This window comes from Nocardia sp. PLKS1-43, assembly GCF_059510335.1.
Map to the genome: position 1 here is coordinate 1653243 of NZ_JCAJZQ010000001.1, position 57671 is coordinate 1710913.

Here is a 57671-nt window from a genome sequence, read left to right on the forward strand (position 1 = left end):
ACGCCGCACCGGCGGGGCGAGGAGGGGCGCTTGGAAATTCATCCTGTCGTGTACCCACGCCGCCAGGGCATGCGGTATCGAGACGGCGGTGGTCGTGTCGTCCGCGACCAGCTCCACCCGCCCGTCCGCACCGATCGTCGCGCGCAGGTTCCGGGCCCGGTAGGCATTCACCCAATCCTGCGGTGTCACCAACGAGTCGATATCGTCCCAACGGCGGTTGCGGGAGCCCTCGATCACCGCGCGCGCTGCCGCGCCGACCGAACACTCGTGCCAACTGTGCTCGGACCAGTGTGCTCGGGCGGCGTACGGGCTCAACGACATCGGGGAGTCCGCGCAGGTGTCCGCCTCGTCCGCGAGTCCCGTCACACCCTCCCCCTCATCGGCCCGCTGCCCGCAAACCTTCGCACCGACAAGCGGATTCGGTCAATGCGCACCACACAGGGTGTAGCAGAAGACGAATGGCTCGGTGCCGTCGTTGAACCAGGCGTGCAGCGCCCCGTTCTGCACGACACAGTCCCCGGGGGACAACGGCACGTCGATCCCGTCGCCCACGCGCATGCGGCCCCGGCCGCGCAGCACCACCACGAAGTCGACCGTGGCGGTGGCGTGCCCTCCCGGACGGGCGGTGTCGAAGGTATCCATCATGCCGGGCAGCTTGGCATCGGCTTCGGCTGCGGCGGAAGCGAATTCGGCTTCGGACCAGTCGGCCGGGGGCTCGTAGGTCAATCCCGGCGGCACACTGATGAACCCGAACCGCAACCCGCCCGGCCCCGGAAAATACCGGCCGTACGGCTGCTGCGGGATCTCGGTCAACGGCAGCCGGGCCGGCTCGTCCAGCTCCCACATCCGGTGCAGCTCGGCACCGGGAAGCAGAGCCAGGGTGATCGGTTCGATATCCCGGTCCTGCAGCACGCGCGCCTGCCCGGCCTCGTCGTGTCCCACCACAATTCTGCGCATCCGCACACTCCTCCGCTCTTCGGCGCCCGGTTCGAGCGCACCGCCGCTGCCCGCGATTTCGCCTGGGCAACAGCGGTACGACGACGCTATCGATGCGTGCGGCGGTCCCGGTAGCTCGCGAGCGCACGGCGATGGTCCCGGAGCGCACAACTCATCGACGCCCGATCACCCGCCGCCGCGCGGCGGCAGGGCTAATCTGATGCCTGTCCGGCATCGGCCGGATCCAGCGACGACGATGCATTCCTGGAGTCCGGGTTGGTGAACCGCACACCTGAAACCGAATCGGCCACAACGGATGTCATGCATCCCAGTGAGCGCGTCGAGTACTGGGCACACCTGATCGACTCGTATCACGGCCGCCTGGGTTATCGCTTTCCCAGCCGCGGTGACTTCCGGGGCCGTGCGCTGCGGCGCCGGACAGAGCTGTATCAGCTGGTGGGGTGGGAATCCGATGCTGTGACCTATTGCCGCGATCGCCGGCACATTCGGACCGATCCCGACGAGGACTACCGGCTCGTCCTGGCCACCACCGGCCAAGTCGTGCTCCGCCAGGACGGCGAGGTCGGTTCGCTCCCGCCGGGAACGGGTGCTCTGGTCACCATAGACCGCCCGATGGAAGTCTCGATGAGCGACCGCAGTACCGGACTGATCATGACGATCCCCCGGCAAGAAGTTCAGCACCGTCTCGGCCGGGCGGCGGCACCGGCCCAGCCGCTGGACCTCACGGCCGGACTCGGCCGCGTGGCCGCCCACATCGCGGCCGGTTTGCATGCCGAACAGGGCACGCTGACCGCACGCCAATTCGACGCGGTCTCCGAACGACTCGTCGATCTGCTGTGCATGCTGATCCTCGGCGAGACCCCGACCGCGGCAACGCACACCGACGAGTTGGTGCAGGCTGTTCGCGAGTACGTTCGCCGGCACGCCCACGATCCGGCCCTGACCGGCGCCGCGGTCGCCGAGGCGCTCGGCTGGTCGCTGCGGCAGATTCAGTCGGTCCTCCAGCGTGCCGGAACCACCCCGCGCGAGCTGATCAGGACCGAGCGGCTGCAACTGGCCCGCACACGCCTGCGCGCCCCCGCGTACCGGCAGGTGAGCATCGCCCGGATCGGACTGGACTTGGGCTTCGGCTCGGCCAGCAGTTTCACCAAGGCCTTCCGCCAGCAGTTCGGCGTGACACCGGGCAGCGTACGAGCGGACGCCGGGGATCCGTGAGTCCGCCGCCCGGCCCGCGGCGCGAGCGGGGCACCCGAGGACTCGCTCCGGACGGCACAGCGTTCCGGTGAGGAACTGCTATTGCGTCGGCGACCGGTGAAGAGCAGGGTGAACAGTACCGGTAGCGCCACCGGGGCGCTGCCTTCGAGGTGAGAAGGGGGTTCGGACGTGTACGCACGCTCTACCACGATTCAGGCGCGACCCTCCGATATCGATACCGGGATCGCGCACGTTCGCGACGAGGTGATGCCGGCTCTCACCGGCATCCCGGGCTGCATCGGGCTGTCACTGTTGGTGAGCCGGAGTTCGGGCCGGTGCATCGCCACGAGTGCGTGGGACACCGCGGAGGCGCTGCACGCGAGTGCGGACAGCGTGCGCCCGATCCGGGACCGTGCGGCCGAGCTCTTCGGCGGCAGCACCAAGGTCGAGGAATGGGAGATCGCGGTCCTGCATCGTGAGCACAATTCGCCCGAGGGCGCCTGCGTGCGCGCGACCTGGCTCAAGACCGCTCCCGACCGACTCGACTCCGCCGTCGAGGCATACCGGAATCAGTTCCTGTCGGAAATGGAAACGCTCGAAGGCTTCTGCAGTGCGAGCCTGTTGATCAACCGGTCCTCCGGTCGTGCGGTATCGTGCGCCACCTATGACAGCGCCGACGCGATGGTCCGCAACCGCGACCAGGCCGCGTCCCTGCGGACCGACGCCAGCCGTCGATCCGGCGCGGAACTGATCGACGGCACGGAGTTCGAACTGGCGCTCGCACACCTTCGGGTTCCCGAAATGGCTTGACCGCGAGCATCTTCGGTGACCGCACGCGTCTTCGAGTGGCCGTTCTAGGTGGACGCCTCGGTCCGAGTGGACGGCAGGAACGGAGTGAGCAGGTTCGCCTCGGCGGACGGGCCCGGTTGCCATTCGGCGATCCATGGGCCCGTCCCCGCACTCGGATCGAGCACACCGCTTTCGAGCCACTGGTACCGGCCTTCCAGGATTCCCCGGGCCAGATCCGTGTCGGCGTCATCGGTGTTGTCCCACAGGGCGTCGAACAGTTGACGCACCCGGACGCCGGCCTGACGGCAGAACACGTCCGCCAGTTCCTGCGCGGCGTCGGCGTCCGGGCTGTTCTCGACTCGCAGCGCCCGGGCCCGCACGCAGGCAGCCGACATGGCGAACAGTTCCGCGCCGATATCGACGATGCGGCCCAGGAAGCCTTGGCGGTACTCGAGTTTCGCCTGCCAGCGCCCCATCGCGTACATCAGCGATCGAGCCTGTTTGCGCGCGGAGCGTTCGACGAAACGCAAATGTCCCGCCAACGGCCCGAATTCGGTGAAGCCGGCCGGTGTCGTCCCCGGCCCGAGGGCCAGCTGCGGGAACCACTTGGCGTAGAAACCACCCGCCCCGACCGCGGCCTTTGCCTTGTCCTTGAACTGCGCGTTGCGGTCGACCAGCGCACCGGCCGCGGCCATATGGGCATCGGCCATCTCCCGCGCGATCAGCAGCCGCATGATCTCGCTCGACCCCTCGAAGATGCGATTGATGCGCAGGTCGCGGACCAGCTGCTCGGCTCCCACCGCACGTTCGCCCCGGGCTCGTAGCGAGGCCGCGGTCTCGTAGCCGCGCCCGCCGCGGATCTGCACCAGTTCGTCGGCGATTCGGCAGCTCGTCTCCGATGCCCACAGTTTGGCCAGCGCGGCTTCGATGCGGATGTCGTTGCGGCCCTCGTCGCACATCGTGCCGGACAGATCCAGGACCGCCTCGAGAGCGAAAGCGGTTGCGGCGATGTAGGACAGTTTCGAACCGACCGCGGCATGCCGGCCGACCGGACGCCCCCACTGCACACGGTTGAGCGACCACTCGCGGCCGATCTTCAGCGACCATTTGGCCGCCGCCGTGCACAGTGCGGGAATCGCCAGCCGACCGGCATTGAGAGTCGTGAGCGCGATCTTCAGCCCGTCGCCTTCGCGGCCGATCAGATTGCGCCGTGGTACCCGCACGTTGTACATGCGGGTCAGGCCGTTCTCGATGCCGCGCAGGCCCATGAAGGAGTTGCGGCGCTCGACGGTGATGCCGGGCGAATCGGCCTCGACCACGAATGCCGAGATACCGCCCCGATGCCCATCGCTCTTGGGCACCCGAGCCATGACCACCAGCAATTCGGCCACGACGCCGTTGGTGGTCCACAGCTTCACGCCGTTGAGTTCGTACGCCTCGCCGTCGGCCGTGGGAGTGGCGGTGCTGGCCATTCGCGCGGGATCCGAACCCACGTCGGGTTCGGTGAGCAGGAACGCACTGACCGCCCCGCGTGCGCAGCGCGGCAGGAACTCCCGCTTCTGTTCCGCGGTGCCGGCGAGTTTCAGCGGCTCGGGCACGCCGATCGACTGATGTGCCGACAGCAGCACTCCGAGGCTGGGGTGCGCGGAGCCGACCAGCATCAGCGCGCGGTTGTAGCCGACCTGCGACAGGCCCTGCCCGCCGTACTCCTCCGGGATCTTGAGCCCGAAGCAACCCAGTTCGGCCAGCCCGCGCACGTACTGCTCGGGGATCTTGGCCTCGGCCTCGATCCGGCTGCCGTCGATGCTCTCGCAGTACTCCCGCAGGCGCCGCAGATATGCCTCGGTCTTGGCCTCGTTCTCGGCCGGCGGCCGCGGGAAAGGATGAATCAGATCCAGCCGGAACCGGCCCAGAAACATTTCCTTCGCGAATGACGGCTTGCCCCAAGTACTTTCGCGCGATTCCTCGACGAGCGCGCGAGCTTGTTCCTCGGTGGCGTCGACTTTGGCGGTGGTCGCCATGATGCCCTCCTCGAAAGTGATGGGGATCACATTCGAGTGTAGAAGCCTTGGTTACCCGCCGGTAGGGGTTCGCGAGCCCAACTTCCCCGGGCGTGGCTCAGCTCGTGAACCGTTCGGCACGCAAATCTGCGGTCCCGAAACCTCGGTCGCGGGTTGCGTTCCTCTCTCAGCGGTCGGACGATCCGCCAGATATCAACTCAGGTTGTAGGTCGTGTCCGAGATGGTGAAGCCGTGGCCGTCACTGGTGCGGCAGGTGACGCCGGTGGCTTGGTGGACGACGCACTGGGTGCCGGCGACCCGCAGGGCGACCTCGTAGGGCAGGACCTTCGAATCCGGACCCGCGACCGGCGAACAGGCGTTGCCGAACGACGCTCGCGAGCCGGTGGCGACCGAGATCGTGTTGGGTTTCAGCGCCCTGCCGGCACAATCGGAGACCATCGGGGTGCCGGGCGGGAATTGCCCGTTGCAACTCGCGCGCCCCGCGTCGACGCCGCAGAGGAATCTGCCGCTCGGGGATTTGAACGTCGTGCCGTAGTCGGTGTGGTACTCGGCCGGGTCGGCGGTGGCCGGCGGACCGGCCTTGGCTTCGACAGCGGCGACGGCCGGCGCCGGACCGGCGGCCGGAGTGGCCGATTGCGCTCCGTACCCGCATCCGCCGATGAATCCGATGGTTGCCGTGGCCATCGCGATCCCCATCGCCCGTCCCAGGGGCGAGGGGCTCACGATCCTCGGTGACATGTTCCGGAACAACGTCATGAACTCCCCTCCGAGCCGAGGTGTCGGTATGGACCGACGCGACGGTGCGGCGGTCCGTCCTTGCTGCCCTAGCTATGCCCTGCCAGGCTCCGGCAAACCCACTTTGCGCACGATGGAACCGAGCAGCGCCGAATCAGGGCCTTTCGGACGTGCACGGCAGGCGTTCGGTCTCGCGTTGGTCCGGGAATCATCCGGCAGGTCGCACCCGGGCGTGCTTCAACTCGCGCAGGGCGGTCCGCAGCCCGCGGCGCTTGCCCGTTTCGGGATCGACGCCGAAATGCTCCTGGATGCCCTCGCGCACGGCGAACCGCAGTTCCGATGATGTTTCCGGCGCATCGTCGGAGCTGGCCCGGAGTAACGCGTTGGGCAGCGCGAGCTTGGCGATCGTCCGGAACGATTGCAGGTACTGACCGCCGAGCGAACCGGTCGTGTACGGCAGGTCGTATTTGTCGCACAGTTCCCGCACCCGCACGCCGATCTGCTCGTAGCGGTTGCTCGGCAGGTCGGGGAACAAATGGTGCTCGATCTGGTGGCTGAGGTTGCCGCTCATGAAGCGCATCAGCGGCCCGGCCCGGAAATTGGCGGACCCCAGCATCTGTCGCAGATACCAGCGCGGCTGGTCCTCGGCCTCGAACTCCTCGATGGTGAACTTCTCGGCGCCGTCGGGGAAGTGGCCGCAGAAGATGACCATATAGGCCCAGTAATTGCGGACGAAGTTGGCCGTGGCATCGGCGGTCAGCGTGGTCTTCCAATTCCGTCCGGCCAGCGCCGGGTAGATCAGATAATCCTTGGCTGCCTGCTTGCCGACCTTGGTGCCGATGATGCGCAGGTCTTTGAACGCCTGCCGCCACGTCTTCTCGCCGTTGCGCAACTTCTCCACCTCGAGGTGGTGCAGGGCCACGCCCCATTCGAAGAAGGTACCGAGCAGCAGGTTGTATACCGGGTTGCCGATATTCCACCACTCCCACGGCTGGTCGCGGGTGACGCGCAGGATGCCGTAACCGACGTCGTCGTCCATTCCGACGATGTTGGTGTACTTGTGGTGGACGAAATTGTGCGAATGTTTCCACTGCACGCTGGGACAGGTGGTATCCCACTCCCACGAGGACGAGTGGATCTCCGGATCGTTCATCCAATCCCATTGTCCGTGCATCACATTGTGGCCCAGTTCCATATTCTCGATGATCTTGGCCAGCGAGAGCATCGCCGTGCCCGCGAGCCACGCGGCCCTGCGGTTGCTGAACATCAGGGCGACTCGGCCGCCGGCGGCCAGCGCGCGGTGCAGTGCGATGGTGCGCCGCACGTACCGGGCGTCGCGCTCGCCGCGTGACTCCTCGATGTCGCGGCGAATCGCGTCGAGTTCGGCGCCGAGCGCTTCGATGTCGGCCGGGGTCAGATGCGCGTAGATGTCGATGTCGGTGATGGCCATCCGGCCCTCCTAGATATCGAGAGTGCACTCACCAGACACGCTGCTGATGCACGTTTGAATTCGTTCTCCTTCGCGGCGTTCCTCACCGGTACGCAGGTCTCGGACATACCCACCCGCGAGCGGAAGCACACAGGTCTGGCAGATGCCCATCCGGCAGCCGAAGGGCATATCGATGCCCAGGTTCTCGCCCGCCTCGAGCAGTGTTGTCGCGCCGTCGATCCGGGCCTGCTTGTCCGACAGGGCGAATCGCACCGTCCCGCCTTCGCCGCCGTGATCGGTGCGGGCGATGGCGAAGCGTTCGATGTGCAGACGCTCGCGCAGGCCGCCGCGCTCGTAATGCGACTCCATCGCGTCCAGCATGCGCGGCGGTCCGCACGCCCAGCAGTCGCGTTCGCGCCAGTCGGGCACCCACTCGTCGAGACGGCCGACCGAGAACTTGCCCATTTCTCGGGTGAGCTGCAGGTGCAGCGTGTAACTGGGGTTCCGGTCGGCCAGGGTTTCCATCTCGTCGAGGAAGATGACGTCCTCGCGGGTCGGCGCGGAATGGACGTGGCAGATATCGGGTCGCTGCCCACGGGCTTCGAGGGACCGCAACATCGCGATCACCGGAGTGATGCCGCTGCCCGCGGTGACGAACAGGATCTTGCCCGGTACCGGCTCGGGCAGATGGAAATCGCCCCGCGGCGCGGCCAACCGGATGATGGTGGACGGCTCGACCCCGTCGACCAGGTGGGTCGACAAGAAGCCGTCCGGATTGGCCTTGACAGTGATCGCGATCGTCTTCTTCTCCGCCGAACTGATCGAGGTGAGCGAATAGGAGCGCCACCGCCAGCGGCCGTCCATCTGCAGTCCGATGCCGACGTACTGGCCGGGCTTGTACGCTGCGGGAAATCCCCACCCCGTGCGGATCGTCACCGTGGCCGTGTCCTCGGTCTCCTTGACCACGCCGAGCACCTTTCCGCGCAGTTCACGGGCGGTCCAGAGCGGATTGATCAGGCGTAGGTAATCATCGGGGAGCAGCGGTGTGGTGGCGCGGGCGAGCAATCCGCGCACGATGTTGACCTCGGGCTTATTGGCGTCGACCCCGGCGGCCGGACGTTTACTCCACTTCAGAAGACCCACAGGAGAACCTCCTTTCCGTGTACAACCGTACACTGAAATGATGCCTTGCCGCACACCTCACCACGATTGTGCACATCCACGGGCTCATCCTCGACGGGTGATGCCGGCGTTCTCGCACCCACGGACACTGGCCAGGTCCCGGATCAGCTCGGCACCGCGCCGGACAAACACCGACGAACCGTCGGCGACAGCAGCGACCGATCAACGACGGTCGCGTCTTCGGTGCTGTTCAACGCGAGAACGGCGATGGATGAGGATCCATTTCGAAGGAGTTGATGAGATTGCTCGCAGGTATCGCCCGCGCGGCAGCAGTCGGCGCGGCAGCCGTTTCGCTCCTCACCCCGGCAGCTGGATTCGCAGCGGCCAACGAACCCGAGGCGCCCACTGGGCGACCGCCCCCAGCGTCGATCGCGAACCGGCCCACGGTGTCGGATGTGGACGCCCCGTACATCTGGGTGAACATCTGTGTACACATACCGACCCCCGGGTCGGCAACGCTGGACTGGTGCTGGCCGTAGCGTCGACAGTTCGGTCCGGGACCAGATGTCCGGACCACACACTGGCGACATGGGAACAGCGAAGAACACCGCAGAGACCGGAGACGTGGTTGGCGTCGAAGCAGTGACCCACGCCTGGGAGACAGCCTTGGCGAACCAGGACCGGGAGTCTGTCACGGCCACGACGAACCGCTACCGTTTCTCACCGAGGTCGTTGCCCGCACACCCGACGAGCGGCACTACCACCGCGCCGGATTCTTCACCGACGGACGACGGGCGACATGGGAATACCCCCGGGTCACGCCGGATGGTCAGCAGATGGACTTCGTCGAGGTGATGGAGATCGAGGACGGACTCATTCGAGCCCACCGGGTCTACCGGGGGTGGCGAGGAGTGGAGATCCTCTCCCGCGACCAGTACCACCGATAGCCGAAAACCGGGTGCGCCCGCGGAAACCCCTTCAGCGCCGGAACGGAGCGGCATGTCCGACGATCGACCCGGCGAGCAACCGACACCCGCCGCCATGGACACCGCCGCAAGGGTTGGATGCGTTGCAGCACAACGGTTTCGGGTCGATACGCAGGTTGCCGATCCGGGCCGGCCGCCGCCCGCTCGGTGGCGGCCCGGCCGGCAAGCAGCGCGTGGGTGTCGGCCGATCCGGTGGCGGGTACGGCGGTGTAGGCGGTGCGGAGACCACGAGGGAACGCCCATGAGAAACACGCGAAGCGAAGGAGTACGGAAATCATGATCCTGACAGAGACGTACGCGCTGTCGAACGGTGTGCACATTCCGAAGCTGGGACTGGGTACCTGGTTCATCGATGACGACAAGGCCGCGGACGCGGTGACCGACGCCGCCGCGATCGGCTACCGCAACATCGACACCGCTCAGGCCTACGGCAACGAGCGAGGCGTCGGCGAAGGGGTCCGCGGCAGCGGTATCCCGCGCGACGAACTGTTCTTGACCACCAAACTGGCGGCCGAGATCAAGGACCATGACAACGCCTCCGCCGCGATCGACCGTTCGCTGGCCACACTGGGGCTGGACCACATCGATCTGATGCTGATTCACAGCCCGCAACCCTGGAACGACTTCCGCGGCGGCGACTACGCCGAGGGCAACCGCGAGGCATGGCGCGCGTTGGAAGAGGCTTATCAGGCGGGCAAACTCCGCTCGATCGGCGTCTCCAACTTCGAGCAACGCGACCTGGAGAACATTCTCCAGGCCTGCACCGTCGCGCCGCAGGTGAATCAGCTGCTCGTCCACGCGGGCAACACCCCGGCCGAACTCATCGCCTACTGCCAGGACAAGAACATCCTCGTGGAGGCCTATTCACCCATCGCACACGGAGCGATCCTGCAGAATCCCGAGATCCAGGCGATGGCCGACAGGTACGGAGTGAGCGTTCCGCAGCTGTGCATCCGCTACACCCTGCAGTTGGGAACCGTATCGCTGCCGAAGACCGCCAACCCCGAGCACATGCGCAGCAACTCCCAGGTCGATTTCGAGATCACCGACGAGGACATGGACGTCCTGCGCAAGATGCGAGCCCAGGACTACGGCGACCACAGCGTATTCCCCGTCTACAGCGGTAAGTGAGTGGGAAGACGGTGAAGGCCTTGCCGCACAGGCTATTCCGGTGCGGAACCAACAGATCTGCCGATCTCGACTCCCGCGGCGAGACCTGCTGCCGCACATGCCGTTCGACGCTCCCGGGCACTCGTCCGAGCGTGCCCCGTCGGCAGTAGCTCGAGAAAGTTACGAACCAGAGCCCGATCGTCATCGATCCGGTGCGCCACATAAACCGTTGTGCTGGAGTCTGTTTCGATGAGCGGCAGGATGCGGACGGTCGGCGGCGCGGTGAACGTCGCGCTGCGCGGTGCGACGGTGACGCCCAGCCCCTCCCCCACCAGATACAGAATGGTGGTCCAGTTGTTGCCCTCCTGCACGATGCGAGGCCGGCAACCGGCTTCCACCAGGGGCCGCAGGTTCTTGTCGTGGGCATGGGGCCCCGCGGCGCGGGGAAAGAACACCAGCGGGTCGTCGGCGAGGTCGGGGCCGGTGAGGGCGGTATGGTCCGCCAGCGGGTGATCAACCGGCAGCACCGCCATGTAAGGCTCGGTGACCAGCGGGAATACGACGATGCCGGGCTGTTCGTCGGGGTCGCGCACGATCGCCATATCGAGCGCGCCGTGACCGAGCTGCGCCATCATGTGGGTGGTGTAGCCCTCGACGAGGTCGATCTGGACCAGCGGGTAGCGGTCTCGGAACTGCCGGATACTGCGCAGCGGTTCGAGCGGCAGCACCGACGGGACGAAGCCCAGGTAGAGCCGCCCCTGATTACCCTGTCCGATGCGCGCGACCTCGTCGAGGTCGCGGGTCGCGTGCGCGAGAATCGCCGCGGCCCGCTCGCGCAGTACCTCGCCCGCAGGGGTCAAGGCGACACTGCGCGAGGTGCGGTCGAACACGCGGGTTCCCAGGAGCGTCTCGAGCCGCTGGATCTGCTGGGTCAGCGCGGGTTGAGCGATGTGCAGCCGCGCGGCCGCCCGGCCGAAGTGCAATTCCTCGGCTACGGCCAGGAAGTAGCGCAGATGCCGTAGTTCGACCCCATCAGCCATAAGATCAACATATCAATCAGATCTATCAAGTATTGGACGTGATCGTTCGGGGGCGGGCATGCTGGCGAGGTGACACAGCAGACTGAATCCGTTGCGGCAGAACAGATCGACGCCATCGTTGTCGAGCCGATGTCGAGTCCGGCCGACGCCCGGGCCTTCAAGGAACTCAACGAGGAATGGATCGTCGAACTGTTCGCCCTCGAGCCCGCCGACTCGGTGAAGCTGGACAATCCGGAGCGCGAGATCGTCGCCAAGGGCGGACAGGTACTCATCGCTCGCGACGGCGACGACATCGTCGGATGCGTGGCGCTGGTAGCGGAGGGCGACGGGGTGTTCGAGCTGTCCAAGATGGCCGTGGCACGGAACCGGCGCGGCCGGGGCCTCGGCCGCATCCTCCTGCGGGAAGCCGTCGACTACGCCCGGCGGCGGAACGCCACCACATTGTTCCTCGGCAGCAGCACCAAGTTGCCCGATGCCGTGCACCTGTACGAATCGATCGGCTTCGTGCACGTCCCGAGCGATCGGATCGGACCCATGCCATACCGCCGCGCGGACGTGTTCATGCGGTACGACCTGGACTGACGCCCGCGCCGGACGCCGCTGGTCATATCTCGATTCGGGAACCCATGATGATGGTTCGCTCGCGTGGGAGGCAGAAGTATTCGGCGGCGTCGGCGGTGATGTAGGAGGTGGCGATGAACAGTCGTTTGCGCCAACGCGCCATCGTGGGCTGGTCGCCGGCGCGGACCTCGATCTTGGACAGGAAGTAGGAGGCTTCCTCGAGATCGAGGCGTCCCTCGGTGTCGGCGGGATCAACGCCGGCCAGGGCGACCGGGACGTTGGGGGTTTCCATGTAACCGTATCGGGCGGTGACGTGGGTGATCCCGTCGTCGCCGTGGCCGAGGTTGTCCACCGCGATACGTTCGTGCTCCGGTAGCCGCGGGACGGGTTCGGTCTGGATGGACAGCACCACGATGTGTTCGTGGCGGACGTGGTTGTGCTCGACGTTGGCGCGCATGGCCAATGGCGCGGTCGCCTTGCCGCGGTTGAGGAATACCGCGGTTCCGGGCACCCGCGACGTGGGCGGTTTGCCGGCGGCGAGGTCGTCGACGAATACGCGCAGCGCGCCTTCCCGGCGTTCCCGCGCGGCGGTGACGATGTGGCGTCCGCGTTGCCAGGTGGTCATCACGGTGAAGGCGGTGAGCGCGATCAGCAGCGGCAGCCACGCGCCGTGCACGAGTTTGGTGAGGTTGGCCGCGACGAACAGCAGGTCGATGATCAGCAGTGGAACCGCGCCGAGCGAGATCAGCCACCACGGCGTCTGCCATTTCGCTCGGGCAACATAGAAGAACAGCAGCGTGGTGATGGTGATCGTGCCGGTCACCGCCATGCCGAACGCGAACGCCAGCGCGGTGGAACTACGGAAGGCGAACACCAGCGTCAGCACCGACACCATCAGCAGCCAGTTGATCCAGGGCACGTAGATCTGCCCGATGGTCGATTCGGAGGTGTGCGTGATCCGCAGTCGCGGCAGGTAGCCGAGTTGGGCGGCCTGGGACGTGACCGAGTAGGCGCCGGTGATCACGGCCTGCGAGGCGATCACGGTGGCGGCGGTGGCCAGCAGCACCATCGGCAGGCGTCCCCAGCCCGGCACGAGCAGGAAGAACGGGCTGCCGATATTGGCCGGGTCGTCCAGGATCAGCGCGCCTTGCCCGAAGTAGCTCAGGACGCAAGCCGGGAACACCAGCAACAGCCAGGCGCGAGTGATGGCGCGGCGACCGAAATGCCCCATATCGGCATACAGGGCCTCCGCACCGGTGACCGCGAGCACGATCGCGGCGAGCGCGAAGAACGCCGTGCCGAAATGCCCGAACAGGAACCCGAGCGCATACGTCGGTGACAGGGCCTCGAGAATCTGCGGATGTCTGGTGATGCCGGCGATACCGCAGACGCCGATGGCGGTGAACCAGGCGATCATCACCGGCCCGAACATGCGCCCGACCACCGCTGTGCCGCGGCGCTGCACCAGGAACAACGCCACGATGATGATCGCGGTGATCGGTACGATCAGCCGCTCCAGCGACGGCTCGACCACCTTGAGCCCCTCGACCGAGGACAGCACCGAAATCGCGGGAGTGATCATGCTGTCGCCGAAGAACAGTGACGCGCCGAAGATCCCCAGCGCCGCCAGCACGAGCGCGACCCGCCGCCCCCGGGGTGCGCTCGATCGGCGAAGCAGGGTGATCAGGGCCATGATGCCGCCCTCGCCGTCGTGATCGGCACGCATCGCCAGCAGCACGTACGTGATGGTGACGATGATCGTCACCGACCAGAACACCAACGACACAACCCCGAACACGTTGGTGGCGCCGGCCGGGACCGGATGCGGATCGTGCGGGTCGAACACCGTCTGCAGGGTGTAGATCGGGCTGGTACCGATATCGCCGAACACCACTCCCAGCGCACCCACCACCAAAGCCGGCCGGACCGGACCACCTGCCCCGGGGTGAAGTTCCCGACCGGACGCTCGGCCGGTCGCGTTCGTGGACGCACTGTCGGTCACCGGCGGATCCTCCTCCTCGGCACGGGCTGCTGTCGGGATGCTCGCATATCGTGCCGGACACTACCGCCCCATGTCGGGCTGCGCGACGGACGCGGCCGGGGTTGCCGGGGCCATCATCGACGTGACCTCGTCGACGTCCGCCCCGAGCGCGGCACCGGCAACCGGTGCACGACCTGGCCGGCCGGGGACACGGACCAGCGGCATACCTGGTCGGCGCCGGGAAGTCAGCGGAGACGATTGTGCTGCTTCCACCAATTCAACAGGCTCGCAGCACCATTCGAGCCGGAGGCGAAATACACCCCGAGAACGTCCTGCTGGTCGGCGGTCCATTCGATGGTCGGCACCACCCCCGCACCGTTCGACAAAATACATTCGTATCGTCCTGCGGCGTAAGGGTTGTCGAGCGCGCCGTCGGCACAGGCGACATGCGCGGACGACCGGCGATCGTCGTCGTAGCTCTGTCGCAGCGTCGCCGGATCGGGGTAGCGGAAGAACGCCGCCTCCAGGCGACCGGAGTACGGATCGCAGTGCAGCGCAGCGGTCTCGGCCGGTCCCGGATCCCGGTGATAGCAGTTCGATTGGTCGTACCCGGCGGGTAGATGCTGTAGCAGTGCGGCATCATCGGATGTGTAGTCCGGGCGAGGGCTACTCGATGCGGCAACGGCACCGGGCCCGTACGAAGTGCCGCCCGGCCTGCTCGTGGTGGCTCCGCCGCCCCCGAGCGCCACTATCGCGATGACAACGACGCCGATGACGACCGCGACGGTGACACCGACGATGACCCGTCCCCGGCGCGCACGACGGGGTGCGGCCGGGGCGGGTTCCGCGGGAAGGTCGGTGAGCGGATGCGGGACCTGCAGATCGCCCAGTAGGGCATGCAGATCCCCGCGCGTCTTGGCCTTCGCCGCGCTGTCCAGACGTTCGTGATACTCCGCGTTGTCCAATTCGCCGTCGGCGTAGGCGTTGTCCAGTGCGGTACATGCCATGGACCGGTCCAGATCGCTGGCTCGCAGCTCGAAACCGTCCCGGGGTCGTTCGGAGGACACCGCATCATGGTCCCAGCCGGACCGGCTCGCCGGTAGATGTCTCGCCGCCGGATCCTGATATTTCGCGCCGGAGTGCGCTGGAGTGAGCGCGAACCCAGGCGCTGCCGAACGGGGTCATCGGTGGGGCGTAGTCACGGTCGTGGTGCCATTGCCATTGATTGCCGCGCATTTCCTCAGGGCCGCCGTAATCGCAGTCGCCCCAATGCCATTGGCCTCGGCTTGTTCCCAGCCGAATCGGCCGGAGCGGTCGCAGTCCTGGCGCCGGCCATTGTCGGTGTGCCTCGGTGGTGCGGCCGATGCCGGTGCGACGCAGCGGACACCCTAGTGCGGTCTGCCGCTCGATTCCACCGGCAGCCTGTCGTGCCCGCGACTCGAACCCAACCGACATCTCCCCTCCCTGCGCGGGGTATCGGTCCCTCGCGTCCCTGACGTTGCCGGCAGGTCTCGGTTGGTCATCGACTGGGTTCGGGAGCGCTATCGTGGGTGTGTCGGCATGTTCGGGCAGTGTTCGTCGTGACGCCGTGAGGCGAAGGGCGGTGGTGCATGTGCGTGCGATATATTGTCTCGAGCTGGGGGCCGGCTTCGTGTCGAGCCTCGGAGCCGTCGGTGGGCGCATTCCGGACTATTCCCGCTCCGAGGTGCTGACCGGATCGGCGGTGGTGCTGATATTGCTCGTGGGGGTATCGGTCGCGTTGATATCGGCGGGTCGACACCGCAGTGGTAGTGGTCGGTGGTCGGCGCGGTGGTGGTTTCACCGGCCCGGCCGCTGACTCGGGTCAGCTCCGGCCGAGCTGGACGGCTTTGACCAGCAGCAGGATCGCGCCGATGACGAGGTAGCCGCGCAGGGCGAGCATGCCGAGTTTGGTTCCCGCGGACCAGGTGACGGGTTCGAGCAGAGCCAGCGGCGGCATCCGCCAACGATCTTTTTCGGACTTGTCGACCACCGGCGCCGGGGGTGGCGCGGGTGAGTGGCGCTGAAGCCATTTCAGGGCTACGGCGGTGAGGATCGCGAGCACGATGATGCCCGAGGCCAGGTACTCGGCGGTGGTGACGACGTCGAGGTTCGGGAACAGGGTGGTCGCCATCAGGATGCCCGACAGCAGTAACAGCACCCCGACGATCAGGCCTGCGACGAGATTGAGCCAGGTCCGGTTGACCCACGGCCCCAGGACTTGCGGGTCGTTGCACAACAGCAGCAGGAAAACACTCGCGCTGGGCAGCAGCAGTCCGGCCAGGGCCTGCACCGCGGTGGTGATCAAACCCAGCGGGGCGCCGGGGATCAGCACGATCGCCGCGGCCAGGGCGACCATCGCGATGTAGGAGATGTAGAACTGCTTCGCGTCGCGAAAGCCGCGGTGCAGGGAGTGTTTGATGCCGAACACGTCGCCGAAGGCGTAGCTGGTGGACAACGTCACCGCCGCGGCGCCGATGATCGAGGCATCCAGCAGCACGATCGCGAAGATCGGCCCCAGCACCCGGTCGGCGTGGCCGAGCAGGTGCGCGATCTGCCCGGCGTCGACGAACTTCCCGACGGTGCCGGTGGCCCGGGCCGCGTAATCAGCGGTCATGACCAGCGCGGCCGCGCCGATCACCACGACGAATGCCCCCAGGGTGGTGTCCGCGCGTTCGTAGCCGATGAACCGGGGCGTGATGCGTTTGTCGACGATATTGGACTGCTGGAAGAACAGCTGCCACGGCGCCACCGTGGTCCCCACGATCGCGATGATCAACAGCACCGCCTCCGAGGTGAATCCACCGTGCACGCCCGGCACCACGAAATCTCTTGCGGCTCTTCCCCATTCGGGATGCGAAAGCAGCAGCATCGGAATCTGCAGCAGGGTGATGAGGATGAACCCCATCATCGCCCGTTCCCACCGCCGGAAGCTCCCCGAGGCCATGATCGCGACGAGGGCGACCGCGGCGATCGGCACCACCACGTATTTGGAGATGCCGATGTAGTCCGCGGCCAGGGTGACGCCGATGAACTCGGTGACGATGGTCAGAAAGTTAAGGACGAACAGGTCGCCGACGGAGAACCAGCCCCAGCCGCGCCCGAAACGCTCGTTGATCAGCCGGGCGTGCCCGACACCGGTGACCGCGCCGAGCCGCACGACCATTTCCTGGTTGACGATCAAGACCGGAATCAGCAGCAGCAGCACCCACAGCAGGCTGTAGCCGTAGTTCTGCCCGGCCTGGGCATAGGTGGCCACGCCACCGGCATCGTTGTCCCCCACCATCACGATCAGACCGGGACCGACGATCGCCGCGAGAGTCAGCAGCCTGGTCCGCAGCGTGCGCGGCCGGTCGGTCTCGGTGACATCGATGCGCCCGAACGCGCCCTCGATATTGCCCAGGTGCGCCGAATCCAGCACCGCCGAGGGTCGCGCGGACGGTGCGGTCCGAGACTTCGGCGCCGCGGGCTCCTGCCGCGGAGCGAGACCGTCCTCGGCGGGCGGAGCCGGCGGCGTGCCGGCTGCCCTCGTCGTGGCCGAATCGCGCCCGGGGGCGGGCGCGTCCAAAGGCGCCGAATTGTCCGGCCCCGCGGCTTGTGATGGGGCAGTGCCTGGCTGCGTGGTGTCCTGGCCCTGCGGGTCACGCTGTTGTTCGGACGTGGTTTCCAGCGGGGTGGAGCGGCTTTCGTCGGCGTTCGTCATAGTGCCGAGCTGCCGTCGGACACGTCGGCGGGCGGTGCGGGTTCGCGGATCGGGCGGGGTGCGGGCTCGCGGCGGCGCCAGTCCTCGGGAATGGCGGCCTCGAGCACGTCGTCGACGGTGACGACGCCGAGCACACGGTCGGCGGCGTCGACCACCGGCACCGCGTAGAGGTTGTAGTCCGCCATGAGCAGGGCGATATCGGTCACATCGGTCTTCGGCGTGACCCGGACCGGGTCTGTGTCCATCAACTCACGCACCGGTGTCGCGGGGTCGGCCTGCAGCAACAGGATCACCGAAACGACGCCGATCAAGCGCCCCTCGTCGAGCACATGCACCTTCAGCAGCGCTTCCGGCTGCACCCCCCGTGCCTCAGCGATCACCGAGAGTGCTTGCGCCGCAGTAGAATCAGGTCCGCAGGATGCGGTGTCGACATTCATCAGCCCGCCGGCGCTGTCGGGGTTGAACCCCATCAGCGTGATCACCTTGGTGCGCTGCGGAGCCGGCATGAGATCCAGCACCTTGCGACGCCGCGACTGTCGCAGGTCCGCGACCGCGTCGGCCGCGTCGTCAGCGCGCATCCGGCCGAGCAACGCCGCGACTTCGGCGTCGGACTTGTCATCGAGCAGGCGACTGGCCTCCTCGGAATCCAGTTCCTCGAACACATCGGCCTCGAGCTCCGGATCGTCGTGCACATGGTCGAGAATCTCGCCACGCTCTCGTTTGTCGGCCTCCTCGAGGAGATCGGCGAGCTCGGCCGGTTTCAGCGACCGCAACCGACCGGCAAGGCGGCGTTGGGTCAGCGACTGACTGTGCCCGATCAGCGGCTCGAAGGACTTCCAATCCCGCTCGGCATGCCCGCCCGCGGGTTTGATCAACCCGAACAACCGCGCACGCGGCCTGGTGTCGACCCGGGCCAAAACCCAGCCGTCGCCGGTGTCGTCGAGTTCGACATCCGAAGCACGGACCAACTCCGCGGCCGCGACATCTATGAGCCTGTGCCCCATGATGTCCGCGCGCAGGAGCACCTCCCCGTCGCGACGTTCGAACGCACGCAGGTCAACCTTGTTACGCGACAACGTGATTCGATCGGCACGCAGATCGTCCACGGTACGAGCCGGAACGAACACCTTCCGCCCGCCCACCCCGACCACCACACCGGTGATCGGCGGATAGGAATTCCGGCCGACCAGTCGGACCACCAGATCCTCCACCCGGCCGATGGTGTCCCCCGATGCGGCGATCACCGGCGATTTCAGCACCTGTGACAGGTGGATCATCGCGGTCACCGGCGACAGATCTGATGTGGGCTTCGTCATCGGGGCTCCCGAGTCGATGCTTCGTGCGAGGCTGGCCTTCGCCCCACATTCTGCCCGCTGCTCGAGGCTCACGCGCGGCAAAAGTCGAGCACCACAACCTCCACACTCGACCCGGCGACGGATCCCGGCTCGCTTCCCTCGGCACCGACCACGACTTCCGGACCATCGGCGGCGATGTCGAACCATCGATCAGTGCGTCGCCGTCACAGGTGCGGGCGTCTCGGGCAACCTCATCGCTGGGCGCGCAAAACACACAGTGTCAGCGCATGGTGTACACACAGCACATCGCCGGTGCCGGTGGCGACCACGAGGTCGCGGCCCCCATCGGGAGACACCGCCACCGCCGCGAGGGGGCCGCCGGTCGCACGGTGCGGGCACCGTGGGATCGACGCGAACGAGGTTGTCCGCGGCGGTGGCGACATACAGGCAACCCTCGGCGCCCTGACGATCGTCGGGCAGCGCAGGCCCACGACCGTGGCCGGGCGGGCAGGTACGTTGATCGCGACGCACAGGACCTACTCGCGGGAGCCCAGGTAGCCGGCGGCGCGGGCCGGATCGCCGTCGATGACCGAGCAGCACAGATCAGGCGCGCGTCCGCGCCCGGGAGACGCTGCGCGGACCTCAGTTACAGGAACCCGTGGCGGCCTTACGGATACCCGCGACCGCATCGGTCTGCTGCTGCTTGGTCAGCGCACTCCAGCCCGGACCCGACTCGAACTGCGAGATGATCTTCTCCGGATCCTTGGCCGCGGCAGGCACGCTCGAGTTCGAGAAGATCGGCTGCATCGCCTTGCACTCCTTCTGGTAGATCGCGGAAGAGGTGTCGGCACCGCCGCTATCAGACTGCGCCGCAGACGATTTGGAGGAACCGCCACAGCCCGCGAGGAGGACGGCGGATGCCAGAACCGCGAGCGGCAGACCGGCGCGCTTCACCAGCGATGTCATATGTGGAAAACCCAATCTCGAACCAGGAGCGGCCGATCCCCTCCCGTCCGCGGAAAGGTACCGCATTCCCACCCGCGAGAGGAGAACACCGAATGACACAACACAACGATCCCGCCCACGGCGAATAACTGCGCGACGTCCGGGTATGCCGACCCGAACGCTCCACCTCGGCGGATCGGCGCAGGAGCCGAGCACCGCCGCCCGTGTTTCGCCCACCTCGCCGCGCCGCCGACCCGGGAGACAGAACGATGACATCCATCTGGACGATCGAGACGCCGACTGCCGCCCGCCGAGCCGTGCCTCCCGGTTCGCGGTACGAGGTCCTCGTCGTGGGCGGTGGACTCACCGGCCTGGTCACCGCGTTGCTGCTGGCCGAGAGCGGAGTCGAATGCGCGGTGCTGGAAGGCCGCCGCATCGGCGCCGGAACCACCGGCGCGACCACCGCCAAAATCAGTGTGCTGCAAGGCATTCGGGGACAGCAGATCCGCCACCGCCACCCCGAGCAGCTGCTGCGCTCCTACCTGGACGCCAATCACTCTGCCCACCGATGGCTCAACCGGTTCTGTGCGAGTGCGGACGTGGCCGTTCAGCACACCGACGCGTACACCTACGCCGGGTCCGAGCGCGAACTCGCCGCTGTGCGAAGGGAATACGATGTGCTGCGTTCGGCGGGCCTGCCGGTGGAGCTCGTCGACGAGATCGATGCGCCGTTCCCGGTCGCGGGAGCGGTGCGGCTCGGCGATCAGTCGCAGGTGAACCCGATGTCCCTGCTGACCGCGCTCGCCGCCGCGTGCGAAGCCAAGGGCGTGCCCCTCTACGAATCCAGTCCCGTCCGGACGGTGAACTCCGGGGAGGCGGGCGAGCAGATCGTCGAGACCGGGCACGGTCCGGTCCGGGCGGGGGCCGTCGTCCTGGCCACCGGCACGCCGATTCTGGATCGCGGCGGCTTCTTCGCCCGCATGGTGCCACAACGCTCCTATCTCACCGCGTACCGCGTCAGCGAATCGAGTTCGCAAGGCATGTACATCAACGCCGGGCAGCCCACCCGCTCGATACGCTGGGTACCCGACGCCGACGGTCGGATTCTGCTGGTCGGCGGTAACGGGCACGTGGTCGGTCGAAAGGACCGCACCGACGAGGCCGTCGCCGACCTGATCGCCTGGACCACGCGATGGTTCCCCGATGCCGAACCGCTGGCCGGCTGGTCCGCGCAGGATTACCACCCCGCCGGCGAACTGCCCTTCGCCGGCCCACTGCTGCCGGGCCGCGACGACATCCTGGTCGGCACCGGCTACGCCAAATGGGGCCTCACCAACGGCGTCGCCGCCGCGCACCTGCTCGCCGGCCACCTCACCGGCGACACCCCCGAGTGGTCGCACGCCTTCGCCACCTGGCGACCGTCCGACTGGAAAACGCTGCCGGCCACCCTCCGCGCGAATGTCGGTGTCGCTCAGCAATTCTCAGCGGGCTGGCTCGGCGCCACCCGAACCTCGCCGGACCCGGCGCCACCACAGGAGGGAACCGGCCGCGTCGAACGTCATTTGCCGCGCCCGGCCGCCACCTGCACCGTCGAGGGCACGACCACGACCGTGTCCGCGGTCTGCCCGCACCTCGCGGGCATCGTGCGCTGGAACCCCGCGGAAAGATCGTGGGACTGCCCGCTGCACGGTTCCCGGTTCGCCGCCGACGGCTCGCTGCTGGAAGGCCCCGCGACCCATTCTCTGGCCCAGCTCGCCCCCGCGACGACCGCGCAAGACCCGCGACCGGGCCGATGAGCACGGCAGTTCGCGCTGCGCCGTGCGCAAACGCCGGCAGCTCGAATCACGCGCTCGCCCCGGCAGCGGCGACGGGCGATGGCAGAAAACCGACGTCGACGAGGTACTCGATGTGGCGGTCGATGAGTTCGGCGCTCATCGGCGCACACCTGATCGGGGTGCCGGCCAGAGCATGTGCGGTATTGCTGTCGTCGAAACGCACCTCGCCGACCGAGCGTTGCACGGGGATGGCCGCGGCGCGGGCGAGCCCCTGATCGGTGGGCGCCACACTGGTCAACCGGGCGGCCAGATCTGCCAGAGGCATCGTGGTCAGCGGGAATCCGTTGGCGCGCAACCTTTCCCACACCAGCGTCAGCGCAGCGGTGGAGTGATTCGTCAGATGGTAGGTGCGGCCCGTGCCACCGTGGGTGGCCAGGTGAACGATCGCGGCCGCCACATAATCCGCCGGAACCAGGGAGAATTCGGCGGACTCCGGCATTACCGCACCGAGCATCACCGCCGCGCGCACCAGGATCCAGAAGGCGTCGTCGGTGCTCACCGCTCCGGTCATCGCGCCGCCGCAGACGCGATCGGGCCGATGAACGGCGACCGGAAGTCCCCGCTCACCCGCTTGCGCGACCAACTCCTCCGCCGCCCACTTGGTCAGCACATAACCATTGCCGCGCACTTCGGCCGATGTCGGGCGGGCCGACTCGAGAACCGGGACGGCCGGGGGTCGTTCGCAGGCCGCGGCGACCGACAGCGCCGACACGAAGTGGACCGGTATTCCGCCGCCGGCCGCGAGTTCGAGCACCTGGCGCGTCCCTTCCACGTTCGCGCCGCGCAGCCGGGAATAGGGCTCGACGTGATTGACTTTGGCGGCGTTGTGCACGATGACGTCCGACCTGCACAATGCCCGGTATTCCCGCGCCAGAAGGCCGAATCCGGGCTCGGACACATCACCGGCGAACGGCAGGATCCGCTGGCTGTGCCGCGGGTCCCACAGCCTGTATCGGCACAGGGCGGATACGATCCGGTCGAGCGCCTCGGCGTGTCCGCGCGCCCGGACCAGGCAGTAGATCCTCGCGTCCGTCCGAGCGAGGAACTCGTGCAGCAGGTAGGCGCCCAGGAAACCCGTCCCGCCGGTCAACAGGACCCGTTGCGGCGGGGTGTGCACCGCCCCGGTGGGTGGCCGGATCGAGACCGACCGGTTCCACCGCACGTCGGCAGTCAAACCAGGCGGAAGCGGCGAGACGTTCTGCCGACCGCACTCTCCAGGCATGAGTCCTCCCGGATTCTTGTAGCTACGGCCTTCGACCGCTCAGTTCCCGAATAGTCCTTATTCAATAATTTGGAGGATGGTATCCCGGTTTATCCCGGACCGCACGGTATCGACCGATCACCTCCGCGCGTTTACCCGGTTGTCTTTCCGCTGGTCAGCTGGGTTTCACAGGGCGGCAACGACACTGGCCGGCGACCGGCGCCGTTCGTGTCACAGTTACGCCAATGTCCGTGCCGGCCAAATCGCTACCCGGGGGTGACTGTCCACGAGCGGTTTCCTGAGCCCGCGATCCGGGCGCGCTCGGTTCGGCCACCGAGAGCACCGCTCGCTATATCACCGCCGGTCCGGGCTCGGCACCGGTTCGGTGCAACGCCGATCGCGACCTGTGGACGGGGCCGCTCATACCGAGGCCCCCGTCACGATCCGCCTCCTCGGACTTGCCGTTGCATCGATCGTGGCGAACTTCCTTCGGCTACCACACAACCGTGGCGGTAGATCAACGAAGTATCTTGCCGACTGGAACTTCTTGTGCGGGAATAGATCTCGCGCATTTTCGAACACCGGCACGCCGGATCCGCCTTACACCAGTTGGTCACCTCAGCGGCCATCGGCTGTCAATCAGCCTCTCCCACAACAGGAATGACAGCCGGAGGCCGGGCAGGTCGGCGACTACCCACAACCCAGCCAGGTCGAAATCCGCATCGCGGATCCCGGCTCAAAGAGGAGGCGCCTGCGGCGGATAGGGCGTGCCGGGGGTAGCCGGATTCGAGTGCTGGGGCGGCCCCTGCGGCGGATACGGCACGCCGTGCGGAGCCGAATTCGAGTGCTGGGGCGGCCCCTGCGGCGGATACGGCACGCCGTAGGCAGCCGAATTCGGGTATTGGGGCGGCCCCTGGGGCGGATACTGCGTCCCGTAGAGAGCTGGATTCGGGTACTGCGCAGGCCCCGGCGATGAATATGGGACGCCGTGCGGAGCCGAGCGGACCGGGCGTTCAGCCGAGGCGATTGCGCTCACCGCACTGACGATCAGCGCGACGAGCAAGAACGGGACCGCCGCCAGCCACACCGAACGAAAACTGGCCACGTCCGAGATCAACTGGCCGATGGCGGGTGCGATCACCGCGGCGAGCACGCCGAGCGCCGCCACCACCGCGGCCGCGACACCTCGCCGACCGTTGAGCCGGAGCACCAGCGCCGTCACCACTCCGGCGGTCGCCCCCGCGCCGAGCCCGCCGAGCACGCGCCCCGACAGCAGCATGCCGCTGCCGGCGGCGAGCGCGGTCACCACGGCGCCGATGAGCATGACGCCGATCGCGGGCAGGGTCACCGCTGCCGGGAATCGCGCACCGATCGCAAAGCCGAGTCCCACGGCGGGTATCGCCGCGACCAGATATGCGACGACGCAGGTAAGCAGCACCGCCCGGCTGGACATGTGGAATTCCAACTGGATCAACGACTTTCCGTCGATCCGGTACACCGCGGTCAGCATGGCCAGGCCGATGATCGCGGCGAATCCGGGCCCGATCAGCATCCCCGCTGCCCGGCCGCCATTCGGCCGGGCCTCGGTCCGCTGTGGCGGCATCACGTACATATGCTCACCGTAGCTTCCGTTCTCTCGCCACCGGACCACCCCGCCGTGAACCGGGTCACGAAACCGATTGCGGCTGTTGGGATTTCTCCGACAGGGTGAAACCTTCGTAGTTGTCGGCGGCGACCTGATCGCATTTTTCGCGATACGCTCCGACGCCGCCGATGTACGCGTACATCACCCTCGGCTTGCCGGGCACGTTCGATCCCACATACCAGGAGTCCACCTTCGGATAGAGCGTCATATCGCCGGCCTCGCCGACGTGCCGAGTCCATTCCTGCTCCGCGTCGACCTCGGCCTCCATGGCCGTGAGGCCCTTGGACCGCATCATCTCGATCGCGTCCGCCACCCAGTCGACGTGCTGCTCGATGGACACCATCATGTTCGACAGGACCGAAGGGCTGCCCGGGCCCGTGAGGGTGAACAGATTCGGAAAGCCGGCCACGGCCAGACCCAGGTAGGTGACGGGCCCGGCGGCCCACTTCTCCCGCAGCGACGCGCCACCCCGGCCGCGGATGTCGATCGCGGCCAGCGCACCGGTCATCGCGTCGTATCCGGTGGCATAGATGATGTCGTCGAACTCGAAACTCTCCCGTGTCGTCTCGAGTCCGGACTCGGTGACCGCGGTGAGCGGGGTCGCGCGAACATCCACCAGCCGGACATTGGGACGATTGAAGGTCTCGTAGTAGTCGGTTCCCAGGACCGGGCGCTTGACGCCGAACAGGCCCGCGGGCTGAAGTAGCCGGGCGACAGCCGGATCCGCCACGATCTCGGCGATTCGGTCGCGGATGAACTGGGCGGCGGTCTCGTTGGCGGCCTCGTCGGCGAGCAGGTCCGTGAATCCGACCAGCATGCTGACCAGTTCGCTGTCCTTGTCCTCCCATACCCTGCGGTAGAAGGCATTTCGCTCTTCTTCGCTCACCTCGAGCGCCCCCTTGGTGGCTTCGGGTTGGGCGATGCCGAAGCCCGATTCCCGGTTGGCCTTGCGCACTTCGCGATAGCGCGACTTGATCCCGCGCTGGAATTCGGGATCGATCGGGTGATTGCCGGCGGGAAGCACATAGTTCGCGGTCCGCTGGAACACGGTGAGCTGCTCGGCCGCTTCGGCGATCAGCGGAATCACCTGCACCCCAGAGGAACCGGTGCCGATCACCGCGACCCGCCGCCCGGTGAAGTCCACCTCCTGCTCGGGCCAGTTGCCGGTGTGGAAACTACGGCCCCGGAACGTCTCGATGCCCGGAACTTCCACCATCTTCGGCACCGACAGACAACCTGTCGCCATGATCGCGAACCGCGCCGAGACGACCTCGCCCCGATCGGTCGTGATCCGCCACCGCGCGGCGGACTCGTCGTAGACCGCAGCGGTGACCCGGGTCCGCAACTGCACGTCCTTACGCAGATCGAAACGATCCGCGACGTGGTTGATGTAGCGGAGCAACTCCGGCTGCGGCGGCAACTTCTCCGTCCACTCCCACTCCTGCTCGAGCTCGGGGTCGAACGAGTAGTTGTAATACATGCTCTTCACGTCGACGCGTGCGCCCGGGTAGCGGTTCCAGTACCACGTCCCGCCGAGTCCGCCGCCCGCTTCGTACACCTGGACCGAGAGCCCGAGTTCACGCAGCCTGTGCAGCATGTGGAGCCCGGCGAATCCGGCTCCGACGACGACCGCATCGATCTCGCGAGCCTGCCGGCCGGTCGAGAATGCGGTGTGCTCCGAGGTCATTGTCATCGTGGGACCTGCCTTTCGATGAGTCGCCGTGGGACGCCCGGACAGCACCTGGTCGAGGAAGGCCGGGCGTGAGGTGGTGGCCGGATGTGGTGGACGCCGACGCCGCAGGAGTTCTCGCCCCCTCCCTCATGTCGCTGCGGCTCGGTTGATGTCACGAACTGCGCGGCGCGCGGATGAGCCCGCCGAACTCGAGTTTGCCAGACCGGTACCGATTGCAGATTAGCGGAACATCCTTGCGCGCGTTCGCTGTTCCGCACGGCGACCGCGAAGCCGACTGCCGGACAGCCCGAACGCGAGCGGGTCGAGCGCATGTCGTTGCAGGAATAGGACCCGCCGCTGCCCTCACCACGACAGCCGCTGCACGACAGCCGAATCCGCCGGCCGCTCCGATGCCACCGGATCACCGCGGACCCGCCCGCACTTCATTCCGAGCAACTCTCACAGCGCCGGATCAGGTTCATCTCCAGCGACTTCGCCGACGATGTCGAACGCCGCCGGACATACCGAGCGACGCGGGACCACGTCGCGCGTTCTCGGCGATTCGTCTACGGCAGGCCGGAACCGGCTGTGCGACAGAAATTTCGGCTCACGCCGTTACTCGCCCTGGCTCATCGCGAGTCGCCCGAAGGCCCCGAGGACACCGGGCAGCACGACGTGGCTTCCACCCCGTCACCCGGTGGCGCTGACGGTGGCGAATGCCGCCCACAGCAGCGGGGAATCGCGTACCGAGCGCTCCTCGCGCCAGGCGGCGAGGCGCTCGCGTTGCCATCGCATGAGCGCCGCGACGGGGTTGGGCTGTTCATGGGCGGTGTCGATGGCGCAGATGGTCTCCTGCAGCGGTCGCGAGTCGGCGTCCACGCCCGCGAACCGCTGGTAGGCGAGGTCGGTCGGCAGCGCCCAGCGGCCGACCGTCACCAGTTCGGCGCCGCCGTTGATCATGGCGGCCAGCAGGCCGAGCGTCTCGCCGAAATGCAGGTCCCCGCCGCTCTCGCAGGCGATCAGCGCCACGCGGCTCGGGATCGGCCACAGTTCGGGGCCGGTCCGTGGTTCGCCGTCGAGGGTGTGGGTTCCCAGGATGAGATCCTTCGCCGACAGCGGCCTGTGGGTGCGCTCCGGCGCGGCGAAGCCGACGGCGCCGGCCGTGCAGGCGAGGTGCAGGCGGGCGTTCTCGCTGCGCCCGGACTCCGGCTCCGCCGCGGTCACATGGCCGACGTAGAGCAGCCGGGAGGCCCCGGCCCGCAGCGCCGCACCCAGCCAGGCCCGATCCTGGTCCTCGCGGCGAAAGACCTCGACCGGATCCGATACCGCCGGTCGCAGGCGATCACGGGTGAGATATCGGGCGATATGCTCGGCGAGCGGCGCGTGCGCCGGCATTCGTCCCAGCACCGAACCGAGGCCCGAATCGGCACGGAATCCCGGGACGCGCGGGTCCAGCACGGCCACGACCGGCAGGTGCCGGGACTGCGCCCACGATCGCGCGGTGCGTCCTGGCGCATGCACCAGGCCGGTCGGTGCGAGCTGGCTGATATCGGCGATGTCGAGCAGGCGCAGGCCGGGATCCGGCGCCAGCAGTTCCCACGGGATCTGCGCCGTCCGGGGTGCGGGTTGCAGCCTGATGTGCGGTCGCACGCCACGGATGTACAGGTCGTACAGCTGTGCGGCGAGGCCGTACGGGAGCAGCGTTCGCGACAACGCCTGGGCGAGATCATGTTCGGCGTCGTAGTCGGCGAATGCCCCTGCGGTCAGGGCATATTCGATCCGCTCCGCGGAAGGGTCGGGCAGTGCCGCGCGCACGTCGGCGACGGCCTGGTTCACCTGCGCCTCGGGTATCGCCGCCACCCCCGCGCTCGCGCTGTGGTCCCGCCAGCGCCAGGAAACATAGTGATCGCCGGCGTCGGCCATGCGGACCAGCACCGTGGGCTGGTGTGAGCCGGTCACAGGGGCAGCACCCGGTCGTCGCGGATGCGGCGCCCGTACCGGCGTTCGGCCTCGGCGATGTAGTCGTCCAAGACGATGCGGCCACCGGGTTCGGACCGCAGGCGTGGCGGCGCGGCGATGGCGATCCCCTCCCCCGCCGCGACCTCGGCCAAGGCGGCGGCCATGGTCAGAGTGCCGCTGAGCGCGTCGGGCGGTTCCTGTGGTTCCAGCGTCGTCCAGCGGCGCGCCGGGTCTTCGGGTGGCTGTTCGGTGAGTCGCACCGGGGCCCCCGCGCATCGGGTTTCGATGAGATCGGAGACGAGCCGGGCATCGCCGCGGAGGTAGGCGAGCCGGAACGCGGTCCGCATGGCGGGTTCGGCGAGTTCGCGGTTCCAGCGATGGCGTTGTTCGCCACTCGGAAAGGTGTGGCGCACGGCGTCGATCGCCAGCGCGGACAGGACCGCGAGCCGTAGTGCCTCGGCGAGCGTGTGCGGGTCGGACCGGGCGTCGGTGAGCGTCGATTCCAGCAGCCGCGCATGCCAGAAATCGACCTGTGCGCAGTGCAATCCGAGGCCGTGCTCGGCGAAGACCCGAAACGACTCCCCGAGCAGCCGGGCTGCCTCGTCGTGGCGGCCCAGCGAAAAGGCCGCTGTCGCAACGCGAAGGCGTGCCTCGGCGGCCTCCAGCACCGCCGCGGAGGCGATGAACTGGGTGAGGCTGCGCCGGTACAGCTGGTACGCCTGCGCATTCTCGCCGCGCATCTCGGCGGCGAAACCCTGTGCCTTCAGCCCGATCCCGGCTCGCGGACCCAGCCCGTTGCGTTCGAAATACGTCTGGCTCGCGGTCAGCAGCGGCTCCGCCTCCTGCGGACGCCCCGATCTGATGTGCATGAGCGCGAGGTTCTGCTGAGTCTCGGCGACACCGTTGTGGTCCCGGGCCGTTGCGAAGGCATCCAGCGCCTGCTGCGCGAAGTCCAGAGCCAATTCACCGCGCCCGGTCTCGAAGTAGGCCGCGGCCAGATTCATCAGCGGATGCCCGGCCAGTTGCGGGGCGAAACGCCTTGCCGCATCGAGGGATTCGGTCGCCAGTTCGATGGAGTGCACCCATTGCCGGCGATGAATCGCCACCGCGGTGCACGACAGCAGGCAGGACACCCGCAGCATGCCGTGTTCGGGATCGTCCGTGAGCAGCGATCGGGCCTGGGTCAGCGCGGCCTGCGCCTGGTCGAGATCGCCCAGGTGCTGCAGTGCCTGTGACATGTTGAGCAGGGCGGTGGGCCGCATCGCGCCGGCGTCGGCGGGCATCTCGGCCAGTGCGCTCCGGAACCAGCTCACCGCGCGACGGTGCTCACCCAGTTCGTCGGCCATACTCGCCGCATTGACCATGGCCGCCAACCGCATTCGGCCCGAGCCGCCCCGGGCCGCATCCTCGAAGATCCGCAGGGCCCCGGCCGCATCGCCACCTCGATAGGCCGCGGCACCGGCCTGCAACAGATCGCGGCCAGCGCGATCAATGGCGGCGGCCTGCGGGTTCGTCGCGGACTCGGCGACTTCGTCCATCTCAGGGCTTCCCGGTTCCGACGGCATCGCCCGGCGAAGCACGCCACGGTCTCGACACAGCAGGTGTACCGAACTCGCTTCTCGTCGTTGCGGGGGACGCGTGCCCGGAATCCGCGCACGCACGCCGCCGGTTTCCGGCCGCGGGCACGCGGGAAATACAGGTACACCGTGGCGCCTTCGGTTCGCGACCACGACCCCATAGGCCAGGCGGGCGCGAGGACGGCGGAATTTCCGTTGTGCTGCAACACATATCAGAAGTCCGTATCGGTGGCAGCGGCCGCGATCTCGGCCAGCAGTGTGGTGTCGTCCGGTGTCGTGCCCGCGTCGCGCAGCCGGGCCGCGGCGAATTCCCTGAGCTGTGGGCGGGTTCGCGCATCGCCCGGATCGACGGTTTCGCCGGCGCCGACGCCGGGCACATGTACGTCCACTGTCACTGCGGATTCCCACCCATCCGGAGCGGGCGCCGACCCGGTCCAGACGTCACCGGACAAGGTCAGCTCGGCCACGACGGTTCCGGCGGCACCGCGGACCTCGGCCCGAGGCCACAAGTGCGGCGGCACGCTGGAACCCGAGCCGGGCGCCGCCACGGCGGACACCTGAAACACCGTCGCGCCCGGTCGCCGTCCGACCTCCCAGGACAACGCTCGTTCCGAGGCGTCGACAATGCCGGGCGGGCACCTGCGCCAGTCCCAACCGCCGACGCCGCGGGCCAGGATCAGCGCATCGCTGGCTGTGCCGGCCGCCGAACCCGCCGCGAGCGCGTAATCATCGGCGCGATCTGTCCGGGGCACGAGATCTTCGGCGCGGTCCGCGCCGGGCCGAGACGCGAGGTCGTCGTCCGTGCTCGCGGCGAGCGCGTCCGCGCCGTCGACGAGAAGGTCGCATTCGCTGGTGAGGGTCGCGATGTCGATTTCGATCAGCCGCTCGTCGAGCGGGGGTATGCCGTCCAGAGTGGACGCCGGCCACCACCGCGCCACCCAGTGCGCATAGCCGAGTTTGCGCGCACGCGCGACCAGTTCGGGTAAGGCGGGTTCGGGCACGAATGTCGTTGGCGCGCCGTCGAAATCGGCCACAGCCAGCGCGATCTGCGCGCCGTACACCGCCCAGATCCACTCCTGCGCGGCATCCGCGTCGTCGATGACCGCCGCCGGAAACGACTGCCCGGCGAGCACGCTCCACGCGAGATGTCCGCCGCGCACCTCCAGCACCGCGGTATCCAGTGGTGCGGCGCCCTCGCCCAGCACCGGCGCGGTCTCGGGGCCGGCGAACAGCGTGCCCGCGGGGCCGCCGCGCACTATGATCAGGTCGGTCATCAGCTCACCCTCGATTCGGCCGAATCCGGTGCGGCCCCCGCGGAATTCGTGCTGAGCGCCTGCTTGACCCGCATCCGGTGATCGAGCATCACCGATCTGGCCACTCCGTCGAGCACATCCCAGAGCTCGGCTCCGTCCCCCAGCGCGAGCTCGCGGACGTCGCGGCCGTGCAGCCGGACCCACAACCGGCGCAGATAGGGCCGCCAGGGTGTGCGCAGGTCGGCGGCGACGGCTGCCAACGGGCCGTCGATCTCCTCCGATGTCCGCACCGCGAACCGGCGGGCCTGCAGCACGTACGCCTCCCGCCGCCAGCGCCCGTTGATCACCCGCTGCGCGGCCGTATCGGTCATCGGATCCGCGCCGAGCGGCCGCAGCCCCACAGCCAGGACCGCCCCCGCCGCGGCGGCCAGCCGCAGTGACTCGTCGAGCAGCGCCCAGGGGGCACAGCTGCGCGCGATCTCCGCCGCTACCAATTCGGGAACGGTCGGCAGATCGGCCCGATCGAGGTCGGCCTGCAGGACGGTGAACACCCGCTCGTAGATCGAGCGATCGAACGGTTTGGGCAGGGTCGCCGTGGACGCGGTCGAGCCCAACGGCGGCGGTGCGGGCGCCGGATAGTCGGTCAGTCCGAGATGCTGTGCACTGGGCGAGGTTTCGGCGAACCACAACCGAATCCCGGCACGGGTTCCGGCGTGCCCGGCCAGCAGCTCGCCGAGCGCGGCCCGCCCGCCGTCGCGCAGGGGCCGCCCCCGTGCGGTGGCACAGGCATCCAGCAGCGCGGTGAGTTGTGCCGCGCGGTCCGTGCGGGCGCCGTCGTGCAACGGCCTGCGCAGCCACGCCACCCGGATCAGGTCGGTCAGCTCACGGGCGCGCTCCGGCCCGGTCAGATACTCCCGCAACGCCCGGGTGGTGCGCCCGGCCGCGAACCCGTGCAGCTCCAGCAGCGTCGCTTCGGCGATCTCGCCGTGCCGGGACCGATCCGGCGCACCGATCGTGGTCGCGAGTTCGAAACAACGCTGGAAGTACAGGTCCTGCGGATTGCCGTCGGTGATCCGCAGCCTCCGCCGGACCTGCTTGAGCAGGGTGAACCACTCGGCGGTGGCCCGCAGCACCGGCGCCGCCGCATGCACCAGGGCGACCACTCGAGCCGCGCCCTCGTCGGTGACGATCGGACCGGCACACGATGGATTCCGGACCGGGCGGATCACCAGCGGGTCCAGGATCAGCTTGATGGTGCGGCGCAACGGGCCGCCGTGGGGGCCGCTGAGCGCCTCGACGCCGTCCAGCGCACACCAGGCCTCGTGCAGCACCATATCGCGGGGGCGTCGCATTCGCTCAGGTTAGACGGTATTTCCGTGCCGCTCCACCCCGAAAACCTGGGATCGGTAGGGCGGCAATCGTTCCTAGGTTTTCCGCATCGGCTCCACCCGCGAGCCGCACCGATCCGGAGGAAAACCCATGAGCACCAAGCCCTTTCGTCTGTGCACCGCCGCCGTCGCCGCCTCCGCGGCGCTCGCCCTGGCCCTGACCGGCTGCGGCAGTTCGTCGAAGTCCCCGTCCCCCGCGGCGGCATCGCCTACCGCTACCTCGGCCGAATCCGCGCCGTCCGCGACCCCGGGCGCCTCGGCGCTGTCCGTCGACGGCAAGCCGGTCGCCGGCAATTTCACGACCACCTGCGCGAACCAGGCGGGCCTGCTCGCGCTCGCAATGACCGATACCGGCAACTCGACCTACGGCAATCTGGCCGTGAGCGCCACCGTCACCGGCGGCAACACCGTGCAGGCGGTGGGCATCACCGGCAGTAAGGGCGGTTCGTCGGGGCTGCCGTACGCCATCGGATTCGGCAAGGGCGCGCCGGGCGGATCGGCGTCGGTCGCCAAGAGCGGCAACACCTTCCACATCACCGGCGAGGGCGTCGGCACCCCGGACCCGCGCAATCCCCTCGCGGGCGCGAAGTCCGCGAAGTTCGACATCACCTTCGCCTGCCCGACCGTGATCGGAGGATGATCATGACCGGCAGGATTCGGGCGCTCGTGCTCATCGCGGCCGTCGCCGCGGTGGGGTACTACCTCTGGCACGGGTTGACGTACCGGTCCGACGACCTCGATGGCGGCGCCTTCGGGTGGGTCGGCTGGCAGATGGCCCTGCCGATCACCGCGCTCACCGTCGTTCCGATCGTGTTCGCGTTCAGCGGCGAGGGCATCGCGCAGGCCTTCACCGGGCGAAACAGCTCGGCATTTCGCGACGGTCCGGTAGGGATCGCGACCGTGACATCGGTCCGTCAGACCGGAGTGACCGTCAACGACCAACCGCAGATCCGCCTGGAACTCAGCGTGCAGGGCGCCGACGGCGACACCTTCGATTCCCAGGCCAAGATCATCGTGCCGCTCACCGAGCTCGCACTGCTGCGCCCCGGTGTCGTGCTGCCGGTCCGATATATCCCCGGCCGTACCGACAGGGTCGAGCTGGATCGGTCCGGCGACCGCGCCGCGATGCAGAACGCGTGGAACGAGAACATGATTCGGCGCGGCCTCACCAGCCGCGGCAAACTCGACATCGCCGCCCGGGGCGTCGCCGCCCAGGCAGTCGTCCAGTCACTGTCGGTGCCCGGCGAGATCCGCGACGGTCACGCCAAGGTGGTACTGGGTCTGGCCGTGACCCGGCCGGACGGCAGCACCTTCAGCACCCGCACCGAGAAGTTCGTGCCCTCCACCAGCGTCGAGCTGGTCCAGATCGGCCGGATCGTCCAGGTGCACTACCTACCCGACGCGGAGGAGAACCTCGTCCTGTCGCTACTGGCCCAATCCTGAACCGGCACAACAGAAACCGCCGCGGCCCAGCCGCGGCGGTTTCCCCGCGCACAGCTCCGGCCGCGCTGCATCAGCGACCTCGATGGCGGTCTGCGGCCGTGAATTCCTGGAAGTCGACGAGCGCTTCTCCGTGCGCCTGCGCCCATTCCGTCAGCATCGCTACCGGTTCCTCGCGCGTGCGGCCGTGCGGGGCGCGATCGCCGCCCACATCCGCACCGGCGACCGGAACACGCTGGGAGCCATAGTCTTCTCGCGTTCTCGATCGCGACATCGGTCGTGCTCGTTCTCGACGTTCTTCTCGCCTGAGCCGATATGCGGTTGAGGCCGGTTCCTATGGTGGCCAGCGCTTTCCGGCCTAGCAGATCCGGATCGTGGACGCCGCGGACTCCTTCATGGAGCGTATTCAGCCGGTTGCCGGGACAACGCCGGCCGGCTCTCCGGATCGGGGCGGCACGTCCAGCACGATCCCGGCTCATACGCGAGCGAGATCGGCAGCGGCAGTGGCACTTTCGTCGAGGAGAACGGTTCACGGCGGGAAATCCCCGTCCGGGGCCGGACGGGGCGGCGCTCGTCACGAATCGCGGTGGCCGCGCAGTCGATCGCGCTCGGCGGTGAGCGCGGCGTTGGTGTCGCGCAGTGCGGTGTTGGCGTCCTCCAGGTCCAGGATGCGGGCGATCGCGGCGAGGTTGATTCCTTGTCCGGTCAGGGCGGCGATGCGCGCCAGCCGCGCCACGTCGTCATCGCTGTAGCGGCGGGTGCCGCCTGCGCTGCGGGCCGGGGTGACCAGGCCGTGCTGCTCGTACAGGCGCAGCGAATGCGCTCCCATCCCGGCCAACTCGGCGGCCACCGAGATTCCGTACACCCCCTGCCCCGGGCCCGGCCGGTGGCCGGGCAGGTTGTCGTGTCGATCAGGCAGCATCGACGTTCCTTTCTCTCGTTTCCAGATTAACTCCGCGCGATGCTTGCACTCACCTCATGTGAGTGCTAAAAAAGATCTGAGTCAGATGACAGAGGTTATCTGATCACCGTCGACAGAGAATGGAGTGTTGGAGGTGGCGACCATGCTGATGCGCACCGACCCGTTCCGGGATCTGGATCGTTTGACGCAGCAGGTGTTCGGTACGTCGGCGCGGCCGGCGGTCATGCCGATGGACGCCTGGCGTGAGGGGGACGAATTCGTCGCCGAACTCGACTTGCCGGGTATCGACCCGGATTCGCTGGATCTGGATATCGAGCGCAATGTGGTGACGGTGCGGGCTTCGCGTGCGCAGTTGGATCCGGATCGGTCGATGATCGCCGCGGAGCGCACCCGTGGGGTGTTCAGCCGTCAGTTGTTCCTGGGGGAGAATCTGGATACCGATGCGATTCGCGCGGAGTACCGTGATGGGGTGCTGCGCTTGGTGATTCCGGTCGCGGAGAAGGCCAAGCCCCGCAAGATCGAGATCAGCCGCCACGACGACCGTCAGGCCATCAACGCCTGACCCGCGGCAGCACAGGTGATCCTGTGATGACGGCCGCGACGAAGTGCGTCACCTGTCACCCGGTGACCGAGGTGGGCCCGGAGCTGCGTGGACGCCGACCGGCGCGCCAGCGCAGCCCGCCCGGGGCCAGGCGAAGCCCGGTTGTCCGCTGAGCAGCGAGAGCGAGGTGATGTCCGTCGACGACAAGGAACAGCGCAGAGCACACGAACCGTTCTCCGTAGAAGCGTTTCCGCGACATGGGGACCGGCGGCCGGGCCCGGTTCGAAACCACCGGCACCCGGACGTCAGCACATCCCGTCCGCCGCGTGCACTGCCACCGTCGTGGCAAGCAGCGGGCCCGGCGCGCCGGCCCCTCGCGGGAGCACTGCCGACACGTTCACGATTCTTTCCGCCGACGGGTGGGCTCGGTCAGCACAAGGGCTTCCGGGCTCACCCGACCTTTATCTCGGATCGACCATCCGGTGACTTCTCGAGGGAAGGAGACAGCCGTGACCGCCGCCCCCGCAGGCAGCGACTTCGACCGCGCGGACCAGAGCGTTCCCGCTCGCGACAGCGACCTCGACATCGGCCTGGACACCGCGACGCTGCAGCCACCCGCCGAGGACCTGCGAGCGGCGATCGATCCCGCCGACCTCACCGACCGCATCGAACAAGCATGGACCATTCCACACGACGATGACGACTACGACTGCCTCGCCCGCTGACCACAGCCGCCGCACCGATCCCGCAGGCCTCGCCTCCGCGCCACCCCCGGACGACCCCGGCGCCCCGGTCGTCCACTGGCCCGACCCCAGCGGTCTCGAGCGGTGGTGGACCGAGGTCATGGACGGTGCCCTGACACCGATCCCCGCGTCCACCTCCGCGCCGGTCCCGCCTCCTGCCGCCTGATCACCGATCGCGCCGGGCGCCCCGGATTGCCGGGCATCCGGGCGCTGGTGGCACACCCCGAATCGAGCGGGCGGCGGTCAGTTCTTGCGCGCGACTCCGGCGTAGAACTGGACCTGACCGTCCATCGTCTCTGGCGGGGTGACGTCCGGATGCCACCGGTGCGGGGTGGTGATTCCGGGGGCCACGAGGTCCAAGCCGGTGAAGAAGCGGGCGAATTCGTCGTGGGTGCGGACCTGGGCGGTCATTCCGGACTCGCGGTAGACGCGCGCCACTTCCCCCATCTCGGGCCCGAAATCCGCTGTGGCGTGGGTCATTACGAGATACGAACCGGCCGGGACCGCGGCCATCAACCGGGCGACGATGCCGAATGGATCCTGAGGGTCGTCGAGGAAATGCGCGATCGCGATCACCGACACCGCGACCGGCTGCGACAGATCCAGGGTCTCGAGTAGTTCCGGGGCGGTCAGGATCGAGTCGGGTTGCCGGACATCCGCGTGCACATAGGTGGTGCGCCCCTCATCGGTGCCGGTCATCAAGGCGCGGGCATGGCTCAGGACCAAGCGGTCGTTGTCGACGTAAACCACTCGCGCGGCCGGTTCGACCTCCTGAACAGCCTGGTGGAGATTGGGTTCGGTAGGGATTCCGGTCCCGATGTCGAGGAACTGCCGCACGCCCTGCCCGGCCAGGTGACGCACCGCGCGCAGCATGAATTTTCGGTTCTCGAGGGCGGAGGTGCGTACATGCGGATGCACCTGCTCGGCATGTTCACCAGCGACACGATCGGCTTTGAAGTGGTCTTTCCCGCCCAGGTAGTAGTCGTAGACACGGGCGGTGTGCGGGGTGTTGACATTGAACGCGTCGTCGTCGGTGATCACGGTTGGGCACTGTAGTCGGCAGATATGTTCTGCCGCTACGTGATTCGCCGGGCCGGAACCGAACGGTTACAGACCGGCCTCACCTCGGTTACCGATCACACTCGAGCCCCGGCCCAATCGGCACTTCGCAACCCGAGTTGTCGAAGACAAAAGGCGCTGGCGCGCAATGCATTGCAAGCCATTCGCGATCGCACCCCTGCGCCAGAACCCTCACGCCGGCACCTGCCGCTGAACTTCGTGCGGCGAATCAGGGCAGAATCACCATCGAATCGACGTCGCCGAACAATGCCAGCGGCCCAACGGAACATCCGGTCCGGGCAACGCTTCCTCGACGTCTTCCGGAGTCAGGCGCCGAGCGGGACGACGACGACCTTGCCGCGCACCCCACCCTCGGCGGCGCGGGCGTGCAATGCCGCCAGTTCGGCCAGCGGCACCCGTTCGGCGACGTCGATGCGCAGCTCGCCGCGGTCGGTCATCGCGACCAGCTTCGCCAGCTGGTCGGCATCGCTGCGGACGTACAGGTCGATACCGCGGACGCCGCGCTCCTCGTCGCTCGGGGCGGGCATCCACACCGTCGTGTTGACGATGACACCGCCGGGCCGGACCAGGGTGACCAGTCCGTCCAGTTCGGCCGGGTCGACCGGGGCCAGGTTGAGCACGACATCGACCGGCTCGGTCACCGCCGCGTGCACGTCGGTGGCGGTGTGGTCCACGACCTCGTCGGCACCGGCGGACTCGACCGCCGCCACGCTGCGCGGGCTGGCCGTGGCGATCACATGAGCACCAGCACTCTTGGCCAGTTGCACCGCGTAGCCGCCGACCGCACCGCCGGCGCCGTTGATCAGCACACGCTGCCCGGCCGCCAGTTCGCCGTGGTCGAACAACGCCTGGAACGCGGTGAGCCCCACCACCGGCAACGCGGCGGCGTCGGCCAGCGGGACGCTCTTCGGCGCCGTCGCCAGAGCGGCCGCCGGGGCGATGACGTACTCCGCGGCGGCTCCGTCGCCGGCCATCGGCAGGAAGCCGACCACCTCGTCGCCGACCGCGACGCCCTCCACGCCCGCACCGAGCGCGTCGACCGTGCCGGCGACATCGAGGCCAGGTGTGTGCGGCAGTTTCACCGGGATGGGCCCCTGCATGAAACCGCCGCGAATATTGCCGTCGACCGAGTTGAACGATGTCGCGGCGACCCGGATGCGGACCTCTCCGGCCCCGGGGACGGGCTGGGCCACGTCCTCGTAGCGCAGGACGTCAGGCGCGCCGTACTCGTGAAAACGCACTGCCTTCATCGGACTCTCACTCTCACTTCGGGTATTTGCTTCGAACTCGAAGCAACTGCGGCCACGCTATCACTGCTTCGAATTCGAAGCAAGAGCGTATGGGCGGAGCAGTAGACTCCGTTCATGCCCGACTCGACGCCGTCACTCGACCCCGTGCAGCTCGGCGCCTACTTCGACCTCGTCGAGGTCACCAGCCTGCTCCGGCACGCGGTCGAACAGCAGCTGCGCGACACCGGCGATCTGAGCTATGTGCAGTTCCAGCTGCTGGCGCGCCTCGGTGACTCCCCGACGGGCAGCCACCGGATGACCGACCTGGCCGATGGCGTCGTCTACAGCCGCAGCGGCCTGACCTATCAGGCGGGTCTGCTCGAGAAGGCGGGTCTGGTCGTGCGCGCCCCTTCCGCGGACGACGAGCGAGGCATCACCGTCACCATCACCGACGCCGGCCGCGCACTGCTCGCCAAGGTGCTGCCCGGGCACATCGAGGTCGTCAGCGGCCTGCTGTTCGACCCGCTCTCCCCCGACGACGTCAAGGCCCTGGCCGCCCTGCTGGCGCCGGTGCGCGACCACATGCGCTCGACACCGCCCCGTTCAGCAGCACCACGCCGCCGCAGGGGCGGGGCGTAGGGCCCGCGCTCGCGGTCAGTTCTTCCTGGTCAGGGAGCCCGAAGTGACCATGAACGGAATGCCGTGATGCTGTCCTGCCAGGATCGCGGTTTGGTGCCGCATGTCCGCGGCGATCGACCAGAACGTCAGCGTGGTTGTGCCGCAGCTCTGCGTGGCCGGAGACAGTTCGGCGGTGTTTCCGTGCGCCTGGAACGTCCAGTCGCAGCCGTCAGCGGTATGCGCGGTGACGGTGCCGCCCGCCGATGGCGTGAAGGCGACCGGCCCGGACATCGGGGCGGGGGTGAACGGCAGGGGTACGAAATAGGAGTTGGTGGCGGTGTTGATGGGGAAAGGCGCGCGGTCGAAGGTCCAGGTGCCGCTGAAACGCCGCGCGGTGTCGGTCCCGGTACTGGCGGCGGCGTTGCTGCGGCGGCCGTCGACCAGATCGAATCCGAAGGTTCCCGGGCCGAGATAACTGTTGGCGTGCAAGGTTTCTCGCTCGACGTCGCCGTGGACGGTGACGCGCCAGCGGTCGATGTTGTAACCGGAACCGATGACGTGGTTGAAGCAGTACTGGGTGGTGGACGTCATTTCCAGTGCGTCCCCCGCGGGCCGGAAATGCCAGGTGCAGCCCTGATCGGTGTGGCCGAGGACCTCGTCCCCGCTGCCGCGAGTGAAGGTGATGGTGCCGATCTGCGGAATATCGGGCCGATATCCGAACAGGTCCATGGTGGCGACATTGATTCGCCCGACACGGTCCGGCTGATCGTAATTCCATGTGCCCAAATACTTTTCGACGGATCCGGTCGCATCGGCGGATACGCCCGGGCCCGCGTCGGCCGGCGCCGGGGCGCTCGCGAGGCCGGCCAGCGTCAGGGCGGCGATCGCGGTCAGTCGCTTGGAACTGCGGAACATGAGGTCTCCTCGGATGGTGCTCGGTGTTTTGCGGGTCGGCACTATGACGAGACGGTCGCCGGAAAAGTTACCGCGCCGGACCGGTAACTTTTCGCCGCGCCGTCTCGTCGTAACAGGTGTGGAGACTCATGGCGACCGGTTCACCGCATTGTGGGACGCGCATCGCGCCTACGTCGTGGACCTCGCGTTCCGGATGCTCGGTGACATCGCGGAGGCGGAAGATATCGCGCAGGAGGCGTTCCTGCGCCTCTCGCGCGCTCGCGCGGACGAGCTGGACAATGTCCGCGGTTGGCTGACCGTGGTGACCGGCCGTCTGTGCCTGGATACGATGGGCAGCGCCCGGGCCCGGCGCGAACAACCCGGCGACCCGAGATTGCTGACCTCGGCGATCTCGCCGGAGCTGGACCCGGCAGACCGGGTCACGCTGGACGACCGCGTTCAGTCGGCGCTGGCCATGGTGCTGCGGCGACTGAACCCGGCCGAACGGGTGGCGTTCATCCTGCACGATGCGTTCGCGCTGCCCTTCGAGGAGATCGCGGCGATCCTGGGCCGTCCCGTGGGTACGTGCAGGCAGTTGGCGCGGCGGGCGCGCAGGAAGATCGCCGGGGCGGCGGCGGATCCCGCGATGGGAACGGTTGATCGCGCGACCCTCGGAGCCGACCTCGGAATCGACGCGGTCGACCGGGACGCGGTATCGACGCACCGGGCCGTCCTGGACCGGTTCATCGCGGCCTGCTCCGGCGGCGACCTCGACGCCCTGCTGACCGTGCTGGCCCCGGACGCCTGGGGTTCGGCGACCTTCGTCGCGGGCGCGTTGCCGACCCCGCCGGACACCCACAGCGCGCCGGCCGTGGCGTCGAATCTGCTGCGCTACTTCGGATCCGGCGCGACGCTCGTGTCGCATCCGGCGCCCGCGACCGTGGGCGTGCTGGCGTACCACAACCGCATGCTCTACGGCATGCTCCTGCTCACGGTGCGCGACGACCGGGTGGCGGGCGTCGAGGCGATCGTCGACCCGACGATTCCCATGGCATGAGCCGGCCCGTACCAGCGCCCGCCGGTCGCTCTACGCACCCGATGCAAAGACTCTTTGCAAACTATCTTGGCATACCTTAGAGTAACGAGTCATGGCCGGTCAGCCTCCTCCACGGACGATCACCGACGTCACTGTTCTGCGGCTGCTCGCGCATCCGCTGCGCCGCCGGATCGAGGAACAGTTGCGCCGCGGGCCGGTGAACGCGACCTCGCTGGCGCTGGCGTTGGGCGAAAGCACCGGGCTCACCAGCTACCACCTGCGCCAGTTGGCCAAATACGGCTTCGTCGAAGAGGTTCCGGAACTGGCCAACGGCAAGGAACGGTGGTGGCGTGCGGTACCCGGCGACCGCCGCTATCCGGCCTATACCGAGCAGACCGACGAGATGCGTGCGGCCACCGCGGAAATGACCCGGCACAACCTTGCCGAGTTGGTCGAACTGTACGAAACCTACGAACGACAGGCTCCCGGCCTCGGCGCCTGGGCCGACGCATTCCTGTTCTCCCGAGCCACGATTCGAGTCGATCCGGCGCGACTGCGGGAGTTCTTCGAGGAGTACATCCAGCTCGTCCAACGCTACGGCACCTCCGACGACACCGGTGACGAGCGGAAGGCAGTACTGCTGCGCCTGTTCGGGTTTCCCGAAATCTGAATACCGAACCGAGAGACCACCCATGTACCTCAGTTGCTCGCGGTCGTACCGCCGGTTCGCCGTCGCATGCCTGCTCCTGTTGACCCTGTCGATCCCGCCGACCGGTCGGGCCACTGCCGCAACGGCTTTCGACTGCACCGGCTTCACCTGCACCGACGTCGGTTTCACCGGCGGCGACGGACTCATCCTGCACGGCACCGTGATCGGCCCGCCCACACCGCACGCCCAGACCCCCGGGATCGTCCTGGTAGGCGGCGCCGGCGCGGGACCGCGCACCGAATACCAGTCCGAGGCCCGCGCCTTCGCCGCGGCGGGCATCACGACGCTGGTCTACGACAAACGGACCACCGGCTACTCGTTCGCGCATCGCGACATCTCAATGCTCGCCGACGATGCCCTCGGCGCGGTCGAGACCCTCCGCCGCACGGCGGGGGTGCGCGCGGGTCAGGTCGGGCTGTGGGGATTCAGCGAGGGCGCCTGGGCCGCACCGCTGGCGGCATCTCGCAGTCGCGGCGTCGCATTCCTGGTCACGCTCGGCGCGTCCGGTTTCAGCCCGTTGCGCTCGCAAACCTGGAGCCTCGCCACGACTCTGCGCCACCGCGGAGTCACCGGGTCGCTCGCCGCGACGATCGCTGGTCCCACGGCGCGTCTGCTCGGTGAGACGGGCGCGTTTCCCGAGGCGGACTTCGATCCGCTACCTGCCCTGCGCGCCCTGCGCATTCCCGTACTCGCCCTGTGGGGACAGCACGACGTTCAGGTTCCACCCGCGGAAAGCGCTGCGGTACTGCGGAATACACTGACCGCCTCGCCCTCGGTCACCATCCGCTTCTTGCGCGGCGGCGCACACAACGGCCGCGCGACCACTGACGGATTCGACCGTCTCGGGGCCGCACCGTATTCGGGCGCGCCGCGCGGAGCGTTCGCGCCCGGCTATTTCGACACCATGACCGGCTGGGTGCGGCGGACAGCGGCCGGGAGCCCGCCGATTTCGTCCGCTGATGCCTCGCCACGGCAGACGACGGTCAGCGTCGGTCCCGGCCGCGGCCGGTGGACCTCTGCGTGGATGCAGCTGACTGTGCTGTCCGCGCTCATCCTCGGCTTCGCCGTATATCTGCTGTGGTCACCGACCGGTCGCCGTTTCCACGCCACCCGAACCTCGGTCCGGCTCGCGCGCACCCTGGCGTGTTCCGGCCTCATATCGGTACTCGCGACGGTCTTGTACGTGGTGTCGATCCTCGCCTTCGACGCGCGAACCGTCGGCCCGATCGTCGCGGCTCGGGCGCTGATCTGGCTGGGCCTACAGGTGCTGGCCCTGCTCACCACCGCACTGCTGGCCTGCACCGCGATCGCCACGGCCCGCGCCCATGCCGGCCCGCTTGTGCGGCACCGGATCGCGCCGGGTGTCCCGCTGCTCATCGGCTGCCTATGGCTCGCCTGGGCAACCACCTGGGGGGTGCTCCCCGTCTGAAAGCCGCTGTTCCGTGGATCAGCGGCGCCGACCCCGCCCGAGGCGACAGTCGACACCATCGGCGATGGTAATGACGCTGCGGCGCTTGCGGATCGGGCACGATAGGCTCGACTGGATCCGTTCCCGTCGAACGCGACGTGTCGGACGGTTGTGGGTAGGAGGTTCGCACGGCGGTATGGGCGCGAAAACATGTCTGCTGGCATTCGCCGAGGACACCCCTCGCTCGGCCCTGGCGGGCTCGCCGCGCGCCGGGCGAGACGAAACCGAGGCATTGGTCCGCCGGGCTCATCCGGGGTACACGGTGGTTCCGGTCGACGGCGGCGACCTGGAGGATTGCCTCTATCCGCCGGACGACATAACCTATGCGGCCGCCTTCCCCGGGGTCGATCTGCTGTGCGATCGCCGGCTCGTCTTCGACCCTCCCTCAGAACTGCCCGAACACCTGCGTCAACTCGGGGCCGGTCGCCGAACGACCATGCACGCGATGCATTCGGTCTCCGATCAGCTGGCCTTCGCCGTCTGGGAGAACGGCACACCGGCCCGTTCATTGAGCGTCTCGCCCGGCGGTGGGATACGCGAGAACATCGGCACCCCATACGATTTCGAGGTGCCCTATTGGGCCGGACAGAATCGCGTCGACAGGCACGCCGGCCCGGGTGACAAGCCGTATCCTTTGCCGTTTCATCCTCTGGAACTGGGAGAGGATGCCCTGCGGGAGCTGTTCGGATTCGTCCTGGAAGGCCGTCGCGACCTCAACCTCATAGACCCGGACGCCATCCGCGTGCACGGCTTCCGGGTTACCGATCCGACCGGAGCGGAACAAGCCGCCCGCGACGCCGCCAGGGCCGCAACGCCACTCGGTAACCGGCGGACTTTCCGTATCGGACCTGACGGCACGTGGTACGAGACCGAACGTTGAGAACCTCCGCCGCGCCGCGCCTCGCCCCGGTGCCGGATTCGACGCCGAGGCGAACCGATTTTCCCGCCCTGGTGAGGATTCGGTGATTCGTCGATCGGTTTGTTCAGTAATTCAACATGTTTCGCTTCCGTGCGGCCGGGCCGACGCCTTCTCCGGTCTACCCGACTGGCAGCATTTCGCGCGTGAGCGAAACTTCGTCACCCGTTCGGCTCGACCGGTATCGAGGCGGGCAGCGGGCGCAGGTGTGGCATGAATTACGCCAACTGGGCAGCGGGATCCGTGCCCGCGATCACGCCGAGGAGGCGCAGCTGGTCTGCGACGAGAAGGCCTTGCGGGCGTAGAGGTCCGCTCCCGGTCGAGCCGGACGGGTGGGCAATCGTTCGTCATGGGATGGTGGTTCCGGACGTCGCATTCGGGTTCTCGTGCCCGACAAGCGGTTTCGTGTCGATGGCGTCACCGGTCGACAGGACCGTCAGGTGCCTGCCGGGTCGCCGGGATCGAGTATGCGCAGAACCCACCGGTCCTTGCTGCGGGTCTTGGCCTGATAGAGTTCGCGATCGGCCGCCTCGAGCAGGGTGGTGGCGTCGGTGTTCGACGCGGTCGCGATGATCGCCCCGATACTGGCCGACACCCACACCGTGCGCCCATCGGCCGCGATCGGGCAGGCCAGCGCAGAGAACATCCGGTCGACAACGGCAACCACCCGCGAGTCGTCGACCGGCGGCGCGAGCAGGGCAACGAATTCGTCGCCTCCGATGCGGGCGAGTGTGCAGTCCTCGCCGGCCAACTCCTCGTGCAGGAGGTTGGCGACCGCACACAGGACCTGATCACCGATCCCGTGCCCGTAACGGTCGTTGATCTGTTTGAACCGGTCCAGATCGACGAAACACAATCCTACTTGGTCATCACCGCCGGCCTCGTCGCTCAGCCTCTCGATCCGCTCGAGCAGATACCGCCGGTTGGGCACCCCGGTGAGCGCGTCGTACCGCGCCTGCCGGTGCAGTTCCTCGTCCAGGCGGCGCCGCTCGGTGACATCCTCCCCGACAGCCAGAAGGTAGTCCGGGAGCCCGCCCGCACCCTGCACATAAGAGATCGTGAACGCCGCCCACCCGATGCTGCCGTCGGCCCGCACCAACCGACGCTCGAGCTTCACCGTGCCCTCGCGTGCGCGAACCAGGCAATCGAATACCACCGTGTCGATCTCGTCCTGGTCGCCGGGGTGGGCGAAGCGATAGATCGAGATCCCCCGCAACTGCTCGACCGGAACACCGATCATCTCGGCCAAACTCCGGTTGGCGTACATCAGAGTGCCATCGGTGTCGGCAATCGCCATCGCCATCGCCGCGTTGTCGAACACGCACCGAAAAACCTCGTCCCGCAGGACGAACGCTTGTTGCTCGGCCCGGCGGTGCTCGCGCCCCGTGTGGTGGTGCACCTGGCGACGCACTTCCTCTGTCACAGCACTCGAGCCTTCCATCTCCGATGGAGCGGGTTCACCGAAACGCTGGTGAACAGCTCCACGATCCACCCGAGCCTGCTCACCTGCGGGACGACAACCCTGCTCCGACATATCCGAAACCCTGGTGATTCATTCTGCCGCAGCACTTTTCGGGCCGCCGACCACCGAGCGAAGTCGCTGGTCGATCGACGTGGGCTCCGGATCACCGGTGCGGGACGCACATCGGGACGCGGGCGTCGTGAGCCGAGTGTTGCCCCAGACACGCGATGTCCGAACCGATTTCATACCCCCGTGCATATGCCTTATGTCCGGGGATCATCGGTCCGGGTCGGTCCGCAGTGGATGAAACACCGTGTGGGGCAGCGCCGTATCGATCATGGCGTGAGCATAGGCATGCGACCGGCGCGCTCGGCACGGAATCGGCCGCATCGGACGTGCTCCACGGAGCTGCCGAACCCCCTGTCCCGGATCTTCGACGCACGGTGGCCGAATCGCGTCGGTATCGGGCCGTACCAGGTCCACGAACAGCAGCCGGCGGCTATCACGCGGATCCGCAGTTCAACGGCATTCCGGCGCCCGGAACCCATTGGAGTCATGTGATCGGCGTTCGCAATCGGGCGAATCGGCCGGACGTACGGAACGCCGACTGGACATCACGCAATCACCGGGGTTTCCGGCGCCCGGCCCCACGGCTCATGCGCGGGCTACCGCGGCTGCGCGGAATGGTCCGGCTGAGCGGCAATCGGTTCCAACGCGCTCTGCCGGTCGGCCCAGGTGAATTCGACCTCGACCTTCCAGCCGGTGTCGTCCTTGCTACGTTCGATCTCCAGCTCCCGCATCACGCGCTGGGGCACGCTGACCGCGCCGCCCATGCCCGCATAGCCCAGCTCCCCACCAGCGTCCAGGTCGCAGGCCAGGCGGCGCAGTTCGGCAGCCAGCTCGGCCCGGGTCAACGTGCGATGATCCTGGTAGGCCTTCCGATGGTTCGACATACTCTTCAGCACACTCCCGGAGCCGCGGTCGCGACCAGGGCCGAACTACCCGCGGCCCGTGCACCGAAAGGCCTTCCGGCACCTCGCGACGGTGTAGTCGCCGCCTTGGCCGGACTGAAAGCTGGAAATACAGTTCAGCGGAAGTGAGAGCGATGAAATGAAAATGCGCACGCATGGCCGCCCGATTTCCGCTCGATTTCCGGCGGGTAATCGGCTTGTCCGGCCCCGGCCCGCAGGTATGCACCGCCCATATCCGTCAACCACCAGGTGCTGAAATCGGAAGTTATCGCAACGACAATACCGACTGCGATTTCCGGGTCGTCGGCCGCGATGTCAGGCATCGAACACCGCACCGCCGTCACGGGGGTCTCGGACAATGCCATCGCTGGGCGATCGAAACGCGCTAGGTTCGCCACAATCGTGCCGGCGGCGACAGCGATTCCGGCGATGGCGATGGTTCCCGCCACGGTCGCGCCGGGCATCGGGCAGATCGACCGGGCCGACGCGAACCACGCCGGTAGTCACCGATACGGGTGCGGCAACACCCGGCCGAGCGCAGGCACGCGGTCAGCCCAGCGGCCGAAAACGCGATTGCCGTCAGCTGAGCCCGGTTCGCTCGCAGTTGCGAGTCGACCCGCCGGATCGCAGATCCGCAATGCTCACCGCGGACTCGGACGCGCCGGCTGCCAACCGACTACCGGTCGCGCCCGGACTCATCGATGGACCGTTGGGCCACAATGGATCTCGAACCCGAGACCTCTTCCCGTCTCGCCAGATTGCCGCAACTCTCAGGCCCAGGAGCAGGCACGACAGTCCGGCCTACCAGCTCACGATCCGCAGCGGCGGCCACGGCTCCCCACGCCGCCGCACCACCAATACCCCGTACCCGATCGCGGCGACAGCGATGAGCGCGTCGGCGACCGGTGCGAACGGCCGGGCCGGACCATCTCCGCGACAGCTACCGCGTGAGCCGTTCGCGTTGCGGGATCACGGTGTACTTGGGGTTTTCGGCGGAGGCGACACCGGCGTGGAAGATGCCGAACCGGGTGCACGCCGAACCTGCCAGCGCGGCCGCGCCGCCGATGATCGCGGCGGTCCTCGAACCTCTGCCGCACACTCCCCCGACCAGCAGGCCGAAAACCGATAATGCCCTGGCGGCGTTCATCAATCGTCCGGCGGATCCCTGGTGCAGCGGTTCGGCAGACAATCCCATCCGGTGATTCATCACCTCGACAGCAGCCAATTCCGTTGCCGCACCGAGGATCAGAGCGCGGCGGGCGGGACCCGCCTCGTTCGTGGGCGAAGCGAGAATCGCCAGTCCGCCAGCGGCTGTGGCAGCCGAACCGACGAAGACGAACGGCATCTCGCGGTATCCGTCGTGCCAGGCCGGGACCGCGGTGTCCGAGATCAGGGCCGCGGTGTAGGAGGCGACGGCCGGGCCGGTGAATCCGGCTCCGATGGTCGCCGCCCTGCCGATGCGCGGAAACCACCCGGTGACATCGGTGACCGCGGCGGCACCGGCCAGCGGGCCGTAGGTGGTCAGAATCCAGGAACCGACGCTCATCGGCGAACTCGGCTTGAACACCCGCAGCATCCGGACGAATCGTTCCGGCCGGCCCAGATCGTGGACCAGCGCCACCAGCGAGGCGAGGATCGCGACCAGCCCGCTGACCTTGGTGACGCTGGCCATCCTCCGGCGACCGGTCAGCTCCGCGCCCATCGCCAGCACCGACGATCCGCCCGCCAACCCACCGAGGAACAGGTAACCGGCGATATCGCGGGCCTCCCACGTCGGCTTGTTGAGGATGGGTTTGCCGTAGTAGGACTCGAAGTGCGCGTCGGGCACCATCTTCTTCTCGCCGCGCCCGCGCCCCCGCCGGCGGCGCGGCGACCGATCCACGTCTCCCGTGACGGCCGCCCGATCAGGTGGCGCGACAGGATCTTCCGGTATGCCGGTCCGCTTCTCGTGCTCGCTCATCGTCGCCCTTTCAGGAACGTCGCCGACAGGCCGGCGAGCATGCCCAACGCCGCGATGCCGACATTGCGCCACATGGCCGGTAGGTCACGGGTGGTGACGATCGGGTCCGGCGGCAGGCCGTACACCTCCGGTTTGTCGAGCAGCAGGAAGAACGCCCCCGTACCGCCCACCCCGTCATCGGGGTTTTCGCCGTACAGCCGGGCATCCGTCACGCCGGCGTCGTGGAGCTGCTGGACGCGCTCTTCGGCGCGCTCGCGCAGCTGCGACAGTTCGCCGAACTGGATGGAATCGGTGGGACATGTTTTGGCACAGGCGGGTTCCATGCCGTCGCCGAGCCGGTCGTAACACAGCGTGCACTTCCATACCCGGCCATCGTCCTCACGCTGGTCGATGACACCGTACGGGCAGGCCGGCACGCAGTATCCGCACCCGTTGCAGATGTCCTCCTGCACCACGACCGTGCCGAACTCGGTGCGAAACAGCGCACCGGTCGGGCAGACATCCAGGCATGCGGCGTGCGTGCAGTGTTTGCACACATCCGACGACATCAGCCAGCGGAACTCGCCACGCTGCCCGTCACCGTCCCCCGGTTTCGCCGAACTCGGCATGCCGAGATCAACCACCTCGGCGGTGTTCGCCTGTGCCGCAATCGGTTTGCGCTGTTCGACGAAGGCGACGTGGCGCCAGGTGTCCGCGCCCAGCCCGCCGGTGTTGTCGTAGGACATGCCGGTGAAGTTCAGGCCGTCGTCGGGAACATGGTTCCACTCCTTGCACGCCACCTCACAGGCCTTGCAGCCGATGCACACCGTGGTATCGGTGAAGAATCCCATCCGCGGCTGCTGTTGCGGGTAGCCACCGCCGTGCGGCGGGTGGTCGTCGGCGGTCAGGTCTCGTTCGAGGTCCATGCTCACACTCCCGTGCCGGTCTTGTCGGTGACTCCTGCTCGCCGCTGATAGTCGGCGACCATCGCGGTGGCCTCGGCGCCACGCGGCCGACGTCCGGGCCGGATGTCGACGGTGAACGCCTTGACCTCCTGGATGTGCGAATTCGGGTCCAGCACAACCGAAGACAGTTCGTTGGCGGCATCCCCGGTACTGAGTCCGTTGGGTCCCCAGTGGTACGGCAGGCCGATCTGGTGCACTGTGCGGCCGGCCATGGTCAGCGGCGTCATCCGATCGGTGACCAGCACCCGGGCCTCGATCACCGCGCGCGGGCTGACGATCGTCGCCCACTCGCCGTTGACCAGGCCGCGTTCGCCGGCGAGTTCCGGTGAGACCTCGCAGAACATTTCCGGCTGCAACTCCGACAGATACGGCGTCCAGCGCGACATGCCGCCCGCGGTGAACTGTTCGGTGAGCCGGTAGGTGGTCGCCACGTAGGGATAGACCCGGGCACCCGCATCGCCGGCATCGGGCGCGTAGCGATTGTGCCGATGGGGGAACATCATTCGGGACGGACTGCGCTGCTGACCGTAGAGTTCGTTGCGTACCGGTGTGTCCTGCGGCTCGTAGTGGGCCGGCAGCGGGCCGTCGGCGAGGCCGGCCGGGACGTACAGCCACCCCTTGCCGTCGGCCTGCATGATGAACGGGTCGATGCCCGACAACGCGTCCACCCCCGCGGCGTCGTCGCCGGGCCGGTAGTCCGGCGGCTTGGTCGCCTGGAAATCCGGCACATCCAGGCCCGTCCACTTCTGCTGGTCGGCGTCCCACCACACGAGCTTCTTGCGTTCACTCCACGGGGATCCGTCGGGTGCGGCCGAGCAACGGTTGTACATGATTCGCCGGTTGTCGGGCCACGCCCAGGCCCACTCGAGCGCGACCCAGTCCTGCTCGGTCTGCGGTGTGCGGCGTGCCGCCTGGTTCACGCCGTCCTTGCGGACTCCGCAGTAGATCCAGCATCCGCACGTGGTCGAGCCGTCGTTGCGCAACTGCGTGTAGCTGTGCAAGGGGTTGCCCTGTCCGTCGAAGCCGTTGATCTCGGCCAGCACGGCGTCGGCGTCGGGGTCGGCGGTATCGCCCGATGTGGGGTAGTCCCAGGTGAGATCGAGGATCGGACGGTCTCTCGGGTCGATGGAACCGGCCAGCTTCTCGCGGATGATGCGCCCGAGGTGATAGGTGAACCACAGGTCGCTGCGGGCGTCGCCGCCGGGTTCGACGGCCTGGTCGTGCCACTGCAGCAGGCGGTTGGTGTTGGTGAAACTGCCCGACTTCTCGGTATGCGCGGCGGCGGGAAAGAAGAACACCTCGGTGCCGTTGTCTTCCGGACGGATCTCACCGGTCTCGACCTCGGGGCCGTCCTGCCACCAGGTCGCGCTCTCGATCAGCGAAAAGTCGCGCACCACAAGCCAATCCAGATTCGACATGCCCAGCCGCTGCAATTTTGCGTTCGCCGAGCCGACGGCGGGGTTCTCCCCCAGCAGGAAATAGCCCTTGCACCGGCCTTCCAGTTGCTCGAAGACGGTGTCGTAGGTGCTGTGCGAGCCGGTGAGCCGGGGCAGATAGTCGAAGCAGAACTCGTTGTCCGGCGTGGCCGCGTCACCCCACCACGCCTTGAGCAAGCTGACCAGATAGTCGTCCATATTCGCCCAGAAGCCGACGCGGGCGGCATGGGAGTCGATGAAATCGGCGCGGCTCTGCCGCGGCATCGCGTACGGCATCGGAATGTAGCCGGGCAGCAGGTTGAACAGCGTCGGGATATCGCTGGAGCCTTGGATGCTGGCATGCCCGCGCAGGGCCTGGATACCGCCTCCGGGCCTTCCCATATTGCCCAGCAGCATCTGCAGCACGCAGGCGGCGCGGATGAACTGACTACCCGTGCTGTGCTGGGTCCAGCCGACGGCGTAGACGAATTCGCTGGTGCGCTCGGGGCCCGAGTTCTCGGTCAAGTGCCGGCAGACCTCGAAGAAGGTCTCCGGCGGGATGCCACAGATGCGGTGCACCATTTCGGGTGTGTAGCGGGCGTAGTGGCGTTTGAGGATCTGGAAGACGCAGCGGGGATGCTGCAACGTCTCGTCGCGGACGAACTCGCCCTCGAGCGCCGCGCCGCCCATGCCGTGCTGCTCGGGACGTCCAGCGGAACGCACGTCGTCTTCCTTGCCGGGCTCACCCGATCCGCGACCACGCTGCCCCGACGCCGAGGCCACGTCGACGCCTTCGTATTGCCACTCCGCGCTCTTGTAGTGCCGGGCCTCGGGTTCGAAACCGGAGAACAGGCCGTCGAGGTCTTCGGTGTCCTCGAACTCCTCGTCGACGATCGTCGCCGCGTTGGTGTAGTTGACGACGAATTCCCGGAAGTACTTGTCCTGGGAGAGAACATGATTGATGATCCCGCCCAGAAACGCGACATCGGTGCCCGCGCGGATCGGGACGTGCAGATCCGCCAGCGCGCTGGTGCGCGTGAACCGGGGATCGACGTGGATGACCACCGCGCCGCGCGCCTTGCCTTCCATCACCCACTGGAAGCCGACCGGATGGCACTCGGCGAAATTGGATCCCTCGATGATGATGCAGTCGGCGTGCTGCAGGTCCTGCAGGAAGGTCGTGGCCCCACCGCGACCGAAGGAGGTGCCCAGGCCGACGACGGTCGAGCTGTGGCAGACGCGGGCCTGATTCTCGATCTGCACGACGCCGAGCGCGGTGAACAGCTTCTTGATCAGATAGTTCTCTTCGTTGTCGAGGGTGGCGCCGCCCAGACTCGCGATACCCATGGTGCGGGCGGTGCGATGGCCGTCGACCTCGTCCTGCCAATTCTCGCGCCGAGTGGCGATCACCCGATCCGCCACCATATCCATGGCCCGCTCGAGGCTGATCGGTTCCCAGTCGGTGGCGTGCGGCGGCCGATAGAGGACCTGATGCCGCCGGGCCTCCCCGGTCGTCAACTGCAGGCTGGCAGCACCTTTCGGGCACAGTCGCCCACGGCTGACCGGTGAGTCCGGATTGCCTTCGATCTGAACGACCTTCTCGTCTTTGACATAGACCCGCTGCGAACACCCCACGCCGCAGTACGGGCACACCGATGTGACGACACGGTCGGCGTCGGTCGTTCTGGCCCGCAGCGATCGGCTGTGCCCGGACTGCGCGGCGGCCGCTTTGCCGAGGGGATCGTCGCCGGTCAGTTGCCGGTAGACCGGCCACTCCGTGATCCACTGACGTATACCCACCCGCGGCTCCTCGGCTCGGTCGTCGAAGTCTCCGCCGTGCTACCCGCGACGTCGGGACTCAAACGCGCGCACCGGCGACGAGCACGCCGCCGTGGCGTGGTAGTGACGGCCACACCGAATTCGCCGCACACACTCCGATCACCATGGAACCGAGCTACGCCTGTACCTCACGGACGAACTTGCCCGATGACCACCGCGTACACCGGCCACCGTGGCAAATGTCCGAGGTTCCGACTCACATCTCTGCCAGCGGTTCGTGGTCGGGCTGATCGACGCCGGCGCACCACCTGCCGCCGCTACGAGGCGGCGGCAAGCCCGTCGTCGACGATGAACACGCCGGCGCATTGCGGATGCTGGACGAGCGGCGAAACAATCAGTCCGCCAGGCGGACTCGCACCGTCAACCAGCTCGATCCGCTGCTGCGTACCGGTGATGCTCCGACCGGCCTGGCCGCGAACACCGCTGCGGCGGTGCTGCGCGGATTTCGTGCGCAGCCGCTGTCCGGTCGGGTCCATGTCAGCATGTGCGGGCACCCGACCGGAGCCGCGGGGCTGTTCAACTGGTCTGAGTGCCCGACCAGCCGAAGCTGAAGCTGTGCCCCTTCGAACTGCAACTGACGGCGCCGCGGCCGCCACCGGAACACGTCGCTCCGGCATAGCTGATGGTGCTGCCGTACCCGTCCCCCTCCGGCAACGCCAGGCTGCCCGCTCGCCCGTGCTGCCCGACCAGCCCGAAGGTGGGATGCGCGGGCAGGAAGGGCAGGTCGATCGACAGGTCGGTGACCGGAATGACGTTGTACCACTTGGCCATACCGGCCGGAATGTCACAGCCCACGTCACCGTTGGACTGAATCGAGCAGTTCGCGCCATCGGCACTGAAGTACGCGGTAGTGCCGACCAGATACGGTGTCACGTCGACACCGGGTGACGCGGCATCCGCGACGGCGGTACCTGCCATCGAGACCGCGAGCGTGGCGACCGCCACACCGACGAATGTGCGTGCTTTCATGAAGCCTCCCGAGAGTTCACCAGCCCCGTAGCGCCAGATGTGCCGAAGTATCTTGTTGCACAGGCAATGTCGTACGCCCGGGCCAAGTCGTTACCGATCGGAAGGAACCGAGACGGTCCGATCGGCACGCCAGGCGAAGCGGCCGACGTCGTAGCATTGAGCTGGCCGCCCCACGGCGGGGCCACCCGATCGAGCGACGGAGGCGAAGTATGACCGACGAGGAAATCGTCGTCGCGTTCGCCCTGACCAGGCTGGACAATGCGAACAGCGACCTCGACCTGGAAGACGTCGCCGCCCTCATGGTGCGTCGCCTGCCCCCGACCAGATGCTCGACCTCGCCGCCCGCAACCTCGCCGAACGAAACGAGCTGCGCGGAGCGCTGTTCGAGTCCGCGGTCGAGCACGTGCTCAGAACCGTGTTGACCGCCCGAGGGCACTGAGCGATGCGACGTATCCGTCGCGAACTCGGCCATCTGGAAACTGCTCCACGAAAGAGCTTGCCGCCGAAAGGTTTCCCTTGACGGTGACGCCGGTCGATACCGAAAACGGCATTCACGGCCGGCTTCTCGGGGGCGTACGGATTTCGAGGCCGCCCGCACCCGCGGTGTAGCCGGCATCGAACGCACGAGTTCGTGGGCCGTCGGCGAATATTCGGGCGGAACTCGACCGTCAACACGGGTTTCGGCCTGTCGCTGTCGAGGGATACGCCCGTCGCGGTCGCCGCGCCGGGCTCGCGGGGCGCGCCCAGACGCGACCGTCACCGCATAGTGACGACCCCGGCCTGTCACCAACATGGTGACCCGTAAAACAGCCCGAACATGGTGTGCCGTAAAACAGCCCGGCGGAGTGGGGCGCGGCCCGGCTCGCACAGACGGGAAGCGCCGATCAGCCGCCGACGCCGCCGTGATCGGTCCAGGCGACAGCGCGCAACGGAAACGAGCCCATCCCGCGCACCGGTGTCGGCAGTGCGACCAGTCTGGCACCGGTGTCGGGAACCGCGTCCAGGTTCGTCATCTGCTCGATGATCGGAATTCCCGCACCAAGCAGCGCGTGGTGGCACGGCCGCGTCGGCAGTGCCGTGTCGTCGATGTCGAGCGAGTCGATTCCGACCAACGCGACATTCGCGGCGGCCAACGCATCCGCGACCTCGCCGATCAGGAAAGGATGGGCCGGACTCCGGTACGTCGGCGTGCCCCACCGGACCGACCATCCGGTGTGCACGAGCACCGCCTTGCCCCACAACCGCGCGGGATCCCCGAGCACATCCGGACCGACCGCGCGGATCCCCAGCGCGCGGATCATCACGATCGCCACGTTGAGCAGCCGTTCCAGCGGCAACTCGGCGATATCCGCGCCGTCGGCGCGGAATTGAAAAGGCGCTTCGATATACGTGCCGGTATTGCCGACCATATTCACGCGTGCGATGTCGTGGGTCATCCCGTTCAGCCGCTCGGGTGAAAGCTCCCTGGTGATCCGCGGGTCCGGCAGGCCGGCACAGGTGATCACGCCCTCCGAAATCGGATGCGACAGCTCCACGACAACCCTGCTCATACCAGGGACCGTACCGGTCGATCCCACTGTGCGCGGACGAGTGAGAACCGGAATCATGAGCGACATGCCGTATTCGATTGCTGATCAGTAGCTGTGGCATATCATTGTTCGATGGCCCAATGCGAAGTTTGCGGCAACGAGTACAAGATGGCATTCACGGTCGAGGCGCAGGGCGCCCGGCACGTATTCGACTGCTTCGAATGCGCTATCCACCGGCTGGCACCCATCTGCGAGCACTGTCAGTGCCGGATCATCGGCCACGGTGTGGAGGCAGGCGGGCGCTTCTTCTGCTGCGCGCACTGCGCGTTGTCCGAAGGCGCCAAGGGACTGGTCGACCACATTTGACCCGCGTCCCGTCCGTGATCCGGCGGACGGGAGAAGACCGGCGAGAACTCCGCTTCGCGCTACGCGCAGCCTTGCAGGGTCGCGTTCGTCAGTTCGGTGACCACGTCGCGAACGTCTCGATGCGCACGAAAGGCGTTGATCTGGCGGCGTGCGCCATTACCGCGGGCAAGTACCGTCGCGATGGTGTCGGTGACGAACGCGTCGTCACCCAGCTCCTTCAAGGCGAATCCCAGTGCATCCACAAGCTGGTCGAGTAGTTCGCGAACAGCCGTTACGTGACCGTTCACCGGGTCCATGCCGTCGCCGTCGATGCCGGTGCGTGCGGCCTTCCAATACGCGGCGAGCAGCGTCTCCACCGGGACCGGCGGCGCTGTGCGCCGCTCGGCCAAGGACATTCGCGCTGTCACCACCGCAGCCCGCACCAGAGCCGCGAGCAGCGCGGTCTCCTCGACTGTGGCGGGTATGTCGCTGACGCGGATCTCGACCGTGGGGAAGGCCAGCGACGGGCGGACATCCCAATACACCATCGTCTCGTCGAGAATGCAGCCGCTGGCCATCATCATGGCTACCGTGGCGTCGTATTGATCGGCCGAGGTGAAATAGGGTGGCGGTCCGGCGCTCGGCCAACGCCGCCACAGAATGTTGCGCCAACTCGCGAAGCCGGTTTCGGTACTGCGGTAGATCGCCGAATTCGCGGTCAGCGCCAGGAACAGCGGCAACCACGGGCGCAGGAAATTGCTGACCTGGATCGCGATTTCTCGATCCGGAACTCCGACGTGGACGTGACAGCCGCACAACCCCTGTTCATGTGCGAGCATGCCGAAACCCTCGGCGATCCGCTGAAACCGTGGCGTACGGGTGACCGGAAATCTGAGTGGCACCGTTGGCGGAATCGCCACTGCCAGCAGGCGGGCGCCGTTCTCTTCAGCGCACTCGGCGACGTCTCGACGCAACTCACGCAATTCCTGGAGCAAGCCCGCCGTTGTGCAGTGCACGCCGGTGTTCGTCTCGACCTGGCATTGGGTCAGCTCCAGTTTCAGGTGGATACCGGCTGCCGCCGCCATCCGTGCCACCTCGGTGTTTTTCGCGACAGGTGCACCGGTTTGCGGATCTGCCAGGAGAAACTCTTCCTCAACGCCGACGGTCACGGAGGCGACGTCCATAGCCACGAGATTACTCGCCGATGTCGCGGTTCCCGGATGTGTCAGCCGACGTTGACGCTCCAGCGGGCGAATCCGCCGGCTTATCGGTAACCCGGCTCGCGAAGCTGTTCTCGGCATCCTGCGTAACGAGCGCATTCCACGGCGTATGTTGGCAGCATGTGCCGCCTGTTCGGCCTACACGCCGGGCGTTCCGTGGTGACGGCGACGTTCTGGTTGCTGGACGCGCGCGACAACCTGTCCGCGCAGAGCACCCGCAATCCCGATGGCACGGGCTTGGGTGTGTTCACCGGCGACGGCTCGGCCGTGGTGAGCAAGCAACCGATCGCGGCGTGGCAGGACAGCGCATTCGCCTTCGAAGCTCACGAAATGACGGGGACGACGTTCGTGGCTCATGTCCGGTACGCGTCCACCGGTGCTCTCGAGGTGCGCAACACGCACCCTTTCCTGCAGGACGACCGGATCTTCGCGCACAACGGCATGGTCGGCGGACTGGACGTACTCGATGCACGGCTCGCACAACTGCGCGCCACCGACCTGGTGCTGGGGCAGACCGACAGCGAGCGCGTATTCGCCCTGATCACCGCCTCGATCCGGGCAGCGGAGGGAGATGTCGAAGCGGGTCTGCTCGACGCCATGCGGTGGCTGGCGCGAAACGTGGAGATCTACGCGGTCAACCTGTTGTTGAGCACGGCGACGGACGTGTGGGCGCTGCGCTATCCCGAGCCTCACGAGCTCTACGTACTCGACCGGCGCGATCTACCCGAACAGGCCGACTTCGAGCTGAAAACCTCCCGTATTCACGCGCGGTCCGAGCACCTCGAGACACAGCCTTCCGTCGTGTTCGCCAGTGAGCCGATGAACGACGACCCAGCCTGGCGGCTTCTCGCCCCCGGCACATTGGTGCACGTCGATGCCAACCTGACGATCACCGAACGCACAGCGCTGCCCGATCCGCCGCGACACCAGCTCACACGTGCGGACCTCGGCCCCACCGCCGCGGCCTCACAGCATCCGGCATCGGCTCGGTAACCGGCCCAGTGC

Annotated in this window: 50 protein-coding genes (1 of these 50 only partly in view); 17 read left to right on the forward strand and 33 right to left on the reverse strand. The window is 67.6% G+C overall.

Going from position 1 to position 57671, the window contains the following annotated elements; all coding sequences use genetic code 11:
- Both AC5WS7_RS07845 and AC5WS7_RS07850 read right to left on the reverse strand, forming a co-directional pair.
- Positions 1 to 366 carry the 5' portion of a hypothetical protein gene (locus tag AC5WS7_RS07845; RefSeq protein WP_495953638.1) on the reverse strand. The gene continues 312 nt to the left of window position 1, outside the view, so only the first 366 of its 678 coding nucleotides appear in the window; the start codon lies at positions 364 to 366; its stop codon lies off the left edge, out of view.
- A 57-nt stretch (positions 367 to 423) separates the two neighbouring features.
- Positions 424 to 957 carry a cupin domain-containing protein gene (locus tag AC5WS7_RS07850; RefSeq protein WP_495953639.1) on the reverse strand — a complete coding sequence of 178 codons (534 nt, stop codon included), beginning with the start codon at positions 955 to 957 and terminating at the stop codon, positions 424 to 426.
- A gap of 300 nt (positions 958 to 1257) precedes the next feature.
- Between AC5WS7_RS07850 and AC5WS7_RS07855 the strand changes: the two genes are divergently transcribed.
- Both AC5WS7_RS07855 and AC5WS7_RS07860 read left to right on the forward strand, forming a co-directional pair.
- Positions 1258 to 2172 (forward strand): helix-turn-helix domain-containing protein, encoded by a 915-nt coding sequence (locus tag AC5WS7_RS07855; protein ID WP_495953640.1) that lies wholly within the window; start codon positions 1258 to 1260, stop codon positions 2170 to 2172.
- Positions 2173 to 2340: 168 nt separating this feature from the next.
- Positions 2341 to 2961, forward strand: coding sequence for a hypothetical protein (locus AC5WS7_RS07860; protein ID WP_495953641.1), 621 nt, complete (start codon positions 2341 to 2343; stop codon positions 2959 to 2961).
- A gap of 44 nt (positions 2962 to 3005) precedes the next feature.
- On the opposite strand, the gene AC5WS7_RS07865 is transcribed toward AC5WS7_RS07860, so the two are convergent.
- The 4 genes from AC5WS7_RS07865 to AC5WS7_RS07880 all read right to left on the reverse strand — a co-directional run bounded on the left by AC5WS7_RS07865 (position 3006) and on the right by AC5WS7_RS07880 (position 8268).
- Entirely contained in the window at positions 3006 to 4961 is a 1956-nt protein-coding gene (locus AC5WS7_RS07865; RefSeq protein ID WP_495953779.1) for an acyl-CoA dehydrogenase family protein, read from the reverse strand.
- Positions 4962 to 5153: 192 nt separating this feature from the next.
- Positions 5154 to 5717: a hypothetical protein gene (locus AC5WS7_RS07870; RefSeq protein WP_495953642.1), complete on the reverse strand. Its 564-nt coding sequence runs from the start codon at positions 5715 to 5717 to the stop codon at positions 5154 to 5156.
- Between the two features lie 187 nt (positions 5718 to 5904).
- Positions 5905 to 7146, reverse strand: a complete 1242-nt coding sequence (locus AC5WS7_RS07875) for a fatty acid desaturase family protein (RefSeq protein ID WP_495953643.1) — start codon at positions 7144 to 7146, stop codon at positions 5905 to 5907.
- Positions 7147 to 7155: 9 nt separating this feature from the next.
- Positions 7156 to 8268: a ferredoxin reductase gene (locus AC5WS7_RS07880; protein ID WP_495953644.1), complete on the reverse strand. Its 1113-nt coding sequence runs from the start codon at positions 8266 to 8268 to the stop codon at positions 7156 to 7158.
- 1238 nt (positions 8269 to 9506) lie between these two features.
- Here AC5WS7_RS07880 and AC5WS7_RS07885 point away from each other — a divergent pair.
- On the forward strand, positions 9507 to 10364 hold the full coding sequence (locus tag AC5WS7_RS07885) for an aldo/keto reductase (RefSeq protein WP_495953780.1): 858 nt from the start codon (positions 9507 to 9509) through the stop codon (positions 10362 to 10364).
- Positions 10365 to 10396: 32 nt separating this feature from the next.
- Here AC5WS7_RS07885 and AC5WS7_RS07890 read toward each other — a convergent pair whose 3' ends face one another.
- Complete coding sequence (locus AC5WS7_RS07890; RefSeq protein WP_495953645.1) at positions 10397 to 11383, reverse strand: LysR family transcriptional regulator; 987 nt, start codon at positions 11381 to 11383, stop codon at positions 10397 to 10399.
- 69 nt (positions 11384 to 11452) lie between these two features.
- Between AC5WS7_RS07890 and AC5WS7_RS07895 the strand changes: the two genes are divergently transcribed.
- Positions 11453 to 11965, forward strand: coding sequence for a GNAT family N-acetyltransferase (locus tag AC5WS7_RS07895; protein ID WP_495953646.1), 513 nt, complete (start codon positions 11453 to 11455; stop codon positions 11963 to 11965).
- A 22-nt stretch (positions 11966 to 11987) separates the two neighbouring features.
- Here AC5WS7_RS07895 and AC5WS7_RS07900 read toward each other — a convergent pair whose 3' ends face one another.
- The 5 genes from AC5WS7_RS07900 to AC5WS7_RS07920 all read right to left on the reverse strand — a co-directional run bounded on the left by AC5WS7_RS07900 (position 11988) and on the right by AC5WS7_RS07920 (position 19907).
- Positions 11988 to 13856, reverse strand: a complete 1869-nt coding sequence (locus tag AC5WS7_RS07900; RefSeq protein WP_495953781.1) for a potassium transporter Kup — start codon at positions 13854 to 13856, stop codon at positions 11988 to 11990.
- Positions 13857 to 14170: 314 nt separating this feature from the next.
- The gene (locus AC5WS7_RS07905; protein ID WP_495953647.1) at positions 14171 to 14992 is read right to left on the reverse strand and encodes a DUF1707 SHOCT-like domain-containing protein; all 822 of its coding nucleotides are present in this window, start codon (positions 14990 to 14992) and stop codon (positions 14171 to 14173) included.
- 776 nt (positions 14993 to 15768) lie between these two features.
- On the reverse strand, positions 15769 to 17364 hold the full coding sequence (locus AC5WS7_RS07910) for an NRAMP family divalent metal transporter (RefSeq protein ID WP_495953782.1): 1596 nt from the start codon (positions 17362 to 17364) through the stop codon (positions 15769 to 15771).
- 278 nt (positions 17365 to 17642) lie between these two features.
- Positions 17643 to 18962 carry a magnesium transporter MgtE N-terminal domain-containing protein gene (locus AC5WS7_RS07915; RefSeq protein WP_495953648.1) on the reverse strand — a complete coding sequence of 440 codons (1320 nt, stop codon included), beginning with the start codon at positions 18960 to 18962 and terminating at the stop codon, positions 17643 to 17645.
- A 621-nt stretch (positions 18963 to 19583) separates the two neighbouring features.
- Positions 19584 to 19907 (reverse strand): hypothetical protein, encoded by a 324-nt coding sequence (locus AC5WS7_RS07920; RefSeq protein WP_495953649.1) that lies wholly within the window; start codon positions 19905 to 19907, stop codon positions 19584 to 19586.
- A gap of 248 nt (positions 19908 to 20155) precedes the next feature.
- On the opposite strand from AC5WS7_RS07920, the gene AC5WS7_RS07925 reads away from it, so the two are divergent.
- Positions 20156 to 21682 carry an FAD-dependent oxidoreductase gene (locus tag AC5WS7_RS07925; protein ID WP_495953650.1) on the forward strand — a complete coding sequence of 509 codons (1527 nt, stop codon included), beginning with the start codon at positions 20156 to 20158 and terminating at the stop codon, positions 21680 to 21682.
- 46 nt (positions 21683 to 21728) lie between these two features.
- On the opposite strand, the gene AC5WS7_RS07930 is transcribed toward AC5WS7_RS07925, so the two are convergent.
- The 7 genes from AC5WS7_RS07930 to AC5WS7_RS07960 all read right to left on the reverse strand — a co-directional run bounded on the left by AC5WS7_RS07930 (position 21729) and on the right by AC5WS7_RS07960 (position 32362).
- A complete protein-coding gene (locus tag AC5WS7_RS07930; protein WP_495953651.1) occupies positions 21729 to 22883 on the reverse strand; it encodes an SDR family oxidoreductase in 1155 nt (384 codons plus the stop codon).
- 775 nt (positions 22884 to 23658) lie between these two features.
- Positions 23659 to 24534, reverse strand: coding sequence for an MFS transporter (locus AC5WS7_RS07935; RefSeq protein ID WP_495953652.1), 876 nt, complete (start codon positions 24532 to 24534; stop codon positions 23659 to 23661).
- 55 nt (positions 24535 to 24589) lie between these two features.
- Complete coding sequence (locus tag AC5WS7_RS07940) at positions 24590 to 26254, reverse strand: flavin-containing monooxygenase (RefSeq protein WP_495953783.1); 1665 nt, start codon at positions 26252 to 26254, stop codon at positions 24590 to 24592.
- 675 nt (positions 26255 to 26929) lie between these two features.
- Positions 26930 to 28162 (reverse strand): CHAT domain-containing protein, encoded by a 1233-nt coding sequence (locus AC5WS7_RS07945; RefSeq protein WP_495953784.1) that lies wholly within the window; start codon positions 28160 to 28162, stop codon positions 26930 to 26932.
- 32 nt (positions 28163 to 28194) lie between these two features.
- Positions 28195 to 29736: a tetratricopeptide repeat protein gene (locus AC5WS7_RS07950; RefSeq protein WP_495953653.1), complete on the reverse strand. Its 1542-nt coding sequence runs from the start codon at positions 29734 to 29736 to the stop codon at positions 28195 to 28197.
- 251 nt (positions 29737 to 29987) lie between these two features.
- Entirely contained in the window at positions 29988 to 31049 is a 1062-nt protein-coding gene (locus tag AC5WS7_RS07955) for a hypothetical protein (RefSeq protein ID WP_495953654.1), read from the reverse strand.
- Positions 31049 to 32362 (reverse strand): hypothetical protein, encoded by a 1314-nt coding sequence (locus AC5WS7_RS07960; RefSeq protein ID WP_495953785.1) that lies wholly within the window; start codon positions 32360 to 32362, stop codon positions 31049 to 31051. Before AC5WS7_RS07960 ends, AC5WS7_RS07955 begins: the two co-directional genes overlap by 1 nt.
- Positions 32363 to 32507: 145 nt before the next feature.
- On the opposite strand from AC5WS7_RS07960, the gene AC5WS7_RS07965 reads away from it, so the two are divergent.
- Positions 32508 to 33056 (forward strand): lipoprotein LpqH, encoded by a 549-nt coding sequence (locus tag AC5WS7_RS07965; protein WP_495953655.1) that lies wholly within the window; start codon positions 32508 to 32510, stop codon positions 33054 to 33056.
- Positions 33057 to 33058: 2 nt separating this feature from the next.
- Positions 33059 to 33859, forward strand: coding sequence for a hypothetical protein (locus tag AC5WS7_RS07970; RefSeq protein ID WP_495953656.1), 801 nt, complete (start codon positions 33059 to 33061; stop codon positions 33857 to 33859).
- A 571-nt stretch (positions 33860 to 34430) separates the two neighbouring features.
- Here the strand turns inward: AC5WS7_RS07970 and AC5WS7_RS07975 are convergent.
- Complete coding sequence (locus tag AC5WS7_RS07975) at positions 34431 to 34775, reverse strand: MerR family transcriptional regulator (protein ID WP_495953786.1); 345 nt, start codon at positions 34773 to 34775, stop codon at positions 34431 to 34433.
- A gap of 130 nt (positions 34776 to 34905) precedes the next feature.
- Between AC5WS7_RS07975 and AC5WS7_RS07980 the strand changes: the two genes are divergently transcribed.
- Together AC5WS7_RS07980 and AC5WS7_RS07985 are read left to right on the forward strand one after the other, a co-directional pair.
- On the forward strand, positions 34906 to 35340 hold the full coding sequence (locus tag AC5WS7_RS07980; RefSeq protein ID WP_495953657.1) for an Hsp20/alpha crystallin family protein: 435 nt from the start codon (positions 34906 to 34908) through the stop codon (positions 35338 to 35340).
- A 488-nt stretch (positions 35341 to 35828) separates the two neighbouring features.
- Positions 35829 to 36044, forward strand: coding sequence for an Rv3202a family protein (locus AC5WS7_RS07985; protein WP_495953658.1), 216 nt, complete (start codon positions 35829 to 35831; stop codon positions 36042 to 36044).
- Between the two features lie 261 nt (positions 36045 to 36305).
- Here the strand turns inward: AC5WS7_RS07985 and AC5WS7_RS07990 are convergent, their stop codons facing one another.
- Together AC5WS7_RS07990 and AC5WS7_RS07995 are read right to left on the reverse strand one after the other, a co-directional pair.
- Positions 36306 to 37103 carry an SAM-dependent methyltransferase gene (locus tag AC5WS7_RS07990; protein WP_495953659.1) on the reverse strand — a complete coding sequence of 266 codons (798 nt, stop codon included), beginning with the start codon at positions 37101 to 37103 and terminating at the stop codon, positions 36306 to 36308.
- A gap of 344 nt (positions 37104 to 37447) precedes the next feature.
- Positions 37448 to 38392, reverse strand: coding sequence for an NADP-dependent oxidoreductase (locus AC5WS7_RS07995; RefSeq protein ID WP_495953660.1), 945 nt, complete (start codon positions 38390 to 38392; stop codon positions 37448 to 37450).
- 114 nt (positions 38393 to 38506) lie between these two features.
- Here AC5WS7_RS07995 and AC5WS7_RS08000 point away from each other — a divergent pair, with 114 nt between their 5' ends.
- On the forward strand, positions 38507 to 39010 hold the full coding sequence (locus tag AC5WS7_RS08000; protein WP_495953661.1) for a MarR family winged helix-turn-helix transcriptional regulator: 504 nt from the start codon (positions 38507 to 38509) through the stop codon (positions 39008 to 39010).
- Positions 39011 to 39025: 15 nt separating this feature from the next.
- On the opposite strand, the gene AC5WS7_RS08005 is transcribed toward AC5WS7_RS08000, so the two are convergent.
- Positions 39026 to 39904, reverse strand: a complete 879-nt coding sequence (locus AC5WS7_RS08005) for a hypothetical protein (RefSeq protein WP_495953662.1) — start codon at positions 39902 to 39904, stop codon at positions 39026 to 39028.
- Between the two features lie 118 nt (positions 39905 to 40022).
- On the opposite strand from AC5WS7_RS08005, the gene AC5WS7_RS08010 reads away from it, so the two are divergent.
- From AC5WS7_RS08010 to AC5WS7_RS08030, 5 genes are all read left to right on the forward strand, one after another.
- Entirely contained in the window at positions 40023 to 40940 is a 918-nt protein-coding gene (locus AC5WS7_RS08010) for a sigma-70 family RNA polymerase sigma factor (protein ID WP_495953663.1), read from the forward strand.
- Positions 40941 to 41031: 91 nt separating this feature from the next.
- Positions 41032 to 41589, forward strand: a complete 558-nt coding sequence (locus AC5WS7_RS08015; RefSeq protein ID WP_495953664.1) for a helix-turn-helix domain-containing protein — start codon at positions 41032 to 41034, stop codon at positions 41587 to 41589.
- 79 nt (positions 41590 to 41668) lie between these two features.
- Positions 41669 to 43057 (forward strand): alpha/beta hydrolase family protein, encoded by a 1389-nt coding sequence (locus AC5WS7_RS08020; protein ID WP_495953665.1) that lies wholly within the window; start codon positions 41669 to 41671, stop codon positions 43055 to 43057.
- Between the two features lie 175 nt (positions 43058 to 43232).
- Complete coding sequence (locus AC5WS7_RS08025) at positions 43233 to 43976, forward strand: DUF6928 family protein (protein ID WP_495953666.1); 744 nt, start codon at positions 43233 to 43235, stop codon at positions 43974 to 43976.
- A 182-nt stretch (positions 43977 to 44158) separates the two neighbouring features.
- Entirely contained in the window at positions 44159 to 44317 is a 159-nt protein-coding gene (locus AC5WS7_RS08030; protein WP_495953667.1) for a hypothetical protein, read from the forward strand.
- A 131-nt stretch (positions 44318 to 44448) separates the two neighbouring features.
- Here the strand turns inward: AC5WS7_RS08030 and AC5WS7_RS08035 are convergent, their stop codons facing one another.
- The 9 genes from AC5WS7_RS08035 to AC5WS7_RS08075 all read right to left on the reverse strand — a co-directional run bounded on the left by AC5WS7_RS08035 (position 44449) and on the right by AC5WS7_RS08075 (position 55122).
- Complete coding sequence (locus AC5WS7_RS08035; RefSeq protein WP_495953668.1) at positions 44449 to 45435, reverse strand: diguanylate cyclase domain-containing protein; 987 nt, start codon at positions 45433 to 45435, stop codon at positions 44449 to 44451.
- A gap of 704 nt (positions 45436 to 46139) precedes the next feature.
- Positions 46140 to 46427 (reverse strand): amphi-Trp domain-containing protein, encoded by a 288-nt coding sequence (locus AC5WS7_RS08040; protein WP_495953669.1) that lies wholly within the window; start codon positions 46425 to 46427, stop codon positions 46140 to 46142.
- A 134-nt stretch (positions 46428 to 46561) separates the two neighbouring features.
- The gene (locus AC5WS7_RS08045) at positions 46562 to 46909 is read right to left on the reverse strand and encodes a hypothetical protein (RefSeq protein ID WP_495953670.1); all 348 of its coding nucleotides are present in this window, start codon (positions 46907 to 46909) and stop codon (positions 46562 to 46564) included.
- 476 nt (positions 46910 to 47385) lie between these two features.
- Entirely contained in the window at positions 47386 to 48405 is a 1020-nt protein-coding gene (gene nrfD / locus AC5WS7_RS08050; RefSeq protein WP_495953671.1) for an NrfD/PsrC family molybdoenzyme membrane anchor subunit, read from the reverse strand.
- Positions 48402 to 49310, reverse strand: coding sequence for a 4Fe-4S dicluster domain-containing protein (locus AC5WS7_RS08055; protein WP_495953672.1), 909 nt, complete (start codon positions 49308 to 49310; stop codon positions 48402 to 48404). Before AC5WS7_RS08055 ends, nrfD begins: the two co-directional genes overlap by 4 nt.
- A 2-nt stretch (positions 49311 to 49312) precedes the next feature.
- Positions 49313 to 52564: a formate dehydrogenase gene (fdh, locus tag AC5WS7_RS08060; RefSeq protein WP_495953673.1), complete on the reverse strand. Its 3252-nt coding sequence runs from the start codon at positions 52562 to 52564 to the stop codon at positions 49313 to 49315.
- 296 nt (positions 52565 to 52860) lie between these two features.
- The gene (locus tag AC5WS7_RS08065; RefSeq protein ID WP_495953674.1) at positions 52861 to 53079 is read right to left on the reverse strand and encodes a hypothetical protein; all 219 of its coding nucleotides are present in this window, start codon (positions 53077 to 53079) and stop codon (positions 52861 to 52863) included.
- A 40-nt stretch (positions 53080 to 53119) separates the two neighbouring features.
- Complete coding sequence (locus AC5WS7_RS08070) at positions 53120 to 53572, reverse strand: hypothetical protein (protein WP_495953675.1); 453 nt, start codon at positions 53570 to 53572, stop codon at positions 53120 to 53122.
- Positions 53573 to 54456: 884 nt separating this feature from the next.
- The gene (locus AC5WS7_RS08075; RefSeq protein ID WP_495953676.1) at positions 54457 to 55122 is read right to left on the reverse strand and encodes a cyclase family protein; all 666 of its coding nucleotides are present in this window, start codon (positions 55120 to 55122) and stop codon (positions 54457 to 54459) included.
- 111 nt (positions 55123 to 55233) lie between these two features.
- Between AC5WS7_RS08075 and AC5WS7_RS08080 the strand changes: the two genes are divergently transcribed.
- Positions 55234 to 55467, forward strand: coding sequence for a metallothionein (locus tag AC5WS7_RS08080; RefSeq protein WP_495953677.1), 234 nt, complete (start codon positions 55234 to 55236; stop codon positions 55465 to 55467).
- Positions 55468 to 55526: 59 nt separating this feature from the next.
- Here the strand turns inward: AC5WS7_RS08080 and AC5WS7_RS08085 are convergent, their stop codons facing one another.
- The gene (locus AC5WS7_RS08085) at positions 55527 to 56630 is read right to left on the reverse strand and encodes a glutamate--cysteine ligase (RefSeq protein ID WP_495953678.1); all 1104 of its coding nucleotides are present in this window, start codon (positions 56628 to 56630) and stop codon (positions 55527 to 55529) included.
- Positions 56631 to 56786: 156 nt separating this feature from the next.
- On the opposite strand from AC5WS7_RS08085, the gene AC5WS7_RS08090 reads away from it, so the two are divergent.
- A complete protein-coding gene (locus AC5WS7_RS08090) occupies positions 56787 to 57659 on the forward strand; it encodes a class II glutamine amidotransferase (RefSeq protein ID WP_495953679.1) in 873 nt (290 codons plus the stop codon).
- Positions 57660 to 57671 lie beyond the last annotated feature (12 nt).

Excerpts from the sequence above, each read along its gene's own strand:
- AC5WS7_RS08000 (WP_495953661.1), top strand. The coding sequence starts at position 38,507 with ATGCCCGACTCGACGCCGTCACTCGACCCCGTGCAGCTCGGCGCCTAC.
- AC5WS7_RS07865 (WP_495953779.1), bottom strand. The coding sequence starts at position 4,961 with ATGGCGACCACCGCCAAAGTCGACGCCACCGAGGAACAAGCTCGCGCG.
- AC5WS7_RS08085 (WP_495953678.1), bottom strand. The coding sequence starts at position 56,630 with ATGGACGTCGCCTCCGTGACCGTCGGCGTTGAGGAAGAGTTTCTCCTG.
- AC5WS7_RS07955 (WP_495953654.1), bottom strand. The coding sequence starts at position 31,049 with ATGACCGACCTGATCATAGTGCGCGGCGGCCCCGCGGGCACGCTGTTC.
- AC5WS7_RS07890 (WP_495953645.1), bottom strand. The coding sequence starts at position 11,383 with ATGGCTGATGGGGTCGAACTACGGCATCTGCGCTACTTCCTGGCCGTA.
- AC5WS7_RS08015 (WP_495953664.1), top strand. The coding sequence starts at position 41,032 with ATGGCCGGTCAGCCTCCTCCACGGACGATCACCGACGTCACTGTTCTG.
- AC5WS7_RS07995 (WP_495953660.1), bottom strand. The coding sequence starts at position 38,392 with ATGAAGGCAGTGCGTTTTCACGAGTACGGCGCGCCTGACGTCCTGCGC.
- AC5WS7_RS08075 (WP_495953676.1), bottom strand. The coding sequence starts at position 55,122 with ATGAGCAGGGTTGTCGTGGAGCTGTCGCATCCGATTTCGGAGGGCGTG.
- AC5WS7_RS07950 (WP_495953653.1), bottom strand. The coding sequence starts at position 29,736 with ATGGACGAAGTCGCCGAGTCCGCGACGAACCCGCAGGCCGCCGCCATT.
- AC5WS7_RS08005 (WP_495953662.1), bottom strand. The coding sequence starts at position 39,904 with ATGTTCCGCAGTTCCAAGCGACTGACCGCGATCGCCGCCCTGACGCTG.
- AC5WS7_RS07935 (WP_495953652.1), bottom strand. The coding sequence starts at position 24,534 with ATGTACGTGATGCCGCCACAGCGGACCGAGGCCCGGCCGAATGGCGGC.
- AC5WS7_RS08045 (WP_495953670.1), bottom strand. The coding sequence starts at position 46,909 with ATGCCCGGCGCGACCGTGGCGGGAACCATCGCCATCGCCGGAATCGCT.
- AC5WS7_RS07870 (WP_495953642.1), bottom strand. The coding sequence starts at position 5,717 with ATGACGTTGTTCCGGAACATGTCACCGAGGATCGTGAGCCCCTCGCCC.
- AC5WS7_RS08055 (WP_495953672.1), bottom strand. The coding sequence starts at position 49,310 with ATGGACCTCGAACGAGACCTGACCGCCGACGACCACCCGCCGCACGGC.
- AC5WS7_RS07855 (WP_495953640.1), top strand. The coding sequence starts at position 1,258 with ATGCATCCCAGTGAGCGCGTCGAGTACTGGGCACACCTGATCGACTCG.
- AC5WS7_RS07875 (WP_495953643.1), bottom strand. The coding sequence starts at position 7,146 with ATGGCCATCACCGACATCGACATCTACGCGCATCTGACCCCGGCCGAC.
- AC5WS7_RS07970 (WP_495953656.1), top strand. The coding sequence starts at position 33,059 with ATGACCGGCAGGATTCGGGCGCTCGTGCTCATCGCGGCCGTCGCCGCG.
- AC5WS7_RS08025 (WP_495953666.1), top strand. The coding sequence starts at position 43,233 with ATGGGCGCGAAAACATGTCTGCTGGCATTCGCCGAGGACACCCCTCGC.
- AC5WS7_RS08070 (WP_495953675.1), bottom strand. The coding sequence starts at position 53,572 with ATGAAAGCACGCACATTCGTCGGTGTGGCGGTCGCCACGCTCGCGGTC.
- AC5WS7_RS07945 (WP_495953784.1), bottom strand. The coding sequence starts at position 28,162 with ATGGCCGACGCCGGCGATCACTATGTTTCCTGGCGCTGGCGGGACCAC.
- AC5WS7_RS07850 (WP_495953639.1), bottom strand. The coding sequence starts at position 957 with ATGCGCAGAATTGTGGTGGGACACGACGAGGCCGGGCAGGCGCGCGTG.
- AC5WS7_RS07925 (WP_495953650.1), top strand. The coding sequence starts at position 20,156 with ATGACATCCATCTGGACGATCGAGACGCCGACTGCCGCCCGCCGAGCC.
- AC5WS7_RS07915 (WP_495953648.1), bottom strand. The coding sequence starts at position 18,962 with ATGACGAAGCCCACATCAGATCTGTCGCCGGTGACCGCGATGATCCAC.
- AC5WS7_RS07920 (WP_495953649.1), bottom strand. The coding sequence starts at position 19,907 with ATGACATCGCTGGTGAAGCGCGCCGGTCTGCCGCTCGCGGTTCTGGCA.
- AC5WS7_RS07940 (WP_495953783.1), bottom strand. The coding sequence starts at position 26,254 with ATGACCTCGGAGCACACCGCATTCTCGACCGGCCGGCAGGCTCGCGAG.
- AC5WS7_RS08040 (WP_495953669.1), bottom strand. The coding sequence starts at position 46,427 with ATGTCGAACCATCGGAAGGCCTACCAGGATCATCGCACGTTGACCCGG.
- AC5WS7_RS07965 (WP_495953655.1), top strand. The coding sequence starts at position 32,508 with ATGAGCACCAAGCCCTTTCGTCTGTGCACCGCCGCCGTCGCCGCCTCC.
- AC5WS7_RS08080 (WP_495953677.1), top strand. The coding sequence starts at position 55,234 with ATGGCCCAATGCGAAGTTTGCGGCAACGAGTACAAGATGGCATTCACG.
- nrfD (WP_495953671.1), bottom strand. The coding sequence starts at position 48,405 with ATGAGCGAGCACGAGAAGCGGACCGGCATACCGGAAGATCCTGTCGCG.
- AC5WS7_RS08090 (WP_495953679.1), top strand. The coding sequence starts at position 56,787 with ATGTGCCGCCTGTTCGGCCTACACGCCGGGCGTTCCGTGGTGACGGCG.
- AC5WS7_RS08065 (WP_495953674.1), bottom strand. The coding sequence starts at position 53,079 with ATGGACCCGACCGGACAGCGGCTGCGCACGAAATCCGCGCAGCACCGC.
- AC5WS7_RS07960 (WP_495953785.1), bottom strand. The coding sequence starts at position 32,362 with ATGGTGCTGCACGAGGCCTGGTGTGCGCTGGACGGCGTCGAGGCGCTC.